This window comes from Variovorax guangxiensis (assembly GCF_003952165.1).
GTDB classification, from domain to species: Bacteria; Pseudomonadota; Gammaproteobacteria; order Burkholderiales; family Burkholderiaceae_C; genus Variovorax; species Variovorax guangxiensis.
On record NZ_RXFT01000001.1, the window covers coordinates 1 to 56,050 of the forward strand.

General features: G+C 67.2%; 51 protein-coding genes and 2 pseudogenes (1 of these 53 cut by a window edge). 32 read left to right on the forward strand and 21 right to left on the reverse strand.

Annotation, left to right across the window (positions count from 1 at the left end; genetic code table 11):
- The 3 genes and pseudogenes from EJP67_RS00005 to EJP67_RS00015 form a co-directional block, all read right to left on the reverse strand.
- A pseudogene (locus tag EJP67_RS00005) lies at window positions 1-282 on the reverse strand (LysM peptidoglycan-binding domain-containing protein); the annotation flags it as partial.
- Window positions 283-326: 44 nt separating this feature from the next.
- Window positions 327-806: pseudogene (locus EJP67_RS00010) on the reverse strand (type VI secretion system Vgr family protein); the annotation flags it as partial.
- Window positions 807-1,095: 289 nt separating this feature from the next.
- Window positions 1,096-1,917 carry an alpha/beta fold hydrolase gene (locus EJP67_RS00015; RefSeq protein WP_240650450.1) on the reverse strand — a complete coding sequence of 274 codons (822 nt, stop codon included), beginning with the start codon at window positions 1,915-1,917 and terminating at the stop codon, window positions 1,096-1,098.
- Between the two features lie 403 nt (window positions 1,918-2,320).
- On the opposite strand from EJP67_RS00015, the gene EJP67_RS00020 reads away from it, so the two are divergent.
- The 5 genes from EJP67_RS00020 (at window position 2,321) to EJP67_RS00040 (ending at window position 8,986) form a co-directional block, all read left to right on the forward strand.
- Window positions 2,321-2,653, forward strand: a complete 333-nt coding sequence (locus tag EJP67_RS00020) for a hypothetical protein (protein ID WP_126018131.1) — start codon at window positions 2,321-2,323, stop codon at window positions 2,651-2,653.
- 74 nt (window positions 2,654-2,727) lie between these two features.
- On the forward strand, window positions 2,728-3,498 hold the full coding sequence (locus EJP67_RS00025; protein ID WP_126018135.1) for a hypothetical protein: 771 nt from the start codon (window positions 2,728-2,730) through the stop codon (window positions 3,496-3,498).
- A complete protein-coding gene (locus EJP67_RS00030) occupies window positions 3,492-4,652 on the forward strand; it encodes a hypothetical protein (protein ID WP_126018138.1) in 1,161 nt (386 codons plus the stop codon). The genes EJP67_RS00025 and EJP67_RS00030 overlap by 7 nt, the downstream gene beginning before the upstream one ends.
- Window positions 4,653-4,779: 127 nt before the next feature.
- Window positions 4,780-6,396: a TIGR04141 family sporadically distributed protein gene (locus tag EJP67_RS00035; protein WP_126018141.1), complete on the forward strand. Its 1,617-nt coding sequence runs from the start codon at window positions 4,780-4,782 to the stop codon at window positions 6,394-6,396.
- A 343-nt stretch (window positions 6,397-6,739) separates the two neighbouring features.
- Window positions 6,740-8,986, forward strand: a complete 2,247-nt coding sequence (locus EJP67_RS00040) for an AAA family ATPase (RefSeq protein ID WP_126018142.1) — start codon at window positions 6,740-6,742, stop codon at window positions 8,984-8,986.
- Window positions 8,987-9,082: 96 nt separating this feature from the next.
- Here the strand turns inward: EJP67_RS00040 and EJP67_RS00045 are convergent, their stop codons facing one another.
- The 3 genes from EJP67_RS00045 to EJP67_RS00060 all read right to left on the reverse strand — a co-directional run bounded on the left by EJP67_RS00045 (window position 9,083) and on the right by EJP67_RS00060 (window position 12,725).
- Window positions 9,083-10,411, reverse strand: coding sequence for a sulfatase family protein (locus EJP67_RS00045; RefSeq protein WP_126018145.1), 1,329 nt, complete (start codon window positions 10,409-10,411; stop codon window positions 9,083-9,085).
- A gap of 133 nt (window positions 10,412-10,544) precedes the next feature.
- Entirely contained in the window at window positions 10,545-11,540 is a 996-nt protein-coding gene (locus EJP67_RS00055) for a Bug family tripartite tricarboxylate transporter substrate binding protein (protein ID WP_184636422.1), read from the reverse strand.
- Window positions 11,541-11,672: 132 nt separating this feature from the next.
- Complete coding sequence (locus EJP67_RS00060; RefSeq protein ID WP_476718469.1) at window positions 11,673-12,725, reverse strand: tripartite tricarboxylate transporter substrate binding protein; 1,053 nt, start codon at window positions 12,723-12,725, stop codon at window positions 11,673-11,675.
- A 132-nt stretch (window positions 12,726-12,857) separates the two neighbouring features.
- Between EJP67_RS00060 and pcaQ the strand changes: the two genes are divergently transcribed.
- The 3 genes from pcaQ to EJP67_RS00075 all read left to right on the forward strand — a co-directional run bounded on the left by pcaQ (window position 12,858) and on the right by EJP67_RS00075 (window position 15,768).
- Complete coding sequence (gene pcaQ / locus EJP67_RS00065) at window positions 12,858-13,799, forward strand: pca operon transcription factor PcaQ (RefSeq protein ID WP_126020313.1); 942 nt, start codon at window positions 12,858-12,860, stop codon at window positions 13,797-13,799.
- A complete protein-coding gene (locus tag EJP67_RS00070; protein ID WP_126018148.1) occupies window positions 13,796-14,992 on the forward strand; it encodes a DUF418 domain-containing protein in 1,197 nt (398 codons plus the stop codon). The genes pcaQ and EJP67_RS00070 overlap by 4 nt, the downstream gene beginning before the upstream one ends.
- 92 nt (window positions 14,993-15,084) lie before the next feature.
- The gene (locus tag EJP67_RS00075) at window positions 15,085-15,768 is read left to right on the forward strand and encodes a hypothetical protein (RefSeq protein ID WP_126018151.1); all 684 of its coding nucleotides are present in this window, start codon (window positions 15,085-15,087) and stop codon (window positions 15,766-15,768) included.
- A 42-nt stretch (window positions 15,769-15,810) separates the two neighbouring features.
- On the opposite strand, the gene EJP67_RS00080 is transcribed toward EJP67_RS00075, so the two are convergent.
- Window positions 15,811-16,443 carry a LysE/ArgO family amino acid transporter gene (locus tag EJP67_RS00080; RefSeq protein ID WP_126018153.1) on the reverse strand — a complete coding sequence of 211 codons (633 nt, stop codon included), beginning with the start codon at window positions 16,441-16,443 and terminating at the stop codon, window positions 15,811-15,813.
- Window positions 16,444-16,550: 107 nt separating this feature from the next.
- Between EJP67_RS00080 and EJP67_RS00085 the strand changes: the two genes are divergently transcribed.
- Window positions 16,551-17,015 carry an Lrp/AsnC family transcriptional regulator gene (locus EJP67_RS00085; protein WP_126018156.1) on the forward strand — a complete coding sequence of 155 codons (465 nt, stop codon included), beginning with the start codon at window positions 16,551-16,553 and terminating at the stop codon, window positions 17,013-17,015.
- Between the two features lie 13 nt (window positions 17,016-17,028).
- On the opposite strand, the gene EJP67_RS00090 is transcribed toward EJP67_RS00085, so the two are convergent.
- The 4 genes from EJP67_RS00090 to EJP67_RS00105 are packed head-to-tail and all read right to left on the reverse strand — an operon-like array spanning window position 17,029 to window position 21,842.
- The gene (locus EJP67_RS00090) at window positions 17,029-17,433 is read right to left on the reverse strand and encodes a YbaN family protein (protein WP_126018158.1); all 405 of its coding nucleotides are present in this window, start codon (window positions 17,431-17,433) and stop codon (window positions 17,029-17,031) included.
- A gap of 7 nt (window positions 17,434-17,440) precedes the next feature.
- On the reverse strand, window positions 17,441-18,526 hold the full coding sequence (locus EJP67_RS00095; RefSeq protein ID WP_126018161.1) for a mechanosensitive ion channel family protein: 1,086 nt from the start codon (window positions 18,524-18,526) through the stop codon (window positions 17,441-17,443).
- The gene (locus EJP67_RS00100) at window positions 18,526-20,775 is read right to left on the reverse strand and encodes an FUSC family protein (protein WP_126018163.1); all 2,250 of its coding nucleotides are present in this window, start codon (window positions 20,773-20,775) and stop codon (window positions 18,526-18,528) included. Before EJP67_RS00100 ends, EJP67_RS00095 begins: the two co-directional genes overlap by 1 nt.
- 2 nt (window positions 20,776-20,777) lie before the next feature.
- Window positions 20,778-21,842: an inositol monophosphatase family protein gene (locus EJP67_RS00105; RefSeq protein WP_126018166.1), complete on the reverse strand. Its 1,065-nt coding sequence runs from the start codon at window positions 21,840-21,842 to the stop codon at window positions 20,778-20,780.
- A gap of 110 nt (window positions 21,843-21,952) precedes the next feature.
- On the opposite strand from EJP67_RS00105, the gene EJP67_RS00110 reads away from it, so the two are divergent.
- Together EJP67_RS00110 and cysE are read left to right on the forward strand one after the other, a co-directional pair.
- Window positions 21,953-22,729, forward strand: coding sequence for an RNA methyltransferase (locus tag EJP67_RS00110; protein WP_126018169.1), 777 nt, complete (start codon window positions 21,953-21,955; stop codon window positions 22,727-22,729).
- Between the two features lie 57 nt (window positions 22,730-22,786).
- Window positions 22,787-23,590, forward strand: a complete 804-nt coding sequence (gene cysE / locus EJP67_RS00115; RefSeq protein ID WP_338067686.1) for a serine O-acetyltransferase — start codon at window positions 22,787-22,789, stop codon at window positions 23,588-23,590.
- Window positions 23,591-23,615: 25 nt separating this feature from the next.
- Here the strand turns inward: cysE and cadR are convergent, their stop codons facing one another.
- Window positions 23,616-24,086, reverse strand: coding sequence for a Cd(II)/Pb(II)-responsive transcriptional regulator (gene cadR, locus EJP67_RS00120; protein ID WP_126018173.1), 471 nt, complete (start codon window positions 24,084-24,086; stop codon window positions 23,616-23,618).
- A gap of 70 nt (window positions 24,087-24,156) precedes the next feature.
- On the opposite strand from cadR, the gene EJP67_RS00125 reads away from it, so the two are divergent.
- A complete protein-coding gene (locus EJP67_RS00125; protein ID WP_126018176.1) occupies window positions 24,157-26,475 on the forward strand; it encodes a heavy metal translocating P-type ATPase in 2,319 nt (772 codons plus the stop codon).
- Between the two features lie 7 nt (window positions 26,476-26,482).
- Here the strand turns inward: EJP67_RS00125 and EJP67_RS00130 are convergent, their stop codons facing one another.
- Entirely contained in the window at window positions 26,483-27,055 is a 573-nt protein-coding gene (locus EJP67_RS00130; RefSeq protein WP_126018178.1) for a carboxymuconolactone decarboxylase family protein, read from the reverse strand.
- Window positions 27,056-27,184: 129 nt separating this feature from the next.
- Between EJP67_RS00130 and EJP67_RS00135 the strand changes: the two genes are divergently transcribed.
- Together EJP67_RS00135 and EJP67_RS00140 are read left to right on the forward strand one after the other, a co-directional pair.
- Window positions 27,185-27,502, forward strand: coding sequence for a winged helix-turn-helix transcriptional regulator (locus tag EJP67_RS00135; protein WP_126018181.1), 318 nt, complete (start codon window positions 27,185-27,187; stop codon window positions 27,500-27,502).
- 37 nt (window positions 27,503-27,539) lie between these two features.
- Window positions 27,540-28,793 carry a cation:proton antiporter gene (locus EJP67_RS00140; RefSeq protein WP_126018184.1) on the forward strand — a complete coding sequence of 418 codons (1,254 nt, stop codon included), beginning with the start codon at window positions 27,540-27,542 and terminating at the stop codon, window positions 28,791-28,793.
- A gap of 6 nt (window positions 28,794-28,799) precedes the next feature.
- On the opposite strand, the gene EJP67_RS00145 is transcribed toward EJP67_RS00140, so the two are convergent.
- Together EJP67_RS00145 and EJP67_RS00150 are read right to left on the reverse strand one after the other, a co-directional pair.
- The gene (locus tag EJP67_RS00145; RefSeq protein ID WP_126018186.1) at window positions 28,800-30,122 is read right to left on the reverse strand and encodes a heavy metal sensor histidine kinase; all 1,323 of its coding nucleotides are present in this window, start codon (window positions 30,120-30,122) and stop codon (window positions 28,800-28,802) included.
- On the reverse strand, window positions 30,119-30,796 hold the full coding sequence (locus EJP67_RS00150) for a heavy metal response regulator transcription factor (protein WP_126018189.1): 678 nt from the start codon (window positions 30,794-30,796) through the stop codon (window positions 30,119-30,121). Before EJP67_RS00150 ends, EJP67_RS00145 begins: the two co-directional genes overlap by 4 nt.
- Window positions 30,797-30,972: 176 nt before the next feature.
- Here EJP67_RS00150 and czcI point away from each other — a divergent pair, with 176 nt between their 5' ends.
- The 6 genes from czcI (at window position 30,973) to EJP67_RS00180 (ending at window position 38,789) form a co-directional block, all read left to right on the forward strand.
- A complete protein-coding gene (czcI, locus tag EJP67_RS00155; RefSeq protein WP_126018192.1) occupies window positions 30,973-31,347 on the forward strand; it encodes a cation efflux protein, CzcI family in 375 nt (124 codons plus the stop codon).
- Between the two features lie 99 nt (window positions 31,348-31,446).
- Window positions 31,447-32,796: a TolC family protein gene (locus EJP67_RS00160; protein ID WP_126018195.1), complete on the forward strand. Its 1,350-nt coding sequence runs from the start codon at window positions 31,447-31,449 to the stop codon at window positions 32,794-32,796.
- A gap of 26 nt (window positions 32,797-32,822) precedes the next feature.
- Entirely contained in the window at window positions 32,823-34,217 is a 1,395-nt protein-coding gene (locus tag EJP67_RS00165; protein WP_165909524.1) for an efflux RND transporter periplasmic adaptor subunit, read from the forward strand.
- Between the two features lie 10 nt (window positions 34,218-34,227).
- Entirely contained in the window at window positions 34,228-37,440 is a 3,213-nt protein-coding gene (locus EJP67_RS00170; protein ID WP_126018200.1) for a CusA/CzcA family heavy metal efflux RND transporter, read from the forward strand.
- Window positions 37,430-38,341 (forward strand): cation diffusion facilitator family transporter, encoded by a 912-nt coding sequence (locus EJP67_RS00175; protein ID WP_126018203.1) that lies wholly within the window; start codon window positions 37,430-37,432, stop codon window positions 38,339-38,341. Before EJP67_RS00170 ends, EJP67_RS00175 begins: the two co-directional genes overlap by 11 nt.
- Before the next feature lie 163 nt (window positions 38,342-38,504).
- On the forward strand, window positions 38,505-38,789 hold the full coding sequence (locus EJP67_RS00180) for a hypothetical protein (protein WP_206169429.1): 285 nt from the start codon (window positions 38,505-38,507) through the stop codon (window positions 38,787-38,789).
- Between the two features lie 27 nt (window positions 38,790-38,816).
- Here EJP67_RS00180 and mog read toward each other — a convergent pair whose 3' ends face one another.
- Window positions 38,817-39,386, reverse strand: coding sequence for a molybdopterin adenylyltransferase (mog, locus tag EJP67_RS00185; protein ID WP_418125856.1), 570 nt, complete (start codon window positions 39,384-39,386; stop codon window positions 38,817-38,819).
- A 20-nt stretch (window positions 39,387-39,406) separates the two neighbouring features.
- Window positions 39,407-40,063 carry a ribosome biogenesis factor YjgA gene (gene yjgA / locus EJP67_RS00190; RefSeq protein WP_126018209.1) on the reverse strand — a complete coding sequence of 219 codons (657 nt, stop codon included), beginning with the start codon at window positions 40,061-40,063 and terminating at the stop codon, window positions 39,407-39,409.
- A 104-nt stretch (window positions 40,064-40,167) separates the two neighbouring features.
- Here yjgA and pmbA point away from each other — a divergent pair, with 104 nt between their 5' ends.
- The gene (gene pmbA / locus EJP67_RS00195) at window positions 40,168-41,538 is read left to right on the forward strand and encodes a metalloprotease PmbA (protein WP_126018211.1); all 1,371 of its coding nucleotides are present in this window, start codon (window positions 40,168-40,170) and stop codon (window positions 41,536-41,538) included.
- Window positions 41,539-41,578: 40 nt separating this feature from the next.
- Window positions 41,579-42,526: a helix-turn-helix domain-containing protein gene (locus tag EJP67_RS00200; RefSeq protein WP_126018213.1), complete on the forward strand. Its 948-nt coding sequence runs from the start codon at window positions 41,579-41,581 to the stop codon at window positions 42,524-42,526.
- A 2-nt stretch (window positions 42,527-42,528) separates the two neighbouring features.
- Here the strand turns inward: EJP67_RS00200 and EJP67_RS00205 are convergent, their stop codons facing one another.
- Complete coding sequence (locus EJP67_RS00205; protein ID WP_206169430.1) at window positions 42,529-43,758, reverse strand: MFS transporter; 1,230 nt, start codon at window positions 43,756-43,758, stop codon at window positions 42,529-42,531.
- Between the two features lie 283 nt (window positions 43,759-44,041).
- Here EJP67_RS00205 and EJP67_RS00210 point away from each other — a divergent pair, with 283 nt between their 5' ends.
- From EJP67_RS00210 to EJP67_RS00250, 9 genes are all read left to right on the forward strand, one after another.
- Window positions 44,042-45,286: an ABC transporter substrate-binding protein gene (locus EJP67_RS00210; protein WP_206169450.1), complete on the forward strand. Its 1,245-nt coding sequence runs from the start codon at window positions 44,042-44,044 to the stop codon at window positions 45,284-45,286.
- Window positions 45,286-46,179 (forward strand): carbohydrate ABC transporter permease, encoded by an 894-nt coding sequence (locus tag EJP67_RS00215; RefSeq protein WP_126018218.1) that lies wholly within the window; start codon window positions 45,286-45,288, stop codon window positions 46,177-46,179. Before EJP67_RS00210 ends, EJP67_RS00215 begins: the two co-directional genes overlap by 1 nt.
- The gene (locus tag EJP67_RS00220; RefSeq protein WP_240650451.1) at window positions 46,176-47,027 is read left to right on the forward strand and encodes a carbohydrate ABC transporter permease; all 852 of its coding nucleotides are present in this window, start codon (window positions 46,176-46,178) and stop codon (window positions 47,025-47,027) included. Before EJP67_RS00215 ends, EJP67_RS00220 begins: the two co-directional genes overlap by 4 nt.
- Window positions 47,028-47,074: 47 nt before the next feature.
- Complete coding sequence (locus EJP67_RS00225; RefSeq protein ID WP_126018220.1) at window positions 47,075-48,178, forward strand: ABC transporter ATP-binding protein; 1,104 nt, start codon at window positions 47,075-47,077, stop codon at window positions 48,176-48,178.
- A gap of 37 nt (window positions 48,179-48,215) precedes the next feature.
- Window positions 48,216-49,265 (forward strand): NAD(P)-dependent alcohol dehydrogenase, encoded by a 1,050-nt coding sequence (locus EJP67_RS00230; protein WP_126018222.1) that lies wholly within the window; start codon window positions 48,216-48,218, stop codon window positions 49,263-49,265.
- A gap of 114 nt (window positions 49,266-49,379) precedes the next feature.
- The gene (locus EJP67_RS00235) at window positions 49,380-50,201 is read left to right on the forward strand and encodes an SDR family oxidoreductase (protein WP_126018224.1); all 822 of its coding nucleotides are present in this window, start codon (window positions 49,380-49,382) and stop codon (window positions 50,199-50,201) included.
- Window positions 50,198-51,535, forward strand: coding sequence for a flavin-containing monooxygenase (locus tag EJP67_RS00240; RefSeq protein ID WP_126018226.1), 1,338 nt, complete (start codon window positions 50,198-50,200; stop codon window positions 51,533-51,535). Before EJP67_RS00235 ends, EJP67_RS00240 begins: the two co-directional genes overlap by 4 nt.
- A gap of 24 nt (window positions 51,536-51,559) precedes the next feature.
- Complete coding sequence (locus EJP67_RS00245) at window positions 51,560-52,462, forward strand: bile acid:sodium symporter family protein (RefSeq protein ID WP_126018228.1); 903 nt, start codon at window positions 51,560-51,562, stop codon at window positions 52,460-52,462.
- Window positions 52,459-53,460 (forward strand): SDR family oxidoreductase, encoded by a 1,002-nt coding sequence (locus EJP67_RS00250; protein ID WP_126018230.1) that lies wholly within the window; start codon window positions 52,459-52,461, stop codon window positions 53,458-53,460. Before EJP67_RS00245 ends, EJP67_RS00250 begins: the two co-directional genes overlap by 4 nt.
- On the opposite strand, the gene EJP67_RS00255 is transcribed toward EJP67_RS00250, so the two are convergent.
- Window positions 53,444-54,355 (reverse strand): LysR family transcriptional regulator, encoded by a 912-nt coding sequence (locus tag EJP67_RS00255; protein ID WP_126018232.1) that lies wholly within the window; start codon window positions 54,353-54,355, stop codon window positions 53,444-53,446. The genes EJP67_RS00250 and EJP67_RS00255 overlap by 17 nt on opposite strands.
- Before the next feature lie 102 nt (window positions 54,356-54,457).
- Here EJP67_RS00255 and EJP67_RS00260 point away from each other — a divergent pair, with 102 nt between their 5' ends.
- Entirely contained in the window at window positions 54,458-55,213 is a 756-nt protein-coding gene (locus EJP67_RS00260; protein ID WP_126018234.1) for a sulfite exporter TauE/SafE family protein, read from the forward strand.
- A gap of 17 nt (window positions 55,214-55,230) precedes the next feature.
- Here the strand turns inward: EJP67_RS00260 and EJP67_RS00265 are convergent, their stop codons facing one another.
- Together EJP67_RS00265 and EJP67_RS00270 are read right to left on the reverse strand one after the other, a co-directional pair.
- The gene (locus EJP67_RS00265; protein ID WP_126018236.1) at window positions 55,231-55,701 is read right to left on the reverse strand and encodes an NUDIX domain-containing protein; all 471 of its coding nucleotides are present in this window, start codon (window positions 55,699-55,701) and stop codon (window positions 55,231-55,233) included.
- A 2-nt stretch (window positions 55,702-55,703) separates the two neighbouring features.
- Window positions 55,704-56,050, reverse strand: the 3' portion of a protein-coding gene (locus tag EJP67_RS00270) for a GatB/YqeY domain-containing protein (protein ID WP_126018238.1). 103 nt of this gene lie beyond the right edge of the window; 347 of the gene's 450 nt are visible here — the last part of the coding sequence; the start codon falls outside the window, past its right edge; it ends in the stop codon at window positions 55,704-55,706.

Genomic DNA, 56,050 nt, shown 5'->3' on the forward strand with positions numbered 1-56,050 from the left:
ACCATGCAGGCGCTTCAGGTTCGCCTTCAGTTCCTCTCGCCCCGCGTCTTCGTCGGGAAAGATCAGGAAGGTCCTGCCCGATCGGGTGGTGGCGAATCCGATGTAGCCCTTTGCTTTCCTGGGCGCTGGCACGCCATCGACTTTCCTGGCGGTCAGGTCGCCGGGATTGTTGATGCGCCATGGCAGCGTTCCGCCCGAGCGCAGCAGGTGACGGCCGTCCTCGCAGATGAATTCGGCGACTTCGATGTTGGGGTGGTAGGTTGCAGATATCAGTCTGGACATGCGGGTGTTTCCCTTGCTCAAGCCAAGTCGGTCAGGTGGGCTTCGATGCTCTCCATCTCGCACAGCCGCGAGACGAAGGAGAAGTCACTCTCGTCGTACTGCACGCAGTAGTCCCACACGCGGTACTCGCGGGCCAGTCGCCTCTCCATGGGGTAGCCATAGCCTTCGAGCACATCGGAGACGATGTCCGGAACGGTCCTGCCCTGGAAGATGTGGAAGTCGCTCCGCCGCGTCGCAAGCCACAGCCATGGGCGCAGCTTCATCCGGTAGAAGCTGTGCCGGGCGTCCTCTCCGGTCGGGCCGAAGGATGCGATGACACCGCCCAGGGGGCGCGTGTCACCACTCTCCGCTTTCACCGCCACGGTGGCGGTCTTGCCGAGCAGCATCTTCGGATCGACGCTGTTGCTGGTGCCCAGCAGGTCCACATCGAAGTCATGGAGCTGGCTCAGCGCCTCGCGGCCGGTGAGCCGGTGGAATTGCAGCGCTTCCCCCATCGGGGTCTGAATGGAAACCCGGCGCGTCATCGCACCGCCGAAGACGCAGAGACGCACGGCGCCGGGCGAACATGCCGGCGCGTGCCATCGAAGATGGACATGGATCCTCCCTGAAATCAGTGCCGCTCTGATCGGCGGCGTGTTTCGTCGGAGTATCCAAGTGCGCGGCGTCTTTCATTCGACGCCGCCGAATGCTTCAGCGGATTCGTGAACGAATGCGCGCAGCGGCGGTGGGGCCTCTATCTGCGCTCGAGTGTTGGTGTCGAATGTTCACTGGCTGACGAGCCAGCCGCACCCATTGAGCGCGTTCACGCTACTTTCACAAGCGGTCGAGATACCGCCCCAGCACCGAGTTGAACCGCTGCGGCGCCTCGAGCGCAGGCAGATGCGCGGTGCCCTGAAGCACGAAGCTTTCTGCCCCGGGTATGCGTTGCGCCAGCACGCTGCATCGCTCCTGCAGCAGCGGCAGGTCGAGATCGCCCCACAGCACGAGCGTAGGCGCCCGGATGGCCTCTACGCGCTCCCATGCTGAAGGCTCCTCGGTTGCCGCACCAGGGTGGGCGGCTCGCAAGGCCTTGCCGTTCATCGACAGGAAGAGCTGGCGCGCGTCGCCTCCCACTCGGCCTGCCGGGCTCAAGGGGCCGTCCAGCCACAGGCGCGCCCGAAGCTCGTTCTTCGCATCCAGGTCGCCCAGCGCCTCGGCAGCGCTGATCGCATCCATGATCGATTTCACCGGCTCGCCATGCTGCGGGGCGGGTGCGCCGCGCACGCCCGGCGCAACAACAACGAGTCCGCTTACCCGGTCGGGCCGGGCCAACGTCGCATCGATGGCAACTCGGCCTCCCAGTGAGCAGCCGACCAGCACAGCCTTGTCGTAGCCCAGCGAATCCATCACCGCCCAGAGATCGGCCACGTTGGAATGAGGCGTCGGGTGCAGCGTGCGCGAATCGCCGAAGCCCCGTCGGTCGTAGCTCGCCACCGGGTGCGCCGACGTCAGCGCGCTCCATTTACCGTGCCACGTGCGCCGGTCCGCGACGTTGGCGTGCAGAAAAAGAACAGGCATGCCGGTGGCGCCATCGTCTGCCTGGTGCTCGACCGCAAGCGACGCGCCGGGCACTTCAATCCATTCCAGTTTGCGCATGCTCGCGACGATAGTGATTCAGGGCCGCGTTGACCAACGAACGAGACTGCCTTCAGCCTCCAACTGTCAGAGCTTTGTGTCCCGCCGCAGCGCCCCGGCAGATATCCCGCCGATTCGAGAAATCCTCGACGAAATCTTTTCTCTTGCGCGGCTTCGCTTCTCTAAAGTGAATGCCCCTGTCGCAAAACGCCCCTCCTTGTGGGCGACGACCACCGATCGTGAAAGGAGCTCCCCCCAACGGCTGACCAAGTGAACTGATGAACCGCCTGCCTCACGGCGGGTTGCCGGTGCTCCTCGGTGCACTGGTGCGAACGTGAGGCACAAAAGGCGACGGCCAGGGCGCGCAAACACCCTGACCGTCTGACCACATGACGTGCATAACCTCGAAAAGCGAGCACACCAAATGGCTACCCGAATTATGGCCGGGCGTCCCACGCCCAAATCTTCCCGCCGCAGCGGCAGCAGCAACAGCAACAGCACCACGCGCGGCACCACCACCAAGCCCACGGCGCCCACCCCGACGCCCGACGAGGCAAGGGAACTACTCGAAATCAAACTGGCGCAGCTGAACTCGCTGCTGTGGTGCTGTTATGGCGACGGCAACGGGTGGTTCGAGGAGGCGGGGGAGAAGCATCGGGACAACATGCTCTGGATTGCTTCTGATCTGGCTCGGGAGGCGGAGATGTTGTTGGAGGTGAGTAGTGGGGATAGGGGAGGGCAGGCCGGGATCGGCTGACAGCCCGGCATCCCACAAAAGCGGGATGCACTAGAACTTTCCTCTCCGCTAATGTCGGGCTGAGGAGGGTTCCTATGCCGATCCCAAACTTGTTCTACGGGCACCAAGATGCCCTGATGAGAGGCGCATCGCCCACAACGTTGGCTGTGGGCGACTCCTGGTTCTGGTATCCGTTCGACAACCTGCTCGGCGAGATCGCCGGGAGCCGACCGCTGCAGTCGATCGTCGTGGCGGGCTACAACGGCTCCGAGGCGTCGGAATGGAAGGGCAAGTACGCCGACTCCATCAAGACCACCTTCGACATGTACGCGAGAGGCCCTCTCGTGAAGGCGCTCCTGCTTAGCGGTGGCGGGAACGACATCGTGGGCCAGACGAACTTCCCGAAGCTGATCAAGGCCAACTGTTCGGCCTGCCAGTCAGTTCCAGCGTGCTACGCCGATGACCAGCCATCGAAGGCGCTGGAAAAGATCATCGGGCACTACCGAAGGCTCATCAAAATCTTCAGGACCTACAACCCGACCGCCGTGGTCGTGCTTCACAACTATGACGACGCATACGCCACGGGAGAGGGCGTTTTTGGGCCTGCCGACTGGCTCAAGGTGCCGATGGAGAAATGCAGCGTTCCTGTCTCGCTGCGCAAGGATCTATTCGCAGACTTGGTGACTGCCTTCGGCAAGGCACAGGACGCGTTGGCGGCGGAACCCGGTTTGGGAAAGATCGTCGCGCTGAAGACGACAGGCACATTGACGGTGCATCAGTGGGCCAACGAACTGCACCCCACTCCCGAAGGATTTCGGCGGCTGACAGAGCGGAAGTTCTTGCCAGCACTGGACGCCGTTTGGTGAAGATCAGCGCGGGCAAGACGGAGAAGCGCAAAGCTTACGGAGGCGAGAAGATGCATTGGAGTGCGACAACTGCTGCCGCAGTGGCGTTCATGTTGATGCCGTGGACGACCTTAGCTTTCGAGCTGTCTCCAGACGGGACTTCGTTCGAAAAGAAACTTGCGCAGAAAGGGCAACCAACAGGGGACAGGTTGCTCAGCAAGCTGACGGACTTGGGCGTTCGAAAATTCGGTAGCCCTGTCCATGAAGAAATCGCAAACCGATCATTGGATTGCGATGGAGACGCTGACATTTGCGCTGACCCCGACTGGGACCCAGCACAGGCCTATGTGCTTGCCGGAGTGCGCTGGAACGATGACCCGCCATTCCGGTTCGAGTCTTCGTTCGGAAAGTACAGGGGATGCAAGGCCGGAGACACAGTGCGCCTCGTCGTCCAGCCCGAATGCTGGGCACGGGTGTTCTACGACGGCAAGACAAGAGCGGCTCGTGGCGAAGTGCTGAACGCCAAGACGGCGCCATTGCTTGTGCGCTCCCACTTTGGGGACATGCAGTTCCTTCACGCGATGGGATCGGTCGATGGTGAGCCGCCGGACGTCACCTACGGGCGAATCATGATGTGGGCCGAATTCACGTGGAAGGTTGCGACCAGAAAAATCCCCGCAAACGGCATCGTTGCGAATCAAGACGTGGCGGGTATTCGCGACGTCTTTGGTATGAACGGATGGAGTGTGCAGGACCTGTTTGCACTCGGCAACCCCAATATCCGCAAACCTTCCTATCTGGGTGCGGTCGCGTTCGGAAGCCTCCTACATACCACTCAGGATTCGTTCTCTCGAGCGCATGTCGAGCGGGAACAAGTGACGAAGGGGGCCAAGTGCCCGGGCGCTGCTAGCGACTATGCGGCGCCAGGCGCCATCAGAGAGTTTCACGCTTATGGTCGCCAAGATGCAGACAAGCACTCCACCGCGGACGTTCGTGCTGCGTTCTCAGTTCACTGGGCTTCCGGCGCACCAAGCGCGGTGGACGTAGGAAGAGTGCTTGCGCAGTTTTATGACCGTCAAGCGGAGTGGATGGAGGTTCGGCCGTATGTGGAATGCGTATTTCGGTTGGCACCGAATGCGACGGCTGCGTCTCCTGGTGACTACGCGGTTGATTGAGGGGCGCGACCCATTGAGATTTCAAATGATTTGCCGTGACTATCTCTTTGGTGGCGCAGCAGGCAGTTCACTAGGCCAAGAAAATTCTTGGCTGTCGGTCGACAGTGCACCAGTTTAGGAAAATGAGATGGCAAAGAGCTACCGCCGCCTGAATATTTTTATGGCAAAGCCCTTAAGTGACGGACAACGTTTTGAGGACCTGCTCGCTGACGCGCCGGTGGACACTTACCCAATGGCAGATGCCTTGGATATCGACGGAACCCTTTACGTGAGGAGAAGCGCGGAGAAGAGGCCTAGTTGGGGTTCTGTGCTCGACGAGGTAGCGGGCCGCGTCATACTGGGCCTCGCAAATCAATCGAGTGCTGCGGTGCTACTGCTTCGAGTGGACGGCGACATCTTTGCCTTTGTCTTTGGCTATGGCCGGTATCTAATCGAGCAGTCGCTTTTTGTTCAGGACTTTGGCCTCCGCACGGCGCTCAACACGCTCGACGACAAGTCACTGCGCAGCGTCGATTTGCATACCCTAGAAGACCAGCCTGTTCAGAAGAAATCTCAGGCTGCTCGCGATTCGGAGGTAGGGGTGTTCGGCATCGACATCCTACGGGACGTTCTTCGCGCCGTGACGGGTGTCCCCAAGCGCGGAGTTGGCCTTACGCACATCGCCGGTGGAGACGCGATGTTCTCTTTTGGTGCCGACATGGAAGCTGCGGATTTCCCGACATTGGCCCGCCGCGTCAAAGGCTACTACACCAATGACGACTACAAGACGTCCTTCTCGTGGGTGGACAACGTCCGCAGGGTCAAGGACGACGTCTCGATTGATGCGCTGAACGCGAAGTTGGTCCAAGCTGTATCTGCGCGTAATCCTGGAATCATGGTCACGCTGCCGGAGATCGGCGCATGGGACACGATCCTCGGCTTTAGCTTTACACGGAATAAGGACGGTGTGCGTCCCGTCATCGATTCTGCCGACTACTTCGGCACCATTCCTGATTTGGCGCGTCTAACCATCGAGGGCTTGAAGCGCGACCGGCTTTTTGTTCACGACGTCGATGGCAACATTACCGAATACCCTGTGTATCGCTGCATCTACTTCGAGATCGTCGACGGCGACAAAACGAAGATCATCTTCGATGGAAAATGGTACGAAGTTGATGCAACATTCATTGGCCGCATTGCCGAGATATTGAACTTGGTCCAGATATCCACCCTTACATTCCCAGCAGTTGAAGTGTGGGACGAGGGGGGTAAATCGAAAATTGAATCCGAGGGCGATTACAACATTCGAGCGGCCGCGGCGCATGGATATTTCCTGCTGGACAAGAAGCTCGTCAAGACCGACCGATCCACATCGCCCATAGAACTCTGCGACCTCCTTACTCCTGCTAAGCAATTGGTGCACGTAAAGCATCGCAAGGGCGGATCGGCCGGACTGAGCCATCTCTTTGCTCAGGGCGGAGTGGCCGCTGAAATCATGCTTGGTGACAAGGCGTTCCGCAAAAAGGCGCGAACGGTGCTGCGCAGGGTAAATCCGGCCGCAGGTGATCTCGTGCCCTTGGACACCCTCAGGAGTGCCGACTATGAGATTGTTTTCCTTATCTTGGGCGAGGGCAGTGCGACGCTCAAGCAGAACTTGCCGTTTTTCAGCAAAGTCAACCTATCGAAAGCTTTCGAAAACCTTACCCAACGTGGATTCAGGGTATCGATTTCTGGCGTGCCAACGACACCGCGCTTGACCCCTTAATCAAGAAGTCTGTGCAGGCGGTAGAGCCCGGATTGGGAAAGCAGTTGAGCGTAAGACGACGGGTACTTTGCGAAGGATCAATGGGCCACCGAATTGCATCCCATGCCTGAGGGGTTTCGACAGCTCTCAGAGGTGAAGTTCTTGTCGCTGCTGGATGCTGTGTGATTGCAGTCAGCAGAAGGCTGCAAGAGAAGAGCAAAGAAGTACGACGGTCGAAAGATGCACTAGACCGCGACGAGCGTAGCCGCTACGGCGTTCCTGTTGAGCCGGGGAGCGCAATGGAACGTCCTGGGGCCAAGAGACTACTAAGCGTGCCGCCCCTTACCAACATGGAGGCCATGAAGTGCTCAAGAGCATCAAGAGGATTAAGGGGCTGGGGGTATTTAGCGATTACGCTCCCCCCGCCGGGACGGCTGAATTCGGCGTCAAAAACATCATCTACGGTTGGAACTACTCGGGAAAGACGACCCTCTCGCGCGTGTTTTCCCACTTGGAGCACGGCGACTATCCGCCGGATCTTGGCGGCTACAACTTCGTCGTCGACACGGACGCTGGGTATGTCAACGAGGGCAACGCCAAGACCTGCGACGACCTTGTGCGTGTCTTCAACTCGGATTTCATTCATGAGAACCTGAACTTCGGGGGCTCCACAGCGCGTCCTATCCTGCTTCTGGGGGCTGAGTCCGAGGAGGCTCAAAAGAAGATTGGTGAACTGACCGACCTGCGGAAACGGATCAATCAAGCCATTGCAAAGCAGGAGAACAAGGCGACTGCGGCCGAGAAGGCCCTTGGTGACCTTAAGAAGAAGGCGGCGGTGGCCACCAAAGATGCCCTGCAGCTCACCGAGATTTACACAGCGACCCAGCTCGAGAGGGATCTGACTACCGTCGCGATCGGCGTGGACTGCAAGTTGACCGACGAGCAGCTCGAGGCTGACACGAAGCTTGCTCGAACGTCGGAGCAGGACGCGTTGCCGCCGATTGACAAGTTGGACGCCGAAAGCTCGTTGCCTGACGTCTGGAACGACGCCCGTAAGCTGCTTACGCAGAAGCCAGAGATGCTGCATGTAATCGGATATCTCACTCAAAACACCGCAGTCGCGCGTTGGATCGAGATCGGACTTCCGTTGCATAAGCACAAGGAGATTTGCGAATTCTGCGGAAACTCTCTGAGCGCAGAGCGGTTGAAGGAACTCCGCGAGCACTTTTCAAAAGATCAGGCTGACTTCAAGGACAAGCTTGAAATGCTCCTCGCACGTGTTTCCCAGGCCCAACTGGCGTTCGCTCCAGCGAGCGCGCTGACGGTGAATGCGCAGTTTCGAGATCGCTATATGGCAGCAGCTGACATTGCACAGGCAGCGGGCGAAGCGCATGACAAGCTCGTAGCCGAGTTGGAAGGAGAGGTGCGAGAGAAAATCGCGGCGCCCTTCGCCGCCCGAGAGCTTGCGACCCTTGACGAGACTGCAGTTAATGCCTGGATCAAAGCAGGAGTGGCTTTGGATAAGGTGATCGGCGAACACAATCAAGTGGCTCAGCACTTCAAGCAGGAGAAGGTCGAGGCGATCAAGCGTGCCAAGCTTCATCATGCGCAAGCCTTTTATGAGCGCGAGGATCTGGAGAGACGTGCGGGGAAACAAAAACGATATGGCACGCGAGTGCAGAAGCTGAAAGCATGTGGAGACTCGGTCGAAAAGCAGAGGCTCGATCTGGAGGCCACGATCAGCCAATCGCAAAAAGGCCGCGAGGAAATTAACCAGCGCATCGAGAACCTTCTTGGATCGGACAGCGTGCAGATTAAGGTGCTGAAGATTGCAGGCGAGGAGCGATTCCAACTGGTGCGACGCGACGGCAGCATCGCTAAGCATCTAAGCGAAGGCGAGAAGACGGCCATTGCCTTCTCGTTCTTCCTAACCAAACTCAAGGAACTCAAGAACTTCGACAAGGCGATCGTCTATATCGATGATCCGATCTCTAGCCTTGACAGCAATCACATCTTCCAGGTTGCTGCAATCATTCGTGAGATCTTTTTCGAGCAGGCAGGAGGGTCGGGCGGAGAGTGGAAGACGAAGTGTCAGCAGGTCTTTTTTTCCACGCACAACTTCGAATTCTTCGGACTTCTCCGCGATTTGCCGGTGAGCGCGAAGAAGACCTCAAATTACTTGGTCAAGCGAGTCTCGCCAACCGCATCGACTTTCGGGAATATGCCGGATTCGATGGCCAAGTACTCCTCGGAATATCACTTCCTCTTCTCGGTGTTAGATGATTTCAGGAACGCCACGGACAAGTCCGACTACAAGGTGCTGATGCACATTCCCAATGCGGTACGCCGCTTCGTAGAGCTCTACACCTACGCGAAATATCCTGATTCGGTCAACGGAACGGTGGACCAACGCGCCGAGAGGCTGTTTGGCCTGGAGAAGTCCAAGCGCATATTGAAGGTTCTGCACTACTTCTCACACGCCAACAACATCGAACGCATTGCCTCGAATACCGACCTAATCTGCGACATCGAGGCTGCGGTGGATGATCTGATCTCACTCATCGAAGTGCAAGACCCATTGCACTTTGAAGCGCTTAGATCCGCCCTTTAAGACGGCTCGATCATGTCTGCCGGTGCAAGCCTTGGGGCCTTGCGTTTGCGGCGGTATGCGCGCGCTTTCTACGATACCAGCCCTCGCTGCTTTCTCTTACCTCTGCGGCATGTCCTTGACCGAATACCCCAGGCTCACCGTCGCATCCTCCGGAATCGCCGGCATCGTCGCATTCCAGGCCTGCCAATCCGCCCGCATCGCAGCCAGCCGCTCCGGCTCCTTCTTCGCCAGATTCGCCCGCTCGCGTTCATCCCCGGGAATGTTGAACAGGTACTCGTTGCCGTCCACCTTCAGGTACTTCCAGTCTCCATCGCGCAGCGCTTCCTGTCCGCGATGGTTCATGCGCCAGTGCAGCGGCCGGCGGAAGCTCTTCGATGCGTCCTTGAGCACGGGCATCAGCGATACGCCGTCCAGCGGGTAGTCGGGGTGCGCGGCCACGCCGGCTGCGTCGAGCATGGTGGCCGACCAGTCCATGGTCATGCACAGCTGGGTGCTCTCGCCGCCCTTGGCGATCACGGCGGGCCAGTGCGCGATCCATGGCACGCGGATGCCGCCTTCGGTCAGGTCCATCTTGCCGCCGACCAGCGGCCAGTTGTCGGAGAAGCGTTCGCCGCCGTTGTCGCTGGTGAACACGACCAGGGTGTTGTCGGCCATGCCGTGCTTCTTCAGCGCGTCCATGATCCAGCCGATGCCTTCGTCCATGTGATGGATCATGCGGCGGTACACGTTGATGTTGCCGCCGGCCAGGTCGAACAGGTTGTCCTTGATGTTCGGCGCCTTGGCCGCGTCGTCGCGGGTTTCCCACGGCCAGTGGGGGGCGGTGTAGTGCAGGCTCAGGAAGAAGGGGGCTTCCTCTTTTTTCTGAAGCGCTGCCATGCGCTCGACGTAGTCGACGGCGCGCTTCGAAAGGACGTCGGTGAGGTAGCCCTCTTCCTGCTTGTCTTCCTCGCCGAACCACAGGTCGTGGCGGCCGGTGGAGTCGCAATGCGTGAAGTAGTCGACGCCGCCCGACATGGGGCCGAAGAACTCGTCGTACCCCGAGCGCAGCGGGCCGAAGGTGGGCGGGTAGCCCAGGTGCCACTTGCCGATGAGGGCGGTCTGGTAGCCGCTGGCCTTCAGCAATGAAGGCAGGGTGGGGTGGTCGGTGGGCAGGCCCAGGGTGGTGCTGCCACGGCTCCTGCTGTTGATGGGCTCCTCGGCCGCGCCGCGCAGGCGGTACTGGTAGCGGCCGGTGATCATGCCGAAGCGTGTGGGCGAGCACACGGGCGAGTTGGCGTAGCCCTGGGTGAGCTTCAGGCCGTTGGCGGCCAGGCCGTCGAGCACTGGCGAGACGGGGCCGAACGCCGCGTCGCGGCCGCCGTAGCAGCCGAGGTCGGCATAGCCGAGGTCGTCGGCGACGATGAAGATGATGTTGGGTCTGGTCATAAGTTGATCGCGCCTTCGAGGCTAGGAGGTCTTTTCGGGGAACACCGCGGAACCGGCTTTGCCGGGCCGCCGGTGTTGCCCCCTGCAAGGGGGTTGGCGAAGCGACACGAAGTGCGCGAAGACTGGGGGTCGTTCAAGGCTGGTAGCCCGATTTCTGCACCACGGGCGCCCACTGCGCGCGGTAGGCCTTGAGCATCGCGGCGGTCTGCGCCTGGGTGCTCACCACGGGCGTCATGCCCGAGTCCTTGAACTTGCGCTGGGTGTCCGGGTCCTGCATGACTTCGCGGATGACGACGGCGAGGCGCTCGACCTTTTCCTTCGGCATGGTGGCCGGCGCGAAGAAGGTGTTCCAGCCGGTGGCCGCGAGGTCGAGGCCGGCTTCCTTGAAGGTGGGCACGTCGGGCACGAAGGGCGAGCGCTTGGCGCCCGAAATGGCGAGGATGCGCAGCTTGCCCGCGGTGTGCTGCGGCACGGCCACGTCTTCGGTGTCGACGGCCACGGGCACCTGCCCGCCGATCACGTCGTTCAGCAGGGGCGCCGAGCCGCGGTAGCCGATCACCTGGGTCTGCACCTTGGCCTTCTCGCCGACCATGAGGCCGAAGAAGTGCGGCAGGCTGCCGGTGGCCGGCACGCCCACGTTGGCCTGCGCGGGGTTGGCGCGCATCCAGGCGAGCAGGTGGTTCAGCTCGCGCACGGGCAGGGTGGGCGACACGGCGAGCGCGAAGTTGTAGTCGTTGACGTACGACACGGGCACGAAGTCGCGGTCGGGGTCGTAGTTGTTGTCCTTGAAGACCAGCGGCGCCACGATCATCACGGCGGGGTTGGCGAGCATCAGCACGTTCTGGCTGGCGGGCGTGGCCTTCACCTGCTGCGCCGCGAGGCGGCCGCCGGCGCCAGGCTTGTTGTCGACCACCACGGGCACGCCCAGGCGGGTGGTGAGCTTGTCGCCCACGATGCGCGCCACGCGGTCGGTGGCGCCGCCGGGGGCGTAGCCGACGACGATGCGCAGGGGCGTGTCGAACTTGACCTCGGCGGCCACCGCGCTGGTGGCGAAAGCCGTCGCAATGCCGGCAATGGCCAGGATGCCGGCAAGGCGGCGGGTGATGGAGAGGGATGGGGTCGGCAGCATGGTGGGCAGGTCCTTGTCTTCGTCGTTCAGGCGATGGCTATCGATGGCAATCGAGTATGGCCGCGGGATCCGCAGTTGCGGACGATTCTGAAGAGGCCGCGCTCGATTGATCAAATCAACCATTCACCGGACTTACCCTTCCTGCTGCTCTTTGCCAGTCTGCCGTTTCAGTCGACCTTCATGCCGGTGGCCTTCACGATGCGGCCGTAGCGCGCCTGGCTGGCGGCAAGGTGCTCGCTGGCAACGGTGCCGGTTTCTCCCAGCGGCACCATGTCGAGCGAGGCGAGGCGCGACTTGATCTCGGGCAGCGCCATCGCCTTCTGCAGCGCGGCGCGCAGCGTCTGCGCCACAGGCTCGGGCGTGCCGGCCGGCAGCATCGAGACGTAGAGCACCTCGAATTCCAGGCCCTTCAGGCCCAGTTCGCCCACGGTGGGCACCCTGGGGCAGCAGCGGCGAGCGTTGCTTGCCGGTCACGGCCAGGGCGCGCAGCTTGCCCGCCTGCACCTGCGGCAGCAGGCCCGGCGTGGCGAGGATGCCGGCCTGCACCTCGTCGCCCATCAGCGCCAGCACGGCCGGCGCGTTGCCCTTGTAGGGCACGTGCGTGATCTTGGCGCCCGTGTCGCTGGCGAAGATCTCGGCGGCGATGTGGCCCGGGCTGCCGTTGCCGGCCGAGCTGAAGGTGGCGGGCTCGGCCTTGGCCTGGGCGATGAACTCGGGCAGCGTCTTCGCCTTCACGCCCTGCGCCACGCCGAAGGCCAGGCCCGAGGAGCTGAAGATCATCAGCGGCTTCAGGTCTTTTGCCGCGAAGGGCATCGAGGCGTACAGGTGCGGGTTGATGGTGAAGGTGCTGTCGATGCCCAGCAGCACGGTGTAGCCGTCGGCCGGGCTCTTGGCGACCAGGTCGGCGCCGATGTTGCCGCCCGCGCCGGGGCGGTTGTCGACGATGAAGGGCTGCTTCAGGTCTTTCTGCAGCGCGTCGGCCAGCGCGCGGGCGAGGATGTCGATGGGCCCGCCCGCCGGGAAGTTGACGAGCAGCCGCACCGCCTTGGCGGGGTAGGGCGCGTCGGCGGCCAGGGCCTTCGTGGTGGCGGTGGCGCCGAAGGCGAGGGCTGCGCAGGTTGCGAGGGCAGCGGCGAGGCGGCGGCGCGTGCCGCGAAAGGTGTTGCTGGGCGAACCGGTGGTCATGTCGTCTTGTCTCCGTTATCCAGGGCAACTCTAGGTGGCCGGCGGGGGCGGCACAACTGAAAGCTCTTCTGCCAGCTATTCCGGCTGGTTATATTGAAGAGGCCACTCTCCCAAGGAAACACCGTGTCAGCCATGAACTTTGGGCGCCTGAAGATGCGCCACCTGCAGTGCCTCGTGATGGTGGCGCAGGAGCGCAACCTGGTGCGCGCGGCCAAGGCGCTGTCGCTCACGCAGCCGGCGGTGTCGAAGACGGTCGCCGAGCTGGAGGAGATCGTCGGCCGCCAGCTGCTGCTGCGCCGCCGGCGCGGCGTGGAGCTCACGCCCGCCGCCGAGGTGCTGGTGCGCCACGCCGTCTCGGCGCTGCGCGGCCTGCGCGAGGGCCTGGGCCTGGCCATGGACCAGCCCGAGGCCGACCAGCTGCGCGTGGCCGTCGGCGCGCTGCCCAACATGGTGGCCAACCTGCTGCCCGAGGCCGTGGCCATGCTGCACGCCTCGCAGCCGGCGCTGCGGGTGCGCGTGGTGAGCGGCACCAACGCGCAGCTGATGACGCAGCTGCGCCAGGGCGAGATCGACCTCGTGCTCGGCCGCCTCGCGCAGGCCTCGGCCATGGCCGACCTGGCCTTCGAGCAGCTCTACAGCGAGCCGTTGCTGCTGGTCGCGCGGCCCGGGCATCCGCTGGCGGCACGCCGCAAGCCGCCACTCGACGCGCTGGCGGGCCATCCGCTGGTGCTGCCGGTGTCGGGCACGCTGATCCGGCACACGGCGGACGCCTTTCTCATCGCGCAGGGCATGGCGCTGCCCGGGCGGATGGTGGAGGCGACCGACACCAGCTTCGTGCTGGGGCTGCTGCGGCGCTCCGATGCGGTGTGGTTCGCGCCGCAGGGGGCTGTCGAAGGGCTGGTCGAGCGCGGCGAACTCAAGCGGCTGGCCATCGACACCTCCAGCACCGAGGGGCCGGTTGGGCTCACCATGCGGCGCGGCGACGAGCCCGGCGAGGGCGCGCGGCTGCTGGTCGATGCCATCCGCGAGATCGTGGCGGCACGGCCCCGCGAGCCTGAGGGGGTGCCGGCATGAGCGGCAGCGAGAAGACCGCCCCCGGCGAGCGCCAGTCGCTGGTCGACGCCCTGCGCGGCTTCGCGCTGCTGGGCATCCTCGTCGTGAACATCGCGAGCTTTTCTTCCACGTACTACGGCGCGGGCATTCCAGACCCGATGGCGCAGTCGGTGCTCGAACGCGCGGCGCTGCTGGTGCGCACGCTGGTGTTCGAGACTAAGTTCTACCTGCTGTTTTCCTTCCTCTTCGGCTACAGCTTCACGCTGCAGATGCAGTCGGCCGAGCGCAACGGAAAGTCTTTCGCGCCGCGCATGGGCCGGCGGCTGGTGGGGTTGTGGGTGCTGGGGCTGGTGCATGCGGTGGTGCTGTACCACGGCGACATTCTCACCACCTACGCGGTGCTGGGCGCGGTGCTGCTTCTGCTGCGGCGGCGCGGCGACTTGTTCATGGCGCGCGCCGCGGTGTTCCTGGTGCTGGCCACCTCGCTGCTGTGGGCGGGCATCGGCTACCTGCTGGTGAAGGCGGGCGTGCCGAACGACACGCGCACGGCCTATGCGGATGCCGCCAGGGCGCTGGCCGCGTATCGCGGAACGCCGTTCACGGTGATCGTGCAGCACCTGCGCGAGCTCTCGCAGATCTGGTGGATCACCGGGCTGGTGCAGGCGCCGACGGCGCTGGCGATGTTCTTCGCGGGCTTCATCGCGGGGCGGCGCGAGCTGTTCGCCAATGCCGATGCGTACCGGCCGCTGTTCGAGCGACTGCTGCGCTGGGGGCTGGTCATCGGGCTGCCGGGCGCGGCGGTGTACGCCTTTCCTTCGATCCGGCTGGACAACCCGGTGCGCGAGCTCTACGGCCTCGCGGCCACGCTGCTCACCGCGCCATTCCTCACGGCAGCCTACGCGGCCGGCCTCGTGCTGCTGATGCTGTCGCCGCGCGGCCGGGTGCTCGAAGCCATGCTCGCGCCGGCAGGCCGCATGGCGCTGACCAACTACCTGACGCAGTCGCTGGTCTGCGCATGGCTCTTCCTGGCCTACGGGCTGCGCTGGATCGGCACCATGGGCCCCCTGGCCGCCACCGGCATCGCCTTCGCGATCTTCGCGGTGCAACTGGTGCTGAGCCGGTGGTGGATGGGGCGCTTCGTCTACGGGCCGGTCGAGTGGGTGCTGCGTGCGTTCACGAACCTGGAGCTTCCGCCGATGCGGCGCAAGCATTGACGCCCTTTGTCGCTGGCAAGCGGGCGTGGGTATGCGATCCTCTCGGCCAAGCGTGCGCAGAGTTGCCGCCGCCATTCATGACGGAGGAGTCCATGGGTATTGAGTACAGGCACTTTCTTGTCGTCGACGATGCCAATTGGCGGCCGAGCGCCGACACGGCCGCGCGGGTCGCGAAGCTTCTGGCCGAATGGTCAATCGGTACGGAGCTTGTCGAGGCGGTTGACTTGTCGCGGCGAGAGAACGTGTCTTTCGAGGAGGCGGGCGCGCTCGCTGCCTCTGGGCCGGGAGTCGCGCTGCGATATCGCGGCGTCAAAGCGGCACCTGTGGCGGCGCTCGCGGGGCCTTCCAACTACGCGAGCGTGAGACCCTCCGACCGTTACACGACGGAGACCGTGCTGATATTGGGTAATGACTACCGTATCCAACACAGTTCCGACAGCATTTTTTTCGATCTTGTTTCACCGCCGCTGGCCGTGAATGGACAGCAACTCGCGCCGGATGAGGCGGAGCCCTACCGCTACATCTACAGCGAGAGTTTCTCGTCGGACTACGTCCTGAAGCCGCCTGTTGTACGCGCGCAAGTCGAGGGGTTCGCCCGTAAGAACATCGACTGGACCGAGTGCCTGGGTTTCTGGAGAGGTGGACTGGTGATCGATTTCGGCAAGGACCTGCCGGGTTTTGTCGAGTCGGTCCACCGACTTCCGGCGCGGGCGTTCGTGGAGGCGCTGCAGGATGTGTTCAGAGGGCCGGTGGTGGAGATTGGCGAGTTCTATTGAGGGTTTGATCGCCGAGTCGGGGCAGCGGCCGCGATCAGATGCTCAGCGCGGCAGCAGCGTCGACAGCTGATAGACCGCGAAGCCCAGCAGGATCGCGCCCGACAGCCGGTTGATCGACTGCATGGTCTTGGCACTGAGCTTGTGCCGCACCGACGACACCATCGTCGACAGCCCCAGCCACCACAGCGCGGAGCCCAGGAACACGCCGAGCACCATCGTCGCGGCCTGGGAGGCGCCGAGGGTGTGGCCTGCAACGTGGCCCGTCGAAATGGACGCGAATACCGCGACGAAGGACAGGATCGTCATCGGGTTCGCCAGCGTGAGCACGAAGATCGAGAGCGTGGCCTTCAGCGGCGTGGTGGCGTCCGCCGCCTGCCGGGCCTCGGTCGCCACCGGCGCGCGAAGCAGCTGAACGCCCATCCAAGCGAGGAAGGCGGCGCCGCCCAGCGCAAGCGGCACGCGGGCCGCCACCATCGACGCGATGACGGCCGACACGCCCAGTGCGCCGATGGCGCCATAGAAGGCATCGGCCAGCGCGGCGCCGAGCCCGCTGAGAAAGCCGATGCCGCGGCCATGCGCGAGGGTGCGCTGGATGCACAGAAGGCCAATGGGGCCTACGGGTGCCGCGATGGAGAGCCCGATGACGAGGGCCTTGAGGAAGAGGGTGGAGTCCATGCTGTAAATTGTGTTTACAGCTTCGCCTGAGGAGAATGGCGAAGCTCAGGCGGAATGCGCTTCCTGCCTGAAATTCAAGACGAATCGACCGCCGAAGCCTGAAATCCATGGAAATCGACAGCAAGAACTGGCAGATCCTCGAAGTGCTGCAGGCCGATGCGCGCACCTCGCTCACGGCGCTGGCGCGGCAGGTGGGGCTTTCGGTGCCGTCGACCTCCGAGCGCGTGAAGCGGCTGGAAGAAGCCGGCGTGCTGGCCGGCTACCGGGCGGTGGTGCCTCCGCGCAAGGTGGGCTATACGGTGACGGCACTGGTCGGCATCACCACGCCGCAGCCCGACAAGGCGCTGCTGCTGAAGTTGCTGGAGGGTCGAAACGAGGTGCTCGAGTGCTTCCACGTCACGGGGCAGGACTCTTACGTGCTGAAGGTGGCCGCGCGCGACATCGAGCACCTGGAAGCCTTCGTGAGCGCCATCAACCACCTGGGCGAGACGCGCACGTCGATCGTGATGTCAGTGCCGATTCCGCCGCGCGCCGTTACCGCCCCGAACATGGAAAAGCAGCCGCGCCGCTAGGGGCGCCAGGGTGCTAGGTTGGAGGCAGTGGCCGCGACCACAGCCAGGCCAGCACGCAGGCCATGCACCCGATGGCCAGTGCGGCGAGCCACGCACGGTGCGCGGTGAACGACACGATCACCGCGCACACCGCCATCGTCACGGTCGCGCTCCACTTGGCGCGCCGGCTCACGGTGCGGCCGTTGGCCCAGTTGTGCAGCAGCGGGCCGAAGAGGCGGTGGCTCAGCAGCCACGCATGCAGCCTCGGCGAGCTGCGGGCGGCGGCCCATGCGGCCATCAGGATGAACACCGTGGTCGGCATGCCGGGCACGATCACGCCGATGAGGCCCAGCACCAGGCACAGCACCGCGAAGGCGTAGAGCAGCGCTCGCGTGAGCGCGGACTTGCGTTCGGGGGCGGGGGCCGGCTCGGGCTTCAAGACAGGATCAGGCCGGGACCTGTCCTTGTTGCGGCAGCTGCTCGCGCTCGGGCAGCCCGTCGGCCGAGATGCGCATCTTCGGCAGGAACTGCGGGTACTCGCGCTGCATGAAGTCGATGAGGCCCTCTCGCACGCTGCAGCGCAGGTCGAAGGTCAGGCCCGAGGTGGCGGCCGTGCACAGCACGCGGATCTGCATGGTGCGCTCCGTGGCGTCGGTCACGCGCACGTTGAAGAAGCGGCCGTCCCACTCGGGCGCGGCCTTCACGATGCGCTCGACCTCCTCGCGCAGGGGCGCGAGCGGCATGCCGTAGTCGACGTAGACGAACACCGCGCCCAGCAGTTGCGACGAATGCCGCGTCCAGTTCTGGAACGGCTTCTCGATGAAATAGCTCAGCGGCAGGATCAGGCGGCGCTCGTCCCAGATCTTCAGGACGACGAAGGTGCCGGTGATTTCCTCGACGCGGCCCCATTCGCCCTCGACCACCAGCACGTCGTCGATGCGGATCGGCTGCGCCAGCGCGATCTGCAGGCCGGCGATGAGGTTGCTGAACACGGGCTTGGCGGCAAGACCGGCCACGATGCCGATCACGCCGGCCGAGGCCAGCAGGCTCGCGCCCACCTGGCGCGCGCCGGGGAAGGTCATGAGCATCATCGCGCCGCCGGCCACGATGACCACCGACATCGCGGTGCGCGCCAGCACACGGGTTTGCGTGAGCACGCGGCGGGCCTGCAGGTTGTCGGCGATGTCGGAGGGGTTCTGCGCCAGCACGCCTTCGGCGAAGCCGCTGATGGCCTTCACCGTGAGCCAGGTGGCGGCGGCGATGAGCAGCAGGCCGGTGAGATGGCGGACGTTGCCGATGAAGCGCAGGTCGTCCGGCGCGCCCTGCCAGACCATGGTGAGCGCCACCAGCGGGAACACGAGCCGGGCGGGAGCCCTGCAATTGACCACCATCGCATGGATGGCCGGCGCGGGGCGGGTGATCCGCCTGAGCACCAGGCCGACGATGCGGTGGGCGAGAAGAGAGAGGGGAACTGCGATCAGTGCGGCAAGCCAGGTGCCGAACCAGGGATGGGCGAGTATCTCTTGGGTCATCAGGCTGTGGTCGTCTTCGCTTGTGCTGTTGTCTCGTTCAGAGGTTGAAGAATGCGCGCCGCGTCGTCGCGCAGCTGCGTGGCGAGTGCCGTGGCCAGGTCGAGGCGGCGAAGCAGCCAGGGGCTGATGTCGTTGTCGAACGGGTCGGGCAGGGGGATCGGGCCGCCGACGGCGGTCGAACCCGAACTCTCGGGGTGGGAGGGGCCGGTGGTCGGAATGGTTCCGATGGCCGCCTCGATTCGTTGCGCGGTGCGGCCGATGGGGCCTTCCACCTCCGCCGGCGTGAGGCGGTCGCGTCGCAGCACCAGCATCGACTTCACCGCGCTCAGCTGCGCGAGCAGCTGGTAGCTGTGGGCCTGCAGGTGCTCCAGCGGCTCCAGCGGCGGCTGCACGGCGCGCGGCTCGGAAAGCGAACGCTGCGTGGCCTGCACCAGCGCCGAGAGGCTGTCGTAGGCCTCGCGGCGCGCAAGGCGCCATTCGAGCTCGGGGCTGCTGTCGATGGCCTTGAGCTGGCCCAGGCCCAGCGCGAGGCGCGCATGGCGGGCCTGCGCGGTGAGCACGCGCGAGACCAGCGCCGGGATCTGCGTGCGCTCCCACGAGGGCAGCACGTAGCAGAAGCCCCAGGCCAGCGCGGCGCCGATGAGCGTGTCGGCGATGCGCTCGAAGAGCGCGAAGATCGGCGCGATGCCCACGTTCAGCATGTGGGCCTGCACCAGCCCCAGCACGGTGGCGGCCACCGCCGTGATGAGGTAGCGCCGCACCGCGAAGCTGTGCGCGATGGCCTGCGCGACCGTGACGATGACCAGCAGCATCAGCGCCGAGGGGTGCGCCGACAGCAGCCCCACCGCCAGCACGCAGCCCAGCAGCGTGCCGGCCACGCGGGCGTTGCGCCGCTCCAGCGTCTGCGAGAGGCTGCCGCGCAGCACCACCACGATGGTCAGCAGGATCCAGTAGTCGTGCGAGCCCCAGGGCATCGACACCGCGATGGCGTAGCCGGCCGCGATGGCCAGCGCGGCGCGGATGGCGTGGCGCAGCGGCGGCTGGTCCCAGCTCCACAGCGTGAAGAAGGGGCGCAGCGACCAGTCGGTGGGGCTCACGAAGAGCTGCCAGTTGGCGCGCACCACGGCCAGGTTGGGCTCGACGTCGCCGCGCGCCATGGCCGACAGGCGCAGCACCTCGTCGTTTATGTGGCCGATGCGGCTGGCCAGCCCGCGCGCGAGCATGGCGGCCGTGGGGCCGATGTGGCCGGCAGGGCCATCGGCGCTGTCGTCGGCCGAGACGTGGATGGCCGCCAGGCGCGGGCGGCGGTCGACCACGGCGTCGGGGTGGCGGCCGAAGAGCAGGGCGTCGGCCAGCGCTATGGTCTCGTCGGCGAGCTCTTCGAGCACGCGGCGCATCTCGATGAGCGCGTCGGCATGCGCGGGGTGCGCGCGCAGGGTGTCCAGGTCGAGCTCGCTGGCCAGCAGCTGGTCGCGCATCTCGAGCACGATCACCAGCATGGCGGCCAGGCGCTGGCGGCGCGGGGTGCGCGGCGATTCGAGGACGATGTCGCGCGTGGCCTGCAGCTGGTCGGCCAGCGCGGCCTGCTCGCGCAGAAGCTGGCCGAGCAGGGGCGCGGGGGTGTCGCGCACGTCGCGGGTCTCGTCCTGCGGCAGGAACTGGCTGGCCTCGGTGCGCATGAGCGCGGCCAGCGAATACAGCACGTCGGCCACCGACTGGGTGCGAAAGCGCCCGTTGAGCGCCAGGTTGGCGAGCGTGGCCCAGATCACGTACAGCCCCGCGCCCAGCCCGAAGTGCCAGGTGCGCTCGATGGCGTCGGCCATGCCGGAAGGCGCGGGCGTGGCCATGGAGAAGATCATCGAGAACATCACCGCGATGGCGATCGGGATGCCGCGCTTGCCCCAGGCCATGGCCAGGAAGGCCATGAAGGTGGCGGGCACCAGCACCAGCCCGAGGCGGATGGGGGCGCTGTGCAGCATCTGCACCGCGAAGAAGAGCGGCAGCCCGATGAGCGGCGCTGGCAGCATCTGCAGGAACTTGCCGCGGCGCGGGCCGGGCAGGTCGGGCGGCGCGGTGACGATCACGCCGGTGGCGGCGGCCGAGGCCGCGATGGTGCCCAGCCAGAGATGGACCCCGCCGGAGATGAAGAGCAGGCCCAGCGCGACGGTGAGCCCGCTCGCGACGTAGTGGCTCAGCGCGATGCGCAGAGCGGCACGGACCCGGGGCGCGGCGCTGCTGGGCCCCTGCATCGTCACTTGGCGGAGGAGTTGCCTTCGGAAGGCGCGCCGTTGGCGGGTGCCTCGCGGCGCACGCGCGTGAGCTTGCGCGGAGCGGGAGCCGCCGCCGGCGCGGCCGGGGTTTCGGCTTCGGCTGCCTCGTCGGCGAAGCCCGGCACCGTACTGCGGGCGTAGAGGTCGGTCGAGTCGTTGGAGTTGCCGGCGCTCGCCTTGGCGGAGGCAGACACGGCGCGCACGCGGTCGCTGGCGCGCAGCTTGTCGTCCACGGTGGCGAACTTGGAGTACTTGGCGAGCAGCGGCACCAGCTGGCCGTACACGCGCGGGGCGCCGGCCAGGCACTCGCGCTGGTCCATGAACTCGGGCTCGCCCGTGAAGTTGCCGATCAGGCCCCCGGCCTCGGTAACCAGCAGCGAGCCCGCCGCCACGTCCCAGGGGTTCAGTCCGGTCTCGAAGAAGGCGTCGGTGAAGCCCGCGGCCACGTAGGCCAGGTCGAGCGCTGCGGCGCCGGGGCGGCGCAGGCCGGCGGCGCGGGGCATCATGTCCGCCATGATGGCCAGGTACTGCTTGAAGTTGTCGCCGGTGCGGAAGGGGAAGCCGGTGGAGATCAGGCACTCGTTGAGGCGGGTGCGCTTCGAGACGCGGATGCGGCGCTCGTTCATGTAGGCGCCGCGGCCCTTGGTGGCGGTGAACAGGTCGTTGCGGGTGGGGTCGTAGACCACGGCCTGCTCGATCTTGCCGCGCACCGACAGCGCGATCGACACGCAGTAGACCGGGAAGCCGTGGATGAAATTGGTGGTGCCGTCCAGCGGATCGATGATCCAGACGTAGTCGGAGTCCTTGGCGCCGTACTGGCTGCCGGATTCTTCCGCCAGGATGCCGTGCCCCGGGTACGCGCCGAGCAGCGTCTCGATGATCGCTTGCTCGCTGGCGTGATCGACTTCGGTGACGAAGTCGTTGACCTGCTTCTGGGAGATGCGCACGGCTTCGACGTCGAGGGCGGCGCGATTGATGATGGCGCCGGCGGCGCGTGCGGCCTTGACGGCCACGTTGAGCATGGGATGCAGGTTGGGGGACGACATTGGATTGTGGGAAGAACGGTGGGGAGGGCCCCTGGAGACGGCCCGGCGATGCGGGCGGCGAGAATCGGGGGATTTTACCGGCTCCGCCCGTTAGTGTCCGCCAACCCTCCATGCGCACCCGTTTCATCCTGATCCAGACCAGCCACGCCGGCAACGTGGGCGCCGCCGCCCGCGCCATGAAGACCATGGGTTTTTCCGACCTGGTGCTGGTGGCCCCGCGCTGGGCCAACGTGCTGCGGCGCGAGGAAACCATCCAGCGCGCGAGCGGCGCGCTCGACGTGCTGGCCAACGCCCGCATCGTCGAGACGCTCGACGAGGCCCTCGATGGCGTGACCCACCTGTGCGCCACGGCAATGATCCCGCGCGACTTCGGCCCGCCCACGCGCACGCCCCGCGAGCACCTGGAGCCGCTCGCCAAGCAGGGCAAGAAGGGCGACCAGCACGTGGCCTTCCTGTTCGGCTCCGAGCGTTTCGGCATGCGCAACGAGGACGTCTACCGCTGCAACGTGGCCCTGAGCATTCCCACCGACCCGAAGTTCGGCTCGCTCAACCTGGGCGCGGCCATCCAGGTGATTGCCTACGAATGGCGGCTGGCGCTGGGCGGCTACGAGGTGCGAGAGGCCATCCAGCCCGTGCAGGCGGCAGACGCCCAGGCCGTGGCCGGCATGCTCGACCACTGGGAGCGCTCGCTGGTGGACATCGGCTTCCTCGACCCCGGGGCGCCCAAGAAGCTCATGCCCAGGCTGCAGCAGCTCTTCAACCGGGCCCAGCCCACGCCGGAGGAGATCCACATCCTGCGCGGCATCGCCAAGGCGATGAGCGACGCCACCCGGCCGCCGAGGGGAGACAAGGCAGACAAGGGCGGCAAGGCCCCCGGGAACGACTAAAACCTTATCGTTCGTACGCGAAGACGCCCGGCCTTAGACTGCGCGGCCCCTATCGATATAACGACAACAGACAGAAGGCACAAGGCAGCGATGTTCTCCAGACTGCGCGCCGACATCCGGTGCATCCTCGAACGCGACCCGGCCGCCCGAAGCGCCTGGGAAGTGATCACGGTCTACCCCGGCTTCCACGCCGTGGTGTTGCATCGCTGGGCGCACGCCTGTTGGACCCATGGCTTCAAGTGGCCCGCGCGCGCCATCGCGCACTGGGCCCGCTGGCTGACCGGCATCGAGATCCACCCCGCCGCCAAGATCGGCGAGCGCGTGTTCTTCGACCACGCCATGGGCGTCGTCGTCGGCGAGACGGCCGAGATCGGCGACGGCTGCACCATCTACCAGGGCGTGACCCTGGGCGGCACCTCGCTCTACAAGGGCACCAAGCGGCATCCGACGCTGGGGCGCGACGTGGTCGTGAGCGCCGGGGCCAAGGTGCTGGGCGGCTTCGTGGTGGGCGACGGCGCCAAGATCGGCAGCAACGCGGTGGTCATCAAGCCGGTGCCGGCCGGCGCGACGGCGGTGGGCATCCCGGCGCGGATCATCCCCTCGAAGGCCGGCGAGAGCGCCGACGTGGCCACGCCGCAGAAGTTCTCTGCCTACGGCATCACGCAGGACGACGATCCGCTGAGCCAGGCCATGCGCAGCCTGATCGAAAACGCATCGAGCCAGGAACACCAGATCGCGCTGCTGTGGCAGGCCATCGAGAAGCTCTCGGCGCAACCCGGCAGCAAGGACTGCGTGCCGGGCGACGCGGCGCGCGACGAGAGCTTCGAGGCCGACAAGCTCTCGCAGCTGATCGGCAAGTAGAAGGAAAAGAGAAAAAGAAGCGCCGTCAGCCGCCGCGCTTGGCCGGCGCATGCAGCGCGCCGTGCACGTGGCCCGCGTGCTGCCCGAATGTCTCGGACGCGAGCGCGGCCGTGTCCAGCTCCTGCAGGATGCCGCAGGCGTTCGCCGATTCGGGGCCGCAGCACTGCTGGCGCAGCGCCTTCAATTGCTTCTCGAGCGTCTTCAGCTCGGCGATGCGCGCGGCCACGTGGCCGATGTGGTCGTCCAGCAGCTGGTTGACCTCGCCGCAGTCTTCCTGCGGCGCATCGCGGAACTTGAGCAGGCTGCGGATCTCGTCCAGCGTCATGTCCAGCGAGCGGCAGCGGCGGATGAAGCCCAGGCGCTGGGCGTGGTCTTCGTCGTAGATGCGGTAGTTGCCGTCGGTGCGCGCGGGCTCGGGCAGCAGTTGCTCGCGCTCGTAGTACCGGATGGTTTCGACCGGCGTGTTCGCGACCTTGGCCAGTTCACCGATTTTCATGATGCGGCAAATGAACGAGTGGGAATGAGTGATTGACTCTACACCTGCTTCAGGGTTTCCAATCGATTCCATGACGAACCAGAACGCCCTGAACCCGCCCGTGCCGCGCGCGCATGCGCACTCTCATCCGCATGCCCATGAAGAGGGGCATGGTCACACGCACGAGCATACGCAGCCGAAGGCGGTCGATGCGTGCTGCGGCTGCAGCGCAAGCAGCCACTCGGCGATCCCGCTGGCGCCCGATGTGAGCGACGTGCCCACCGGCGCCTTGCTCTTTCGCATTCCCACCATGGACTGCGCGGTGGAAGAGTCCGAGATCCGCCGCGCGCTGGAGCCCATCGCGGGCGTCAAGGCGCTGCGCTTCCGCCTCGGCGAGCGCACCATGGCCATCACCACCGACCACGGCGTGCTGCCCGAGGCGCTTGCCGCCATCCGCAAGGCGGGTTTCAAGCCCGAGCCGCTGAATGCACCGGGCGCGCAGGCAGCCCCGGCCGCACCCGCGAAGATCGCAGGCATGAGCGCTGGGCTCGCGCGGCTGGTCGCGGCGCTGGTGCTGGCCATCGCGGCCGAGTCGGTTTCGTTCATGGGGCTGGAGGGCCGGGGCTTCATGGTGTTCGAGATGGCACTGGCGCTGGGCGCCATCGGCCTCGCGGGTCTCGACACCTACAAGAAGGGTTTCGCGGCGCTGGTGCGCGGGCGCCTGAACATCAATGCGCTGATGGCGGTGGCCGTCACCGGCGCCTTCGTTATCGGACAGTGGCCGGAGGCTGCCATGGTGATGGCGCTCTACGCGATTGCCGAGCTCATCGAGGCCCGTGCCGTGGACCGCGCGCGCAATGCCATCCAGAGCCTGCTGGCCCTCGCGCCCGAGCAGGCCGAGGTGAAGCAGGCCGACGGCAGCTGGAAGACGGTGATGGCGAGCGAGGTGCCGCTGGAGGCCATCGCGCGCATCCGCCCCGGCGGGCGCGTGCCGCTGGACGGCATCGTCACCGAGGGCGCCAGCGCCATCGACCAGGCGCCCGTCACCGGCGAGAGCATTCCGGTCGACAAGACCGTCGGCGACCAGGTGTTCGCCGGCACCATCAACCAGACAGCCGCGCTCGAATTCCGCGTGACGGCCGTGGCCGCCAACACCACGCTCGCGCGCATCATCCACGCGGTCGAGGAAGCGCAGGGCTCGCGCGCGCCCACGCAGCGCTTCGTCGACCGGTTCGCCGCCATCTACACGCCCGCCGTCTTCGTGCTGGCGCTGGCCGTCGCGGTGCTCACGCCGTTCTTCATGGACTGGACCTGGACGCAGGCCATCTACAAGGCGCTGGTGCTGCTGGTCATCGCCTGCCCGTGCGCACTGGTCATCTCCACCCCGGTCACGGTGGTGAGTGCACTGGCCTCGGCTGCGCGGCGCGGCATTCTCATCAAGGGCGGCACGTACCTCGAAGAGGCGCGCAAGCTCAAGGCGGTGGCGCTCGACAAGACCGGCACCATCACCGAAGGCAAGCCGAAGCTGGTGGCGTCGTCGCTGGTCGGCGAATCCTCGGCCGGCAACCAGGCGGCGGTGTTCGCCATTGCCGCCAGCATCGCGGGCCGCTCCGACCACCCGGTGTCGAAGGCCATCGCCGAAGGGTTGAAGGGCGAGCAGGGCGAAGTCGCCGACTTCACCGCGCTGCCCGGCCGCGGCGTGCAGGCCGTGCACGCGGGGCAGGCGTACGTGCTGGGCAACCATCGCTTGATCGAGGAGCGGGGGCTCTGCACGCCGTCGCTCGAAGCCGAGCTCCAGCGCCACGAGGAGGCCGGCCGCACCGTCACGCTGCTTGCTTCGAACGAGGCCGTGCTCGCGCTCTTCGCCGTGGCCGACACCATCAAGGAATCGTCGCAGGCGGCGGTGGCCGAACTGCGCTCGCTCGGCGTGGTGCCCGTGATGCTCACCGGCGACAACATCGCCACCGCCAGGACCATCGGCGCCCACGCCGGCATCGAGGACGTGCGCGGCAACCTGCTGCCCGAGGAGAAGCTCGACGCCATCAAGGCCATGCAGCAGCGCTACGGCGCGGCGGCTATGACCGGCGACGGCATCAACGACGCCCCCGCGCTCGCGCAGGCCGACATCGGCTTCGCGATGGGCGGCGCCGGCACCGACACCGCGATGGAGGCGGCCGACGTGGTCATCATGAACGACGACCTGCGCCGCATCCCCGAAACCATCCGCCTCTCGCGCCGCGCCCACTCGGTGCTCTGGCAGAACATCACGCTGGCGCTGGGTATCAAGGCCGTGTTCTTCGTGCTCGCCGTGTTCGGCAGCGCGACCATGTGGATGGCGGTGTTCGCGGACATGGGCGCCAGCCTGCTGGTGGTGGCGAACGGGCTGCGGTTGATGCGCGCGCAGAAGTGAGCGAGCCTTACCAGCGCGCGGCCCAATTCTCCAGCGGCACGCGCGCCGCATTGCAGACGTAGCTCACCGAGTGATACCAGCCCGCGAGCATCATCAGTTCGATGAGCTGCGCATGGCTCCAGTGGGCGCGCAGGGCTTCCCACAGCGCGTCGTCGACGTCGCTGGTGTGGTGGAGCTGATCGACCATCGACACCAGCAGACGGTCGCGTGGGGCGAGTAGCGAGAGATCGCCGTCGGGCGATGCCATCACGCTGCGGTCGGTGTCGTTGAAGCCGGCGGCGTCGGCGAATCCGCTCCAGTGAACGCCCCATTCGTATTCGGCGCCGCAGCGGGCGCAGACCCGCAGGATGACGATCTCGCGTTCCCGCAGGCTGATGGCCGCCTTGCGCCCCAGCAGGTAGCGGCCGAGTTCCATCGTGCGCTCGGCAAGCGCGGGGTTGACGGCCAGCACGCGGAACAGCGCGAGTATTTCGGGTGCCTGCGGCGGCGTCATGCGTGTGAGCAGCTCGCCGATGGGCTCGGGGTAGGGGGCTTCGAGCGGGGGGATGCGCGGGGTGCGCTGTGTGGTGGTGTCGGTCAAGAGGTTGTCTCCTTCGTTGCAACCGGGTTGAAATCGCTACGGAATACGTAGCGGTCGATCGCAGTCTATCGCTACGAATTGCGTAGCGCAAGCGCGTACACTTGCACAATCGATCAATGAAGGCTTCGCATGGAAGACGCACAACCCGCCGCATCGCGCCGCCCCGTCATGCGGCTGCTGGAGCAGCTCGGCCGCAAGGGCACGCTGCGCATCCTCTGGGAGCTGCGCGACGGCCAGCCGCAGAGCTTCAGGGCGTTGCGCACGAGCACGGACCAGATGTCGCCCTCGGTGCTGAACGACCGGCTCAAGGAGCTGCGCGCGGCCGGCGTGGTCGAGCTCGCCGTGGCGGGCTATGTGCTGACCGAGGCCGGCGCGGAGCTGGTCAGGCGCCTGCTGCCGCTGAACCAGTGGGCCAACCGCTGGCTCGACGACGCGGCTTCGAACTAACATCGGCCGGAATCTCCCTCCAACTCCCGGCTACCCGATGTCCGTCACTTCGCTCCTGCTGCAGCTCATCGTCATCCTGGTCACTGCGCGTCTTTGCGGCTGGATCCTTCGCCATGTGGGCCAGCCCGGCGTGGTCGGCGAGATGGCCGCGGGCCTGATGCTCGGGCCGGTCGTGATGGGCGCGCTCTTTCCTTCGCTGCACGCGCAGCTGTTCTCGAAGGAGTCGCTGCAGGGGCTCTCTTCGCTTTCCACGCTGGGGCTGGTGCTCTTCATGTTCGTGGTCGGCCTCGAGCTGCGTGCCTCGAAGGGCGTGCGCGAGCAGCTGCGCTCGGCGGGCTACGTGGGCGTGCTGAGCGTGGTCGTGCCGATGGCGCTGGGCATCGCGATCGCACCGGCGCTGCATCCCTCGCTCGCGCCGGCAGGTGTCGGCTTCTGGCCCTTTGCTCTTTTCATCGCGGCGGCGCTGTCGATCACCGCCTTTCCGGTGATGGCGCGCATCCTGAAAGACCGCGGCATGACGCGCACGCCCTTCGGCCAGCTCTCGCTGGGCGCGGCTGCCGTGGTCGACGTGTTCGCCTGGATCCTGCTGGCCGTGGTGGTCGCGCTGGTCGGCGCGGGCGAGGGCTACCAGGGGCTGCTGAAGACCACGCTGGGCATGGCGGTGGTGCTAGCGGCGCTGTTCCTCGGGCTCAAGCCGGCCTTCGCGTGGCTGCTGCGCGTCAAGGCGCCCGAAGGCGAGCCCTCGACCACGGTGATGGCGGCGCTGATGATCGGTCTGCTGGCAACTTCGCTGGTCACCGAGTGGCTGCACCTGCATGCGGTGTTCGGCGCCTTCCTGTTCGGCGCCTGCCTGCCGCGCGACGACCGGCTGCTGAAGTCGCTCACCGAGCGCATCGAGCCGATCTCCATCGTGGTGCTGATGCCGCTCTTCTTCGCCCTTGCCGGACTTGGCACCACGGCCAACGCCTTCTCGGGCGCGAGCCTGGGCGCGATGCTGCTGATCGTGGGCGTTGCCACCGTGGGCAAGATCGCCGGCGGCGCGGCCGGCGCGCGCATGGCGGGCTACGGCTGGCGCGACAGCCTGGCCACCGGCTCGCTGATGAACGCGCGCGGGCTGATGGAACTCATCGTGATGAAGATCGGCCTCGACGCGGGGCTGATCGGCCCCGAGCTCTTCACCATGCTGCTGGTGATGGCGCTCGCGACCACCGCGATGACGGGTCCGCTGATCAACCTGTTCATCGGCCGCAAGCAGGCGGTTGCAGCGGACGCCGCGCACGCGAAGCCCTGACTTCCATCAGCGCTTCGCCACGGTGAAGCCGATACGCGTCTCGCCGCCCCGGCTGGCCGCGAACACCCGCCCGCCGTGCATGCGGGCAATGGCTTCCACGATCGACAGGCCCAGCCCGTGGTGCCGCGTGGAGCCGTCGCGGGCCTGTGCGGCGCGATAGAAGCGCTCGAACAGGCGGGGCAGGGCGGCGGGGTCGATGGGCTCGCCCTTGTTGACCACGGCCAGGGCGAACTCGGTGGCGCTTTCCTCGCCGATCTCGATGCGTATCGTCGAAGCCGGCGCCGCGAAGCGTATGGCGTTGCCCAGCAGGTTGAAGAGCGCGCGACGCAGCAGCGCCGCGTCCACATCGGCCATGGCCTCTCCGCGCACCTCGGCGCGCAGGCCGGCTTCCTCCAGCATGGCGTCGTAGAAGTCGATCACGTCGGTTGCCTGCGCCGCAAGGCTCGCCACCGCCCGCGTGCGCATCGGCGCGCCGCGCTCGGCCTGCGAGAGAAACAGCATGTCGGTGACGATGCCCGAGAGCCGGCCGACTTCTTCCAGGTTGGAGGCGAGCACGGTCTGCAGCTCCTCGTTGCTGCGCGGGCGGGTGAGAGCGAGTTCGGTGGAGCCGATCAGGTTGGCCAGCGGCGTGCGCAACTCGTGCGCCACATCGGCGTTGAAGGATTCGAGCTGTACATAGGCCCGCTGCACCCGCAGCAGCAGGGCGTTGAACTGGGTGATCCAGGGGCGCAGCTCTTCGGCGAAGTCGCTGGCGTCGATGGGCTGGTTGGCCTTGTCGGGCGCCATCGCGGCGGTGCGCTCGGTCAGCGTCTTGAGCGGCTTCAGGCCCCGGCGCACCAGCCACATGCCGGTGAGCGAGACCAGCGCGGTGCCCAGCACCACGGCGCCCAGCAGCGTCCACGCCAGGCGGCGCAGCAGCTGGGCCTCCTGCGCGGTGTTCACGCCGAGGCGCACCGACAGCTGCGTGGTGGCGCCGGCCTGCGTCCACGGCACCTGCAGGTCGCGCAGCATCCATTTGCCGCCGGTGGCGGGCCTCGATTCGAAGAGCCGCCTGCCGCCGGCGGAGATCGACAGCGTCACGTCGTCCTGCATCGAGAAGAAGTCGTCGAGCTTGTGGCGCAGGAAGACGAGGTCGCCGCCTTTCTCGGCCTCCAGCAGCAGGTGCTCCACCAGCACCGCCTTGTTGGCGAGCTCCTCTTCCTGCTTCTGGCCGAAGTTCCAGGCGGTGACGAGGTAGATGGCGAAGCAGATCACGCTCAGCCCGAACAGGGTCTGCGCGGCGAGCCAGAGGGACAGCCGGCTCTGCAGGGATTGCGGCCGGGCGCTCAAGTCCAGGAGCGGTCTTCCAGCACGTAGCCCATGCCACGCACCGTGTGCAGCAGCTTCACCTCGAAGGGGTCGTCGAGCTTGCTGCGCAGGCGGCGGATGGCCACTTCCACCACATTGGTGTCGCTGTCGAAGTTCATGTCCCACACCTGCTCGGCAAGCGTGGTGCGCGAAAGAATCTGGCCGCGCCGGCGCAGCAGCACCAGCAGCAACGTGAACTCCTTGGCCGTCAGATCCAGCCGCGTGCGGTTGCGCATGCATTTGCGGCTGACCAGGTCGACCTCCAGGTCGGCCAGTCGCAGTACCGTGGAGTCCTGCGGCTTGCCGCGGCGCAGCAGGGCCTGCACGCGCGCCAGCAGCTCGGAGAAGGAGAAGGGCTTGACCAGATAGTCGTCGGCGCCCTGCTGCAGCCCCTGAACGCGGTCTTCTACCTTGTCGCGCGCCGTGAGCACGAGCACCGGTACGTTCTTCGTGCGGCGGATGGCCTGCAGCACGGCAAAGCCGTCGATGCCGGGGAGCATCACGTCGAGCAGGATCAGCGCGTAGTCACCCTCGGTGGCGAGGTACTTTCCCTCGATGCCGTCGCGGGCTATGTCGACGACGTAACCGTTCTCCTCGAGCCCCTTCTTGAGGTAGTCGCCCAGCTTGGGCTCGTCTTCGATGACAAGGATTCGCATCTGCGGATGGTATCGAAGCACTTCCGGTACGGGGGTTACGTTTCGGTAATCCTGCTGACAGACAAAGCCTCGCCCCCCGGTCGTACATTGCGCCGGCCCGCATTGTTCAGGGCCTGCGCCTTGCAGGGCCATTGCCGAAATGCCCGATGCAGCCCGCCGATATACTTTTTGCCTCCATGCGCCGCTGGTTCCTCATCTTCATGCTCGCCCTGCTGCCGTTCCAGTTCAGCTGGGCGTCGGCATCGGCGTACTGCCAGCATGAGCGCGACACCCGGCCCGACCACTGGGGCCACCACGAAAGCGAAACCCGCGGCACCGACCGCAGCCACAGCGGCGAAGGTGCGCAGAAGAACTCCAGCACCCAGCCCAATGCGGTGGTCGGCGATTGCGCCGTCTGCCACTTCGGCCATGCCCAGCATGCCGATGCGCTGGACGAACCGGCAGCCTCCGTGGCGCGCGTGGCCCAGCCGCTGCGCGCGACGCCCGACGAGCGTTTCGCCTCGCATGTCTCCGACGTTCCGGTCCGCCCCGACTGGTCTCTCGCCTCCTGATTCGGCGAGAGCACACCACCCCCTTCTGATACCCACCATCAGCTAGCCGAGCTCTCGCCGAATTCGTCCGTCCGTTGTTTCGCAACCCAGGAGAATTCGATGCGCACGCTCTTCGTGCCGCTGGCCGTGCTGGCCATGGCGGCGCCCCCGGCTTTTTCGCAGGTCGCTCAGGCCTCCGCCGGAGTCCCCCATTCACAACCCGCGCCGTCCGGTGCGGCCAACACCCGTGTGCAGGAGCCCGCGGGGCCGCTGACCCTTCGCAGCGCCGTCGCCATGGCGATGCGGGCCAACCCCGGTCTGTCCTCCGCATTGCGCGAGCAGGAGGCCACCGAGGGCGCCGTCGTCCAGGCCGGCGCCTGGCCCAACCCCACGCTCGACGTGCAGTTGGAAGACATGCGTCGCGACAACCGCACCACCACGCTGCAGCTGAGCCAGCCCATCGAGCTGGGCGGCAAGCGCTCGGCCCGCGTCACGGCGGCCGAGCGGGCGCGCGACCAGGCGGCCTCGGCGCTGGCTGGGCGCCGCGCCGAGATCCGCGCGGCCACTGTCACAGCCTTCTTCGACGTGCTGACCGCGCAGGAGCGCCTGAGGCTCGCGCAGGATTCGGTGGGCCTCGCGCAGACCGCCACCCGCGCTGCCGCCAACCGCGTGGCTGCCGGCAAGGTCTCGCCGCTGGAGGAAACCAAGGCGCGCGTGGCCGAGGCCGGCATCCGCGTCGAGCTGATGCAGGCCGAGGGCACGCTGCGCTCGGCACGCCAGCAGCTCGCAGCGCTGTGGGGTAATCCCGCTCCCCGCTTCACGCAGGTGGATGGCGCGGTCGATCAGCTGCCGGCGATAGCTTCGGCGCAGGACATCGCCGGCAGGCTCGCCGATGCACCGGTGGTGCGGCAGGCGCGGCTCGAGGTCGATCGGCGCAAGGCGCTGGCCGATCTGGAGCGCGCCAGGCGCATTCCCGACGTGACCGTCTCGCTGGGCGCCAAGCGCGTGCCGGCTTCCGAGGGCGAGACCGGCAGCAGCCGGCGCAACCAGGTGGTGCTGGGGCTGTCGGTGCCGCTGCCGATCTTCGACACCAACCGGGGCAACGTCGCCGAGGCGCTGAGCCGCGAGGAAAAGGCACGCGACGACCTCGCCGCCGCCGAACTGCAGCTGGGCACCGACGTAGCCCAGGCCACCGAGCGCCTGCGCTCCGCGCACGCCACCGCCGAGACGCTGCAGCGCGACGCGCTGCCCGGCGCCGAGAGCGCCTACAAGGCCGCCACCAAGGGCTTCGAGCTGGGCAAGTTCAGCTTCCTCGAAGCGCTGGATGCGCAGCGCACGCTGTTCCAGGTGCGCGCGCAGTACCTGCTCGCCCTGGCCGACGCGCACCGCGCCGCGGGAGAGCTCGACCGGCTGCTGGGCAATGAAGGCGACGCGACCACTCCCGCGATGACCACGCCCGTCGCGCGCTGACAGGCAAACAAGGAATTCCAAAGATCATGACCACAGAAGAACGCAAGACTTTCGCCGAGCGTGTCGGCAAGAAGCAGCTGATCGCCATCGCGGCGGTGCTCGTGCTGGGCGCGGGCGCCGGGGCGCTGATATTGCGCAGCGCGCCAGCCAAGCCCGAGGCGGCCGGCCATTCGGAAGCCGCCGGCCATGGCGACGGCGAGCACCACGAGGAGGGCGGCCACAAGGAAGAGGGCCACAAGGAGGCCAAGGCGGGCGAAGACCATGACCACAACCACGGCGAGGCCAAGGGCCACGGCGACAAGGAGCATCACGCCGAGGAAGGCAAGGGCGAGGCCAAGGCAGCCTCCGGCGAAACCAGAGGCGAAGAGAAGTCCGCCGCCCACAAGGAAGACGAGGAAAAGATCGCCTTCACCGACGAGCAGATCAAGGCCGCCGACATCGCCATCGAGAGCGCCGGCCCCGCGCGCATCAAGCTGTCGCTGCAGCTGCCCGGCGAGATCAAGTTCAACGAAGACCGCACGGCGCACGTGGTGCCGCGCGTGGCGGGCGTGGTCGACAGCGTGCCGGCCAATCTGGGCCAGGAGGTCAAGCGCGGCGAGGTGCTCGCGGTGCTGTCGAGCCCGGGGCTCTCGGAACAGCGCAGCGAGCTGCAGTCGGCGCAGCGCCGGCTGGAGCTGGCCCGCACCACCTACGAGCGCGAGAAGAAGCTGTGGGAGGAGAAGATCTCGCCGCAGCAGGACTACCTGCAGGCCGAGCAGGCCATGCAGGAGGCGCGCATCGCGGTCGCCAACGCCAACCAGAAGCTGCTGGCGCTGGGCGCCACGCCCGGCTCGTCGGCGCTGGGCCGCTACGAGCTGCGCGCGCCCTTCGACGGCATGGTGGTCGAGAAGCACATCTCGCTCGGCGAATCGGTGGGCGAGGCGGTCAACGTCTTCACCATCTCCGACCTGTCGACCGTGTGGGCCGAGATCAGCGTGGCCGCCAGCAACCTGAACCTGGTGCGCGTCGGCGAGCAGGTGAAGATCCGCTCCAGCGCCTTCGACCAGACCGCGACCGGCAAGGTCTCGTACGTGGGCTCGCTGATCGGCGCGCAGACGCGCACCGCCACGGCGCGCGTCACGCTGACCAACCCCGACCGCATCTGGCGCCCGGGCCTCTTCGTGAATGTCGAGCTGGTGGCCTCCGAGACGGAGGCGCCCGTGACGGTCGCGGCCGACGCGGTGCAGACGGTGGAAGACAAGCCCACCGTGTTCCTGCGCGTGCCCGGCGGCTTCCTGCCGCAGCACGTGCAGACAGGCCGCAGCGACGGCAAGCGCGTCGAGATCGTCGGCGGGCTGAAGCCCGGTGCGGCGTATGCGGCCAGCGGCAGCTTCGTCGTGAAGTCGCAGCAGGGCAAGAGCTCAGCCACGCACACCCACTGAGGAAGCCCGCATGTTCGAACGAATCATCCGCTTCTCCATCGAGCAGCGCTGGCTGGTGCTGCTCGCCGTGTTCGGCATGGCGGCGCTGGGTATCTTCAGCTACCAGAAGCTGCCCATCGACGCCGTGCCCGACATCACCAACGTGCAGGTGCAGATCAACACCGCCGCGCCCGGCTACTCGCCGCTGGAGACCGAGCAGCGCGTGACCTACCCGATAGAGACCGTCATGGCCGGCCTGCCGGGCCTGCAGCAGACGCGCTCGCTATCGCGCTACGGCCTCTCGCAGGTCACGGTGATCTTCAAGGACGGCACCGACATCTACTTCGCGCGCCAGCTCGTCAACGAGCGCATACAGTCCGCGCGCGAGAGCATGCCGCGCGGCATCTCGCCGGTGATAGGGCCGATTTCCACCGGCCTGGGCGAGATCTATCTCTGGACCGTCGAGGCGGAGGAGGGCGCGAAGAAGGCCGACGGCAAGCCGTATTCGCCCACCGACCTGCGCGAGATACAGGACTGGATCATCAAGCCGCAACTGCGCAACGTGCCGGGCGTGACCGAGATCAACTCCATCGGCGGCTTCGCCAAGGAGTTCCAGATCGCACCCGACCCGGCCAAGCTGCTGGCCCACGGCCTGACCATGGGCGACATCGTGCTCGCGCTGGAGCGCAACAACGCCAACGTGGGCGCGGGCTACATCGAGAAGCGCGGCGAGCAATACCTCATTCGCGCACCGGGGCAGGTGAAGTCGGCCGAGGACATCGGCAATGTCATTCTGGGCAACGCCAACGGCATTCCGCTGCGCGTGCAGGACGTGGCCGAGGTCGGCATCGGCCGCGAACTGCGCACGGGTGCTGCCACCGACAACGGCCGCGAGGTGGTGCTGGGCACGGTGTTCATGCTGATCGGCGAGAACAGCCGCACCGTGTCGCAGGCGGTCGATAAAAAGATGCAGGAAATCAACCGCACGCTGCCCGCCGGCGTGAAGGCTGTGACGGTGTACGACCGCACGGTGCTGGTCGACAAGGCCATCGCCACGGTGAAGAAGAACCTGTTCGAGGGCGCGGTGCTGGTCATCGCGATCCTGTTCCTGTTCCTGGGCAACATCCGTGCGGCCGTCATCACCGCGCTGGTGATTCCGCTGTCGATGCTCTTCACCTTCACCGGCATGGTGAACCAGAAGGTCAGCGCCAACCTCATGAGCCTGGGCGCACTGGACTTCGGCATCATCATCGACGGAGCGGTGGTGATCGTGGAGAACTGCGTGCGAAGGCTGGCCCACGCGCAGGCCCACAAGGGCAGGCCGCTCACGCGCAGCGAGCGCTTCCACGAGGTGTTCGCGGCCTCGCAGGAGGCGCGGCGCGCGCTGCTGTTCGGCCAGCTGATCATCATGATCGTGTACCTGCCGATCTTTGCGCTCACCGGCGTCGAGGGCAAGCTGTTCCACCCGATGGCCTTCACCGTGGTGATCGCGCTGCTGGGCGCGATGGTTTTGTCGATCACCTTCATTCCCGCGGCAGTGGCGCTCTTCATCGGCAACAAGGTCAGCGAGAAGGAAAACCGCCTGATGCTGTGGGCCAAGCGCGCATACGAGCCGCTGCTGGCGCGCGTGATGGCGGCCAAGCCGCTGGTCATCACCTTCGCCGCCGTTGCCGTGGTGCTGTCGGGCCTGCTGGCCACGCGCCTGGGCACGGAGTTCGTGCCCAGCCTGAGCGAGGGCGACTTCGCCATCCAGGCGCTGCGAATTCCGGGCACCAGCCTCACGCAGTCGGTCGAGATGCAGAAGCAGCTCGAGCGCACGCTGAAGACGAAGTTTCCGGAGATCGAGCGCGTGTTCGCGCGCACCGGCACGGCCGAGATCGCGTCCGACCCGATGCCGCCGAACATCTCCGACGGCTACATCATGCTCAAGCCCGAGAGCGAGTGGCCCACGCCGAAGCGCTCGCGCGCCGAGGTGCTCGCGGCGGTGCAGGAAGAAGTGGAGAAGCTGCCGGGCAACAACTACGAGTTCTCGCAGCCCATCCAGCTTCGCTTCAACGAGCTGATCTCGGGCGTGCGCAGCGACGTGGCGGTGAAGATCTTCGGCGACGACATGGACGTGCTGAACAAGACCGCGGCAGAGGTTGCCGGCGTGCTCAACGGCATCGCCGGCGCAGCCGAGGTGAAGGTGGAGCAGACCACCGGCCTGCCGATGCTCACGGTGAACATCGACCGCAGCAAGACCGCGCGCTACGGCCTCAACGTGGGCGATGTGCAGGACGCGATCTCCGCCGCCATCGGCGGGCGCGAGGCGGGCACGCTGTTCGACGGCGATAGGCGCTTCGACATCATCGTGCGCCTGCCCGAGGAGCTGCGCACCGACCTTGAGGCCATCAAGCGCCTGCCCGTGGCCCTGCCCAAGGGCGCGGGCGCCGAGGGCCTGCGCACCAGCTTCATTCCGCTGGGCGAGGTGGCCACGCTGGATATCGCGCCCGGCCCCAACCAGGTGAGCCGCGAGGACGGCAAGCGCCGCATCGTGGTCAGCGCCAACGTGCGCGGGCGCGACCTCGGCTCCTTCGTGGCCGAGGCCGAGGAGGCGATGGGCAAGGTGAAGATCCCCACCGGCTACTGGACCGTGTGGGGCGGCCAGTACGAGAACCTCGCCTCGGCCACGCAGCGGCTGCAGATCGTGGTGCCGGTGTCGCTGCTCCTGGTGTTCACGCTGCTGTTCGCGATGTTCGGCAACATCAAGGACGGCCTGCTGGTGTTCACCGGCATCCCGTTCGCGCTCACGGGCGGCATCGTGGCGCTGTGGATGCGCGGCATTCCGCTGTCGATCTCGGCGGCGGTGGGCTTCATCGCGCTGTCGGGCGTGGCGGTGCTCAACGGGCTGGTGATGATCTCCTTCATCCGCAACCTGCGCGAGAGCGGCCTGCCGCTGGACGCCGCCATCCGCGAAGGCGCGCTCACTCGGCTGCGGCCGGTGCTGATGACGGCGCTGGTCGCCTCGCTGGGCTTCGTGCCGATGGCCATCGCCACAGGCACCGGCGCCGAGGTGCAGCGGCCGCTGGCCACGGTGGTGATCGGCGGTATCCTGTCGTCGACCGCGCTGACGCTGCTGGTGCTGCCGCTGCTCTACCGCATCGCCCACCGGCGCGACGAGGAAGAGGAGAAGGCGCAGCAACAGGCGATCGGCGCGCCGCCCGATCCTTCGGACCCTTCACTGCGAGGTTCCCATGGCACATGAGCATGCGCACGCCACCGGCGGCAACGAGAAAGCACTGCGCTGGGCGCTGCTGCTGACCTCGGCCTACCTCGTCGCCGAGGTGGTGGGCGGGCTGGTGTCGGGCAGCCTCGCGCTGCTGTCCGATGCCGCGCACATGTTCACCGACACGGTGGCGCTGGCGATCTCGCTGGCCGCCATCTGGATCGGCAAGCGGCCGGCCGACCGGCGGCGCACCTTCGGCTACTACCGCTTCGAGATCCTGGCGGCGGTGCTCAACGCGGTGCTGCTGTTCTTCGTGGCGATCTACGTGCTGTACGAGGCGTACCGGCGCATCTCGGCGCCGGCCGAAATCCAGTCGACCACGATGCTGCTGGTGGCCGCCGGCGGGCTGGTGGTCAACCTCATCGGCATGCGGCTGCTGGCCTCCGGCAAGGACCGGAGCCTCAACGTGAAGGGCGCGTACCTGGAGGTGTGGGCCGACATGCTGGGCTCCATCGGCGTGATCGTCGGCGCCATCGTCATTCGCTACACGGGCTGGGGCTGGGTCGACTCGGTGATCGCCGTGGCGATCGGCCTCTGGGTGCTGCCGCGCACCTGGCGCCTGCTGCGCGAGAGTCTCAACGTGCTGCTCGAAGGCGTGCCCGACGAGGTGGACCTGCCCGCGGTCGAGAGCGCGCTGCTGGGCAGCGAGGGCGTCGCGAGCCTGCACGACCTGCACGTGTGGGCGCTGTCCAGCGGCAAGGTGAGCCTGAGCGTGCACGTGGTGTGCACGCCGGAGGTGGGCGACCTGGCGCCGCTCACGCAGCGGCTGCGCGCGATGCTGGCCGAGCGCTTCGACATCCACCATTCGACCGTGCAGGCCGAACGGGTGCCTTGCGAACTGGCGGCGGCCAGCCACGGCTTCGGCCCGGCTGGGCCCTGAACCCCGGGGCGGCGGGGCCGCGGATATCGGACAATCTGCCCGATCCAGGATACGCAGATCGATGAGCCGCCACCCCAACTCTTCTTCCGCATCGACCAGAAAGGCCGAGGCTCGCGCGCCGCAGCGTCGCGCGATCCATGGAGGATCGTCGGCCCGTGTACCGATGGTTTTCGACCCGGGCGCCGTTGCCGCGCCTGCCGCAGCATCCGCCGCGCCGCGCAGCACCTGGCGATCCACCGTGGTCGGCTTCGCGATCGGTTTCGGCGTCGTGCTCGCGTTCGCCATGAAATGGCTCATGGGCTACCAGATCGACAGCGCGCAGGAGCGCCAGGAGCAGCACAAGGCGATGCGTGCTGCGGCCGTACGGTGCTACGAACTCACGTCGAACTCGGCCATCAACGCCTGCCTGAAGGACATCGAGGCGAAGAGCGTCCAGGCGGCCCGCTGAGGGCGCGGGCAAACCGCTGCGGAAAGCTCAGCGGGCGCGGATGGCCGACTTGGGCCGGAAGGCCTTGCAGACGGAGTCGTCGGTTTCCAGGTACGGCCCGCCGATCAGGTCGATGCAATAGGGCACGGCCGCGAAGATGCCCGGCACCACCTGCACGCCCTCGGTGTCCTTCAGCCCTTCGAGCGTTTCCGCGATCGACTTGGGCTGGCCGGGCAGGTTGATGATCAGGCTCTTGTCACGGATCACCGCCACCTGACGCGAGAGGATCGCGGTGGGCACGAAGCGCAGGCTGATCTGGCGCATCTGCTCGCCGAAGCCCGGCATTTCCTTGTGCGCCACGGCCAGCGTGGCCTCGGGCGTCACGTCGCGCAGGGCGGGGCCGGTGCCACCGGTGGTCAGCACCAGGGAGCAGCCGGCGTCGACCAGCTCGATCAGCGTGGCGCTGATGCGGTCCGCCTCGTCGGGAATCAGCCGGGGTTCGAACTCGATGGGGTTCTTCAGCGCCCGGCCCAGCCATTCCTTCAGCGAGGGCAGGCCCTTGTCCTCGTAGGTGCCGCTGGAGGCGCGGTCGCTGACGGAGACGATGCCGATGCGCACCGGCTCGAATGCAGCTTCGCTCATGCGTCTTCTTCCCGGTCCTGCGCGGCGGCGGCGGCGGCATGGTCGGCGCCGCCGTGCACGGCCAGCTGGGCGCGCACCACCTGGAACACCTCGCGATAGGCCTTGCCCTGGCGAGGCGCCTCGCCGGCGGGGCCGGCCTTCATGTCCTTGCGGGCCTGGCGCACCAGGGCACGAAGCTGCTGGGCGTCGGTGGCGGGGTGGGTTTCGATCCAGCCGCCGAGGGCGTCGTCGTCGGCGATCAACCTGTCGCGCCAGCGCTCGGCCTCGTGCAGGGCGGCGACTTCGGCGGCCGGCACGGTGTTCTGCTCTGCCAGGGCCCGCTTCACGGCCTCCAGCACCTCGGGCTCCAGCTTGCGCATGAGCTTGCCGACGTACTGCATCTGGCGGCGCTTGCCCTCGAAATTGGTGATCCGCTTGGCTTCGGCGATGGCCTCGACCAGCTTCTCGTCGAGCTGGAGCGCGTCGAACAGGCCGGCGCGCAGGGTGAGCAGCTCGGCGCCCAGCTTCTGCAGCTCTTCGCTTTCGCGCTTCAGGTCGGTGCGGCTGGCGTCGTCGGAGCCCTTGAGCTCGCGCTTGAGTTCGAGGTCGAGCTCGCTGCCTTCGGCCACGAAATGGCCGCGGACGTAATAGCCTTTTTTGGGTTTGCGGGACATGGGATGGATTCTGGGCCGCGCCGCGAGGCGTTGCAACGCGTGCAATGCGCGGTGGGAAGCTGCTGAAAACGGGAAATGGGGGGCGCAAGTATCATAGCCACCACATGACGACATCCTCCTCGCGCGCCGATTCCGGCTTCGCCTACAGCCGCTCCTTCTTCGAAAACCTGGTCGACACCGCCCTGGCGCACGCCAAGCGGCTGGGTGCCACCGACGCCGGGGCCGAGGCCTCCGAGGGCTGCGGCCTGAGCGTCTCGGTGCGCAAGGGCGAGCTGGAGAACGTCGAGCGCAACCGCGACAAGTCGCTGGGCGTCACGGTCTACGTGGGCCACCGCCGCGGCAACGCCAGCACCTCCGATTTCTCCGAGGCGGCCATCGCCCAGACGGTGCAGGCGGCCTACGACATCGCCCGCTTCACCGCCGAAGACCCCGTGAGCGGCCTGCCGGACGAGGCGGACATCGCCAAGGAATATCCCGAACTCGACCTGTTCCACCCCTGGGACGTGACCAGCGAGCAGGCCGCCAGGCTGGCCCTCGAATGCGAAGAGGCCGCCCTGTCGACCGACAAGCGCATCACCAACAGCGAGGGCGCGGGCGTCTCGGCCCAGCAGAGCCACTTCTTCAGCGCCCACACGCATGGCTTTCGCGGCGGCTACGCCAGCTCGCGGCACTCCATCTCGGTGGCGCCCATCGCCGGCAAGGGCGACGACATGCAGCGCGACGCCTGGTACAGCTCCATGCGCTCGGCCGACGAACTGGCCAGCCCGCAGGCCGTAGGCCGCTACGCCGCCGAACGCGCGCTGAGCCGCCTGAAGTCGCGCAAGATCAAGACCGTCGAATGCCCGGTGCTCTTCGAGTCGCCGCTGGCCGTGGGCCTGTTGGGCTCGCTGGTGCAGGCCGTGAGCGGCGGATCGCTGTATCGCAAGAGCACATTCCTGCTCGACTCGCTGGGCAAGCCTGTGCTGCCCGCGCACGTCGACGTGGCCGAAGACCCGCACCTGTTGCGCGGCAAGGGCAGCGCCCCCTTCGACGACGAAGGTGTGACCACCCGGGCGCGCAAGGTGGTCGATGCCGGCCGCCTCGAGGGCTACTTCCTCTCGACCTACTCGGCGCGCAAGCTGGGCATGAAGACCACCGGCAACGCCGGCGGCTCGCACAACCTGACGCTGAGCTCGCGCCTGACGAAGCACACCGACGACCTCGACGCCATGCTCGCCAAGCTGGGCACCGGCCTCTTCGTGATCGAGCTGATGGGGCAGGGCGTGAACTACGTGACCGGCGACTACTCGCGCGGCGCCAGCGGCTTCTGGGTGGAGAAGGGCAGGATCGCCTTCCCGGTGCAGGAGATCACGATCGCCGGCAACCTGAAGGACATGCTGCTGGGTATTGAAGCCATCGGGGCCGATGCCTACACTTTCGGCGCCAAGACCACGGGGTCGGTCCTGGTGAACCGCATGAAGGTCGCCGGCGCCTGAAGGCTGCGCCGCCGGCCTGCGCGCGAAGGCTAGTCGAACCATGAGGCACAACGCAGCGCGAAAACCCGAACTCGAGCACGAACTGATGCGCGACCCGAGGCTCGGCTTCGAGCCGGCGGGCGGCAGTTCGGTGCGCTGCCTGCAGCACGGCGTGCCCTGGCCATTCGACTGCTGGCACTACCACGACGAATACGAGCTGCAGTGCATCAACCGCAGCAGCGGCGATGCCTTCGTCGGCGACCACATCGGGCGCTTCGAGCCTGGCTACGTGGCGCTGGTGGGCGCCCGGCTGCCCCACACCTGGATCTCGCACGACGTGCCGCCCGAGGGCATCGCCGAGCGCAGCATGGTCATCCACTTCCGCGACGAGCCGCTGCGCAAGGGCACGGACCTGTTCCCCGAGCTGAAGGCGGTGCTGCCGATGCTCGACCGGGCGAAGCTGGGCATCGAGTTCTTCGGCATCGGCGATCTCGTGCGCGAGCGCTTCCAGCGCGTGCAGGGGCAGGAGGGCATGGCGCGGCTGTCGGCCTTCATCGGACTGCTGCACGAGCTGGCCCGCTGGCCCGACTGGCGGCAGATTTCCAGCACTGCGGAGCCGGTGGCCGAGGATCCGAGCGTCAACACGCGCATGCGCCGCGTGCTCGACCACCTCGACCGGCACCTGACGGAGGAACTCTCTCTGCCGGCCGTGTGCGCCGTGGCCAACATGGCCGAGAGCAGCTTCTCGCGCTGGTTCCACAGGCACATGGGCGCCACCTTCACCGACTTCGTCACGCGGCTGCGCGTGGCCAAGGCCTGCGAGATGCTGCAGAAGTCGGACAGGCTGGTGAGCGACATCTGCTACGAGGTGGGCTTCGCGAACCTTGCGAACTTCAACCGCCGCTTCCTGCAGCTCAAGGGCATGACGCCCTCGGTCTACCGGCAGCAGGCGCAGGACCGCTTCGGGCTGCGCACCGCGCAGAACACGCCGCTGACCACCACGGACTGAACTCAGGCGGCCGTGTCTCGCGGCGTCAGGTGCCGGGTCAGCGCCCAGAACAGCAGCGCCGCGCCGCTGACGAGGGCTCCGGCCAGGCAGACGCCGTTCCAGCCCGCATGGGCGTACACCATCGTCGAAGCCATCGATCCGGTGGCGGAGCCGATGGAGTAGAAGATCATGTACCCGGCCGTCAGCCGGCTCTGCGCCTCGGGGCGCACGCGGTAGATCAGGCTCTGGTTGGCCACGTGCACCGACTGCAGGCCGAAGTCGATGACGATCACGCCGATCACCATCGCCCAGATGGACCACGGCAGCATCGCGATGAGCCCCCACGAAAGCAGCATCGCGCTCAGGCCGATGCAGGTGGTGCGCTGCGCGCGGCCTCGGTCCGACTGGCGGCCCGCTCGCGCGGCACCTAGCGCCCCGGCCGCGCCCGCCAGCCCGAACAGGCCCACCTGAGTGTGCGAGAACGAGAAGGGCGGTGCCGTGAGCGGCAGCACCATCGGCGTCAGCAGCATGGTGACGGACATGAAGATCAGCATCGCGAGCACGGCGCGAATGCGCAGCACCGGCTCCTGCGCGAAGAGCGCGAACACCGAGCGGATCAGCCGGGGGTACGAGATGCCCGGCGCGGGCCGCGTGCGCGCGGGCAGCACCATCCACAGCAGCCCGGCGACCACCAGCGTGGCCGCCGCCGAGGCCAGGTACACCGAGCGCCAGCCGAAGAGATCCGACAGCGTGCCCGAGACCGCCCGCGCCAGCAGGATGCCGATGATGATGCCGCTGGTGACGGTACCCACCACGCGGCCGCGCTCACCCGGCGCGGCCATGTTCGCGGCGTAGGCGACCAGCACCTGCGTCACCACGGCCAGCACGCCCACGGCGGCCATCGCCGGCAGCAGCACCGACGCGCTGGGCGCCAGCGCCACGGCCAGCAGCGCGGCCACCGACAGCAGCGACTGCCCGACGATCAGCCGGCGGCGGTCGACGAGGTCGCCCAGCGGAACCACCAGCAGCAGCCCCAGCCCGTAGCCGATCTGCGTGATGGTGATGACGACGCCGACAGTGGCGGGCCGGATGCCGAAGGTGTGCGCCAGCGTGTCCAGCAGCGGCTGCGCGTAGTAGACGTTGGCCACCGCCAGACCGCAGGCAATGGCGAAGAGGAGCGCCAGTGCGCCCGATATCAACGGCGTGTCGCATGGGCGCGCGAAGGTGGCCTGGCATGGCGGCGTGGTGCTCATGATTGCCCTATTTGGTTTCAAATAAAAACTGAAATCGATTCTATCGATGAAGTTTTGAAATACAACCAGGTGGGGTCGAAAGCCCTCGACTCCGGCAAAACCCCAAGCAGGCTGGTCATGAAAATACCAGTGCCCCGGCTCGCGTGTACGCGGCGCCGCGCCGCCGCTGCCTACGCTTCGTTCCACCTGTTTCCGCCGCGATCCGCCGGCAATTCGCGACAGGTTCAAAGGAGACAAAACGATGGCTGTTCAAGAAAACCGGCACCGGCTCAAGGGCTGCGCGATGCTGCTGGCGGCGCTGGCCGCATGGGGCGGCACGGCCCAGGCCCAGCAGGTCTGCAAGGAGGACCTGCGCGTCCTGTCCCAGCCCCGCGACGGGCTGACCCTGCTCGAAAAGTACAAGGACGAGTTCAAGGCCCTGAGCGGCGCCTCGTTCAGCATCGACAACCTCAACGAGAACGACCGCCGCACCAAGACCCGCGCAGACGCCTCGACCGTGGGCAAGTACAACGTGTACTACGTCGACGAGGCCAATGTGCCGCTGTTCGCCCAGTCGAAGTGGATCGTGCCGCTGGCGAAGTACTACCCCGCCGACTACGACTACGCCGACTTCGACCCCGGCCGCCAGAAGGTCGCGACCTTCGACGGCCAGGTCTGGTTCGCGCCGCTCACCGGCGGCGGCGACCTGCTGGTCTACCGCAAGGACCTGCTGGAGAAGGCCGGCATCAAGCCCCCGACCACGCTGGAGGAATTCGCCGAGGCCGCGAAGAAGCTCAACGATCCGGCCAACGGCGTCTACGGCGTGGCGCTGCGCGGCCAGCGCGGCTCCGGCGCCAATGTGTGGCGGTGGATGCCTTTCTTCCGCGGCTACGGCGGCCAGTGGTTCGACGGCGACAAGCCCGTGTTCGACTCGCCCGCGGCCGTGAAGGCCACGCAGACCTATCTCGATCTCTTCAAGTACTCCGCGCCCGGCACCAAGACCGGCGGCTGGGACGAATCCACCGGCGCCTTCCTCGCAGGCAAGGTGGCGATGCTGATCGAGTCGACTCCGCTGGCCGGCAACGCGCTCGACCCGAAGATGTCGACCGTGATCGGCAAGGTCGCCTACCTGCCGCCGCCCACGCCGCTGACCGGCGGCGGCTACGGCCACGGCCTGGCCATCGGCGCCAAGGCCAACAAGACCGAGGAGGCCAAGAAGTGCGCCGGCCTCTTCGTCGCCTGGGCCACCTCGAAGAAGCAGGAGCAGCGCCGCCTCGCCGAAGGCCAGTTCGGCGAACTCAACCGCACCAGCGTGCTGGCTAGCCCCGAGTTCGCCAAGCGCTACGGCGCCGACCTCGGCAAGGCGCTGGCCGACACCGGCAAGGTCACGGCCGTGAACTTCTGGCAGGACCCGGCCTGGCCCGACCTCGGCGACCGCTGGGGGATCATCCTCGAAGAGCTGATCACCGGCTCGCGCACCGACATCAAGGCCGGGCTCGACGAGCTCGACGCCTACGCGAAGCAACTGGTCGCGCGGCGCAAGAAGTAATGACGCTCAGGGAGAAGAAAAAGAAGACGGCGACGGCAACCCGGCTGCCGCTCGTCTTCATCGGGCCCGGCCTGCTGGTGCTTGCAGTGCTGGCGCTGGTGCCCACCCTTTTCGCGATCGGCATCTCGCTGCAGGACCGCGAACTGGGCCAGGCCGACACGGCCTGGGTCTGGCTGTCGAACTACGTCCAGCTCTTTTCCGACCGGCGCTTCCTCAATTCGGTGCGCGTGTCGCTGGTGTGGGAGGTGCTGACCGTCAGTGCCACCATGGGCCTCGCGGTGCTGCTGGGCGTGCTGATGTTCCAGTGCACCACCGCGCGCTGGCGCAACGTGCTGTCGATGCTGTTCATCGTGCCCGTGCTGCTGCCGCGCGTGTCGGCAGCCTTCGTGTGGAAGTTCGCCTTCCACCCGCTGTTCGGCCTGCTGACCTGGCCTTACAAGGCCGTCACCGGAGAACCGCTGGACCTGCTCGCCAGCCCGGTGACCGCGCTGCTGACCGTGGCCTTCGTCGACGTGTGGCAGTGGGGCCTGTTCTTCGCGGTCATCGTGCTGAAGCTGCTCGAAACCCTGCCGCCGCAGCCCTTCGAGGCCGCGCGCATGGACCACGCGAAGACCTGGGAGGTGTACGCCTACGTGGCGCTGCCGATGCTCAAGGCGCCGCTGGTCAGCCTGTGCTTCGTGAAGATGGTGGAGTCGCTGCGCGCCTTCGACCTGATCTACGTGATGACCCGCGGCGGCCCCGGCATCTCGACCGAGACGCTGGACATGTACGCCTTCTCGCAGGGCTTCATCGAGTCGGGCCGCATCTCGTACGCCTCGGGCATGGCGGTGCTGATGATGATCGCCTCGACCGTGGCCTTCACCTACATCTGGAAATGGACGCGGCCGAAATGAGCGCATCCCCCAACAGGAAAACGAAGAAGCTGTCCCTCGGCACGCTGCTCGCGCGGCTGGTGCTGGTCCTGGCCGGGCTCTCGGCGCTGGTGCCGGTGCTGTGGACCTTTCTCAACTCGTTCAAGAACCGGGTCGACATCGTCTCGGCCGTGCCCAGGTTCTTCTTCTCGCCCACGCTGGAGAACTACATCTACGTGCTGAGCCGCGAGGCGGTGGCGCAAGGGCTGCTCAACTCCGTCGTGGTGGTGGGCGCGGCGGTGATCGCGGGCGCGGTGCTCGGGCTGCCTGCGGCCTACGCGCTCGCGCGCTATCCGCTGCGCTGGGCGAACGACATCCAGTTCTTCGTGCTCTCGATGCGCTTCCTGCCGCCGGTGGCGGTGGCCATTCCGCTGATGGTGATCTGGCTGCAACTGGAGCTGTACGACACGCGCTTCGCGCTCATCGTCACCTACACGCTGCTCACGCTTTCCACCGTGATCTGGCTCGCCATTCCCGCCTTCAAGGCGGTACCGAAGGAAGTGGAGGAGGCCGGCCGCGTCGACGGCTACGGCCCCTACGCGATCTTCTTCAAGGTGGCGCTGCCGATCGCCGCGCGCTCGCTGATCGGCGCCATCGCCTTCGGCTTCGTGCTGGTGTGGAACGAGTTCCTCATCGCGCTGATGCTCACCACCTCCGATGCGAAGACGCTGCCCATCGTGGCCTCGGAGCTGAGCCAGCTCGGGCGAGATGTGCCCTGGGGCATCCTGAATGCCTCCGTCATCCTGCTGTCGCTGCCGCCGCTGCTCATGGTCGGCGTGCTCAGCGGCTTCCTCAACGCGGCGTTCAAGCGCAAGCGCGACGCGGCATGAGCCCCGGCGTGCATCACGGCGCACAACCCATTTCCCTGAAGAACGACATGTCCGCAATCAGCTGTCACAACATCATCAAGCGCTACGGCGACACGCAGGTCGTCCACCAGTTCGACCTCGACGTTTCCGACAACGAGTTCGTCGTGTTCCTCGGCCCCTCGGGCTGCGGCAAGTCGACCATCCTGCGCATGCTCGCGGGCCTGGAAGACATCTCCGGCGGCGACCTCATGATCGGCGGCCAGCGGGTGAACGACCTGCCGCCGCAGGAGCGCGGCATCGCGATGGTGTTCCAGAACTACGCGCTCTATCCGCACATGAGCGTGCGCGACAACATCGCCTTCGGCCTCAAGCGGCTGAAGGTGCCCAAGGCCGAGATCGACACGCGCATCAAGGAGGTGTCGGACACGCTGGGGCTGGAGCGCTACCTGCAGCGCAAGCCCACCGAGCTCTCGGGCGGTCAGCAGCAGCGCGTGGCGATCGCGCGGGCGATGATCAAGACGCCGAAGGTGTTCCTCTTCGACGAGCCGCTGTCGAACCTCGACGCCAAGCTGCGCAACCACATGCGCATCGAGATCGCCCGCCTGCACCAGGCGCTGAAGACCACCACCGTCTACGTGACCCACGACCAGCACGAGGCGATGACGCTGGCCGACCGCATCGTGCTGCTGCGAGACGGGCGCATCGAGCAGGTCGGCTCGCCGCGCGAGATCTTCGAGCGGCCGCGCTCGGCCTTCGTGGCGGGTTTCATCGGCACGCCGCCGATGAATCTGGTGGAGATGAAGGTGCGCGATGCCGGCGGCCATTTCGAGCTGACGGGCCGCGAGGGCACGGTGCGCGTGGACCCGCGGCGTTTCGCGCTGGAGGGCCGCGAGCGCGTGACGCTGGGCATCCGGCCCGCGCACATGCAGGCCGATGCGCAGGACGGCCGCGACGCAGGCTTTGCCGGGGAGGTCCAACTCATCGAGTACCTCGGCAACGAGGTGCTGGTGAGCTTCGGCCAGGGCGAGGGCGAGATCGCGGCGCTCATGCCTTCGGCGGACTGCCCCAGGCTGCGCGAGCGTGTGCGCTTCGTGGCCGATCCGGCGCAGGTGCACCTGTTCGACATCGAGTCCGGTGCCTCGCTGCTGCGCGCGGACACCCCATTGCATTGATCCCATACCGACAACACTCATTCAAGGACTCGAGAACATGAAGGCACTGGTTCTGGAAAAAGCACACGAGCTCAAGCTGCGCGAGCTCGACATCCCGCTTCACGTGGGACCGCGCGACGCGAAGATCCGCATGCACACCGTGGGCGTGTGCGGCAGCGACGTGCACTACTACCAGCACGGCGGCATCGGCCCCTACGTGGTGGAAGATCCGATGGTCCTCGGCCACGAAGCCTCGGGCACGGTGGTCGAGGTGGGCGCCGAGGTCACGAACCTCAAGCCCGGCGACCGCGTGTGCATGGAGCCCGGCATCCCGGCGGCCGATTCGCGCGCCACGCTGGAAGGCATCTACAACCTCGACCCGGCCGTGCGCTTCTGGGCCACGCCGCCCATCCACGGCTGCCTCACGCCCTACGTGGTGCACCCGGCGGCCTTCACCTTCCGGCTGCCCGACAACGTGAGCTTCGGCGAGGGCGCCATCGTCGAGCCGCTGTCGATCGGCCTGCAGGCCGCGAAGAAGGCGGCGCTGAAGCCGGGCGACGTGGCCGTGGTCGTCGGCGCCGGCACCATCGGCGCGATGACGGCGCTGGCGGCGCTCGCGGGCGGCGCGGCGCGTGTGATCCTCGCGGACCTCGTGCCCGAGAAGCTGGCGCTCTTCGACAGCAACCCGGCGGTGACGACCGTCGACGTGCGCGGCACCGACCTCGCCGAGGCCGTGAAGTCGCTCACCGACGGCTGGGGCGCCAACGTGGTCTTCGAGGCCAGCGGCAGCGCGCGCGCCTTCGAGGGCATCGTCGACCTGCTGTGCCCCGGCGGATGCCTGGTGCTGGTGGGCATGCCCGGCGGCAAGGTGCCGATGGACATCGTCGCGATCCAGTCGAAGGAAGTCCGCATCGAGTCGGTGTTCCGCTACGCCAACATCTTCCCGCGCGCGCTGGCGCTGATCGCCTCGGGGCAGGTCGACGTCAAGCCCTTCATCTCGCGCACCTTCGCGTTCACCGATGGCGTGCGGGCCTTCGAGGAAGCGGCGGCGGGGCGCGCGGGCGACGTGAAGATCCAGATCGAGTTTCCGCAGGGCGCAGAAGCCTGACGCATTCCTGAAGCCCCGTTCCGGCAGCCGCCGGGGCAAGGGGAAATGCCGGGGGGCGCGGCACGCATGCGCGGCTACAGTGGCCGGGTTTTGCCACCCGGAGACCGCGAGCCGATGCCCCTGCAGTTTCGCAACGTAGTCCTCACAGGCGCCTGCGGCGGCCTGGGCCAGGCGCTTGCACGCGAGCTGATTGAACGAGGAGCGCAGGTTGCGCTGGCAGGGCTCGATGCCGGAAAACTGGAAGCACTGGCCGCGCTGGCACCCGGGCGCTGCGCGGTCTACACGCCCGACGTGTCGAACGGGCCGCAGATGCAGGCCCTGGCCGCCGACTGGATGGCCAGGGCCGGCGTGCCCGACCTGGTGATCGCCAATGCCGGCGTCGCCGGCGGCTACAACACCGCCCAGGCCGACGACCTGGCCGTGTTCCGCCGCATGCTCGAAATCAACCTGCTGGGCGCGGCCACCACCTTCCAGCCTTTCGTCGCCGCGATGTGCGCGCAGCGGCGCGGCGCGCTCGTCGGCATGGCCAGCATCGCCGGCTGGCGCGGCATGCCGGGCAACGGCGCGTACTGCGCGAGCAAGGCCGGCCTGATCCGCTACCTTGAAAGCCTGCGCGCCGAGTTGCGAGAGACGGGGCTCACGGTGCACACGGTCAGCCCGGGCTACATCCGCACCGCGCTCACCGCCGGCAACCGCTTCGCGATGCCGGGGCTGCTCGAAGCCGACGATGCCGCGCACCGGCTGCTCGTTGCGGTGGGGGCGGGGCGCGAGAAGATCGTGCTGCCGCGCCGCATCGGCTGGCTGTCGAAGGCGCTCGACCTGCTGCCGGAGAAACTGCACGACCGCCTGCTGCGCGGCCAGCCGCGCAAGCCGCGCGTGGGCGAGGCGGGCGCCACTGCAATTCCCGGACTTCCCAAGGAGCCTCCGACCCGATGACGACGCCGAACGACGCCGTACCCACCCACGAACAGATCGCGCTGATCGGCGCCGGCCCCTCCGGCCTTGCCGGCGCACGCAACCTGCAGAAGCACGGCGTGCCGTTCCAGGGCTTCGAGGCGCATGGCGACGTGGGCGGGCTGTGGGACATCTCCAACCCGCGCTCCACGGTCTATCACTCCGCGCACCTGATCTCGAGCAAGCGCACCACCGAGTTCAGCGAGTTCCCGATGGCCGACACGGTGGCCGACTACCCGAGCCACCGCGAACTGCGCCGCTACTTCAGCGACTTCGCCGACCGCTTCGGGCTGCGCGAGCACTTCCGCTTCAACACGCGCGTGCTGCGCGTCGAGCCGGTGAGCGATTCGCCCGGCACGCGCTGGCTCGTGACCGCCGAGGATGCCGAAGGCACCATCGAGACGGCCGAGTACAGGGGCGTGATCATCGCCAACGGCACGCTCGCCGAGCCCAAGCGGCCCAGCTTCGACGGCCACTTCGACGGCGAGCTGCTGCACACCAGCGACTACAAGCACCCGGAGCTCTTCAAGGACAAGCGCGTGCTGATCGTCGGCGCGGGCAACTCGGGCTGCGACATCGCGGTCGATGCCGTGCACTACGCGAGGAGCGTCGACATCTCTGTGCGGCGCGGCTACTACTTCGTGCCCAAGTACGTCTTCGGCAAGCCGGCCGACACGCTGGGCGGCAAGCGCCCGCTGCCGCCATGGCTCAAGCAGCGCATCGACTCGACGGTGCTCAAGTGGTTCACCGGCGATCCGGTGCGCTTCGGCTTCCCGAAGCCCGACTACCGGATGTACGAGTCGCACCCCATCGTGAACTCGCTGGTGCTGCACCACGTGGGCCACGGCGACATCGGCGTGCGCGGCGACATCGCTCGGCTCGACGGGCATACGGTGCACTTCAAGGACGGCGGCGCGCGCGACTACGACCTGATCCTCGCTGCCACCGGCTACGCGCTGCACTATCCCTTCATCGACCGCGAACTACTCAACTGGCAGGGCATGGCGCCGCGGCTGTACCTGAACATCTTCTCGCCGCGCTTCGAGAACATCGCGGTGCTCGGGATGATCGAGGCCAGCGGCATCGGCTGGCAGGGCCGCTACGAGCAGGCCGAGCTGGTGGCGCGCTACTTCCGCGCGCAGGCGAGCGGTTCGCCGAAGGCAGCCGCCTTGCGGGCCGCTGCGCAGGGGCCGGCGCCCGACCTGTCGGGCGGCTTCAAGTACCTGCAGCTGGAGCGCATGGCGTACTACGTGCACAAGGACACCTATCGCGCGGCCGTGCGCAACGCCGCCGCGGCGCTGGCCGATCCCACCTGAAGAAAAACGAAGGAGGCCCTCCGCATGCTGCCTGTCGACGAGATACGCCTGCATTTCAATCCGGCCTCGCTGGTGCTGCTCAACGTGGTGCTGGGCTTTTTGATGTTCGGCATCGCGCTGGACACGCGCATCGAGGACTTCAGGCGCGTGGCGCGCATGCCCGGTGCGATGGCCGTGGGCATCGGCGCGCAGTTCATCGTGCTGCCGGCGGTGACCTACGTGCTCACGCTGATCCTCAAGCCGGGTCCGAGCATCGCGCTGGGCATGATCCTGGTGGCCTGCTGCCCGCCGGGGAACATTTCGCAGATCCTCACGCACCGCGCGGGCGGCAACGTGGCGCTGTCGGTGTCGATGACGGCGATCTCGAACGCGATCTCCATCGTGGTGATGCCGCTGAACTTCGCCTTCTGGGGCGGCCTGCATCCGACGGCCTCGGCGCTGTTGAAGACCATCGCGCTCGATCCGCTGGACATGCTGGGGCACATCGTGGCGATCATCGGCATTCCCTTCGTGCTGGGCGTGGCCTGCGCGCACAGGCTGCCGGCGCTCACGGCGCGCATCAAGAAGCCGGTGGGCGTGCTGAGTTTTATCGCGCTGATCGTGTTCATCATCGGCGCCATCGCGGGCAACTGGCGCTTCTTCCTCGACTACGTGGGGCTGGTGCTGCTGGCGGTGGTGATCCACGACGCGCTGGCCTTCGGAACGGGATACCTCTGCGCGCGGCTTTCGGGGTTGGGCGACTACGACCGGCGCGCGGTGTCCATCGAGGTGGGCATCCGCAACTCGGGGCTCGGGCTGGTGCTGATCTTCAGCTTCTTCGGCGGGCTCGGCGGCATGGCCGTGGTGGCGGGCGTATGGGGCTTCTGGGACATCATCGCGGGCCTCGCGCTGGCGAGCTGGTGGGGGCGCAAGCCCGCGAAGCCATGAGCGGCGGCGAAGGCATCGTGGCGCGTCGCGTGCTGGTGACCGGGGCCGACGGCTTCCTGGGGCGCAGCCTGCTCGCCACCCTGGCGCAGCAGGGCACGCTGGAGGCGCTGGTCGCGGTCGACGTGCGCGAAGTGCCGCCGGACCGGCAGCTCATGGGCGTCACCTACCGGCAGCTGGACGTACGCGATTCGCGCATCGCCGAGACCATCGCCGACCACGCCATCGACACGGTGGTGCACCTCGCTTCCATCGTCACGCCCGGCAAGGATTCGAACCGCGCCTTCGAGCATTCGGTGGACGTGGGCGGCACACGCAATGTGCTCGACGCCAGCGTGGCGAACGGTGTGCGGCACATCGTGGTGTCGTCCAGTGGTGCGGCGTACGGCTACCACGCGGACAACCCGGCGTGGATCACCGAGTTGCAGCCGCTGCGCGGCAACGCGGTGTTCGCGTACGCCGACCACAAGCGGCAGGTGGAGGAGATGCTCGCCGACTACCGCCAGCGGCATCCGTCGCTGGCGCAGACGGTGCTGCGCATCGGCACCATCCTCGGCGAGCGGGTGGACAACCAGATCACGGCGCTGTTCGAGAAGAAGCGGCTCATCGCGATACGCGGCAGCGCGAGCCCCTTCGTCTTCATCTGGGACGAGGACGTGACCGGCGCCATCGCGCATGCGCTCGGCGGTGCGCCGCCCGGTTGCTACAACCTCGCGGGCGACGGCGCGCTGGGCATCCACGAGATCGCTTCGCGCCTCGGCAAGAGCGCGGTCGACTGGCCGGCCGGCGTGCTGAAAACCGCGCTGGCGGTGGGCTCGGCGCTGGGGGTGAGCCGCTACGGGCCGGAGCAGCTCGACTTCCTGCGCTACCGGCCGGTGCTGCTCAACACCGCGCTGAAGGAGCGCTTCGGCTACTTGCCACGAAAGACCAGCAGCGAAGCCTTCGACGCCTTCGTGGCGGCGCGGGCGCGGCTGGGGCGGCCGGTCACTGCAGCTTCCTGACCTCGTCGGGAGGCGGCGCGACCAGGTAATCGAGCATGCGCCGCGCGTTGAGCGGCAGGTCTTCCGACGAGCGCACGCAGGCCATCAGCGTGCGCTCGGCCCACGCGTCGGCGAGCGAGGCGCGCGCGATCTTCATCGAGCGGGCGCAGCGCTCGGCGGCAGTCTGCGGAACGATGCCGACGCCGATGCCGTACTCGACCATCCGGCAGACCGCCTCGAAGTTGCGCACGCGCACGCGGTAGGCCAGGTGCCTGCCCAAGGCGCGCACGTGCTGGGTGATCAGCTGCTGCAGCGCGCTGTCGGCGGGCAGGCCGACGAATTCGCTGTCGACCACCTCGGCCAGCTTCAGTCGGCGCCGGGTGGCCAGTGCGTGGCCGCGCGGCATCACGAGCACGAGGTCGTCGCGGCGGAAGGGATGGCATTCGAGGCCCTCGCTGTCGATGGCGTCGGAGACGATGCCGATGTCGCACAGGCCGGCGCGCAAGGCTTCCACCGTGTCGGGGCTGGGGCGTTCTTCCAGGTCGACCGAGATGCGTGGATGCTCGGCGAGGAAGCGGCTCAGCACCTCGGGCAGGTGCTCGGTCAGCGCCGAGGTGCCGCACATGAAGCGCACGTGGCCCTTGAGGCCCTGGCCGTATTCGCCGAGTTCGCCGCGCAGGCGCTCCATCTGCTGGAGCACGACGCGCGCATGGTGCAGCAGCGTGCGGCCGGCCTCGGTGGGCTTCACGCCCTGTGCGTGGCGCGTGAGCAGGGGGCTGCCGAGGGCGTCTTCCATGCCGCGCACCCGCTGGCTGGCGGAGGCCAGCGTCATGTGCGAGCGCCCGGCGCCGGCGGTGAGGCTGCCGGCCTCGACGACGTGGATGAAGAGCCGCAGGTCGGTGAGGTCGAATCGCATGGTTGGGCGGAGTGTGCACCAGGAGCCTCAGCCTGAGACTGAGGCCTGCTTCGCGAATCCCGCATTTGCGGCGGCGGGCTTCGTTGGCAGAGTCGGCGTCCGATGACGCATCCGATCGACGCAACCGCTTTCTGGGCCGCCGCCACGGCCGTGTACCTGCTGGCCGGAGTGATCAAGGGCGTGGTCGGCCTCGGGCTGCCGACGGTGTCGATGGCGCTGCTCGCGCTGTGGATGTCGCCGGCGCAGGCGGCTGCGCTGCTGATCGTGCCCTCGCTGGTCACCAACATCTGGCAGACCGGGCCCCGCGCGACCTTCATGCCGGTGCTTCGGCGCATCGGCGGCATGCAGGTAGGGGTGGTAGTCGGCACGTTGGCGGGGGCACTATGGCTGGGCGTGCCGGCGGGTGCCTGGGCTTCTTTCGCGCTTGGGGTGGCGCTGGTCGTCTATGCGCTCTGGGGGCTGTCCGGGCGGCAGCTGCATGTGAGCGACTCGCAGGCGCGCTGGATCGGGCCGCTGGTGGGCGTGGTCACCGGGCTGGTGACGGCGGTGACGGGGGTGTTCGCGGTGCCGGCGGTGCCGTACCTGCAGGCGCTGGGGTTCCAGCGCGATTCGCTGATACAGGCGATGGGGATCTCGTTCACCACCTCGACGGTGGTGCTGGCCATCGGGCTGGCCGGGAACGGCGGGTATCCGGTGTCGGCGATCGGAGGCTCGATCGCGATGCTGGCGCCGGCCATCGGCGGCATGGTGCTCGGGGCCTGGCTGCGCAAGCGGCTGTCGGTGGCGGTGTTCCGGCGCTGCTTCCTGATCGGGCTGGCGCTGCTGGGGCTCTACATGGCCGTGCGGGCCGCGGCCTGATGAGGCGCTTCTTCCAGTCAGGCCGCGAGCACCAGGGCGGCGCGCACGCGCTCGATGGTCTGGCGATAGGGCAGGGCGAAGTCGTCTAGCGCGTCGCCGGCATCGAGCCAGCTGAAGAGGAACACCAGGCCCTCTTCCTCGGGGCTGCCCGTGGCCGTGTGGGTGAAGCTCTCGGGCAGGGCGCTCTCGGCGCGCATCAGGAACAGGTGCCACAGCTGCGGGTGGCGATGCGTGTTGCCTTCGACACCGGCTTCGCATTCGCGCTCCAGCGTGCCCAGCGACTGCAGCTCGCCGGCGTAGTCGATGCCGGATTCCTCGAGCAGCTCACGGCGAACCGCCACTTCGGGCGATTCGCCGGGCTCGATGGTGCCCTTGGGAAGCTGCATGTTGCCATCCTCGGGATGGCGGAACACCAGCAGCCGGCCCCGTGCGTCGATCAGGCAGGCGCAGGCCTTGGGGATGGTGACGCTCGGGCTGCCGGCGTTCATGCTCAGGCGCCCGTCAGAGCGGCCTTGACCGCTGCGCTGACCTGGCCCATGTCGGCCTTGCCGGCCAGGCGGGTCTTGACCACGCCCATCACCTTGCCCATGTCGCCCGGGCCCTTGGCGCCCAGCTCGGCCACGATGGCCTTCACCTCGGCGGCGACCTCGTCGGCGCCCATGCGCTGGGGCAGGTAGACCTCCAGCACCTTGATCTCGGCGGCTTCCTTGTCGGCGAGGTCGGTGCGGCCGCCGGTGGTGAAGGCGGCGATGGAGTCCTTGCGCTGCTTGACCATCTTGTCGACGATGGCGACCACCATGGTGTCGTCGAGCTCCACGCGCTCGTCGACTTCCTTCT

Coding starts and splice junctions, on each gene's coding strand:
- EJP67_RS00160 (WP_126018195.1), top strand. CDS start 31,447: ATGCGCACGCTCTTCGTGCCGCTGGCCGTGCTGGCCATGGCGGCGCCC.
- EJP67_RS00140 (WP_126018184.1), top strand. CDS start 27,540: ATGTCCGTCACTTCGCTCCTGCTGCAGCTCATCGTCATCCTGGTCACT.
- EJP67_RS00125 (WP_126018176.1), top strand. CDS start 24,157: ATGACGAACCAGAACGCCCTGAACCCGCCCGTGCCGCGCGCGCATGCG.
- EJP67_RS00100 (WP_126018163.1), bottom strand. CDS start 20,775: ATGCAGGGGCCCAGCAGCGCCGCGCCCCGGGTCCGTGCCGCTCTGCGC.
- cadR (WP_126018173.1), bottom strand. CDS start 24,086: ATGAAAATCGGTGAACTGGCCAAGGTCGCGAACACGCCGGTCGAAACC.
- EJP67_RS00105 (WP_126018166.1), bottom strand. CDS start 21,842: ATGTCGTCCCCCAACCTGCATCCCATGCTCAACGTGGCCGTCAAGGCC.
- yjgA (WP_126018209.1), bottom strand. CDS start 40,063: ATGTCCCGCAAACCCAAAAAAGGCTATTACGTCCGCGGCCATTTCGTG.
- EJP67_RS00075 (WP_126018151.1), top strand. CDS start 15,085: ATGGGTATTGAGTACAGGCACTTTCTTGTCGTCGACGATGCCAATTGG.
- EJP67_RS00080 (WP_126018153.1), bottom strand. CDS start 16,443: ATGGACTCCACCCTCTTCCTCAAGGCCCTCGTCATCGGGCTCTCCATC.
- EJP67_RS00240 (WP_126018226.1), top strand. CDS start 50,198: ATGACGACGCCGAACGACGCCGTACCCACCCACGAACAGATCGCGCTG.
- EJP67_RS00200 (WP_126018213.1), top strand. CDS start 41,579: ATGAGGCACAACGCAGCGCGAAAACCCGAACTCGAGCACGAACTGATG.
- EJP67_RS00150 (WP_126018189.1), bottom strand. CDS start 30,796: ATGCGAATCCTTGTCATCGAAGACGAGCCCAAGCTGGGCGACTACCTC.
- EJP67_RS00260 (WP_126018234.1), top strand. CDS start 54,458: ATGACGCATCCGATCGACGCAACCGCTTTCTGGGCCGCCGCCACGGCC.
- pmbA (WP_126018211.1), top strand. CDS start 40,168: ATGACGACATCCTCCTCGCGCGCCGATTCCGGCTTCGCCTACAGCCGC.
- EJP67_RS00020 (WP_126018131.1), top strand. CDS start 2,321: ATGGCTACCCGAATTATGGCCGGGCGTCCCACGCCCAAATCTTCCCGC.
- EJP67_RS00230 (WP_126018222.1), top strand. CDS start 48,216: ATGAAGGCACTGGTTCTGGAAAAAGCACACGAGCTCAAGCTGCGCGAG.
- EJP67_RS00175 (WP_126018203.1), top strand. CDS start 37,430: ATGGCACATGAGCATGCGCACGCCACCGGCGGCAACGAGAAAGCACTG.
- EJP67_RS00170 (WP_126018200.1), top strand. CDS start 34,228: ATGTTCGAACGAATCATCCGCTTCTCCATCGAGCAGCGCTGGCTGGTG.
- EJP67_RS00060 (WP_476718469.1), bottom strand. CDS start 12,725: ATGACCACCGGTTCGCCCAGCAACACCTTTCGCGGCACGCGCCGCCGC.
- EJP67_RS00135 (WP_126018181.1), top strand. CDS start 27,185: ATGGAAGACGCACAACCCGCCGCATCGCGCCGCCCCGTCATGCGGCTG.
- EJP67_RS00235 (WP_126018224.1), top strand. CDS start 49,380: ATGCCCCTGCAGTTTCGCAACGTAGTCCTCACAGGCGCCTGCGGCGGC.
- EJP67_RS00015 (WP_240650450.1), bottom strand. CDS start 1,917: ATGCGCAAACTGGAATGGATTGAAGTGCCCGGCGCGTCGCTTGCGGTC.
- EJP67_RS00210 (WP_206169450.1), top strand. CDS start 44,042: ATGCTGCTGGCGGCGCTGGCCGCATGGGGCGGCACGGCCCAGGCCCAG.
- EJP67_RS00180 (WP_206169429.1), top strand. CDS start 38,505: ATGGTTTTCGACCCGGGCGCCGTTGCCGCGCCTGCCGCAGCATCCGCC.
- EJP67_RS00225 (WP_126018220.1), top strand. CDS start 47,075: ATGTCCGCAATCAGCTGTCACAACATCATCAAGCGCTACGGCGACACG.
- EJP67_RS00085 (WP_126018156.1), top strand. CDS start 16,551: ATGGAAATCGACAGCAAGAACTGGCAGATCCTCGAAGTGCTGCAGGCC.
- EJP67_RS00095 (WP_126018161.1), bottom strand. CDS start 18,526: ATGACCCAAGAGATACTCGCCCATCCCTGGTTCGGCACCTGGCTTGCC.
- EJP67_RS00055 (WP_184636422.1), bottom strand. CDS start 11,540: ATGCTGCCGACCCCATCCCTCTCCATCACCCGCCGCCTTGCCGGCATC.
- pcaQ (WP_126020313.1), top strand. CDS start 12,858: ATGAACTTTGGGCGCCTGAAGATGCGCCACCTGCAGTGCCTCGTGATG.
- EJP67_RS00025 (WP_126018135.1), top strand. CDS start 2,728: ATGCCGATCCCAAACTTGTTCTACGGGCACCAAGATGCCCTGATGAGA.
- EJP67_RS00220 (WP_240650451.1), top strand. CDS start 46,176: ATGAGCGCATCCCCCAACAGGAAAACGAAGAAGCTGTCCCTCGGCACG.
- EJP67_RS00045 (WP_126018145.1), bottom strand. CDS start 10,411: ATGACCAGACCCAACATCATCTTCATCGTCGCCGACGACCTCGGCTAT.
- EJP67_RS00070 (WP_126018148.1), top strand. CDS start 13,796: ATGAGCGGCAGCGAGAAGACCGCCCCCGGCGAGCGCCAGTCGCTGGTC.
- EJP67_RS00165 (WP_165909524.1), top strand. CDS start 32,823: ATGACCACAGAAGAACGCAAGACTTTCGCCGAGCGTGTCGGCAAGAAG.
- EJP67_RS00245 (WP_126018228.1), top strand. CDS start 51,560: ATGCTGCCTGTCGACGAGATACGCCTGCATTTCAATCCGGCCTCGCTG.
- czcI (WP_126018192.1), top strand. CDS start 30,973: ATGCGCCGCTGGTTCCTCATCTTCATGCTCGCCCTGCTGCCGTTCCAG.
- EJP67_RS00250 (WP_126018230.1), top strand. CDS start 52,459: ATGAGCGGCGGCGAAGGCATCGTGGCGCGTCGCGTGCTGGTGACCGGG.
- EJP67_RS00265 (WP_126018236.1), bottom strand. CDS start 55,701: ATGAACGCCGGCAGCCCGAGCGTCACCATCCCCAAGGCCTGCGCCTGC.
- EJP67_RS00215 (WP_126018218.1), top strand. CDS start 45,286: ATGACGCTCAGGGAGAAGAAAAAGAAGACGGCGACGGCAACCCGGCTG.
- EJP67_RS00205 (WP_206169430.1), bottom strand. CDS start 43,758: ATGAGCACCACGCCGCCATGCCAGGCCACCTTCGCGCGCCCATGCGAC.
- EJP67_RS00035 (WP_126018141.1), top strand. CDS start 4,780: ATGGCAAAGAGCTACCGCCGCCTGAATATTTTTATGGCAAAGCCCTTA.
- EJP67_RS00110 (WP_126018169.1), top strand. CDS start 21,953: ATGCGCACCCGTTTCATCCTGATCCAGACCAGCCACGCCGGCAACGTG.
- EJP67_RS00255 (WP_126018232.1), bottom strand. CDS start 54,355: ATGCGATTCGACCTCACCGACCTGCGGCTCTTCATCCACGTCGTCGAG.